The sequence below is a fragment of the Aliagarivorans taiwanensis DSM 22990 genome (assembly GCF_000429505.1).
Lineage (GTDB): Bacteria > Pseudomonadota > Gammaproteobacteria > Enterobacterales > Celerinatantimonadaceae > Aliagarivorans > Aliagarivorans taiwanensis.
On record NZ_AUBZ01000006.1, the window covers coordinates 55,820 to 112,533 of the forward strand.

At 54.0% G+C, this 56,714-nt stretch carries 58 protein-coding genes (2 of these 58 running past the window's edge); 35 read left to right on the forward strand and 23 right to left on the reverse strand.

Annotated features, from left to right (window positions below):
• From radC to mutM, 5 genes are all read left to right on the forward strand, one after another.
• Positions 1 to 371: the 3' portion of a RadC family protein gene (gene radC / locus G462_RS0105840; RefSeq protein WP_026958168.1), read on the forward strand. 304 nt of this gene lie to the left of the window's left edge; the window shows 371 of its 675 coding nt (coding positions 305-675); its start codon lies beyond the left edge, outside the window; its stop codon occupies positions 369 to 371.
• A 135-nt stretch (positions 372 to 506) separates the two neighbouring features.
• Positions 507 to 743: a 50S ribosomal protein L28 gene (gene rpmB / locus G462_RS24170; RefSeq protein ID WP_084404950.1), complete on the forward strand. Its 237-nt coding sequence runs from the start codon at positions 507 to 509 to the stop codon at positions 741 to 743.
• A gap of 23 nt (positions 744 to 766) precedes the next feature.
• Positions 767 to 922: a 50S ribosomal protein L33 gene (gene rpmG, locus G462_RS0105845; RefSeq protein ID WP_285762680.1), complete on the forward strand. Its 156-nt coding sequence runs from the start codon at positions 767 to 769 to the stop codon at positions 920 to 922.
• Positions 923 to 1,057: 135 nt separating this feature from the next.
• On the forward strand, positions 1,058 to 1,522 hold the full coding sequence (locus G462_RS23805; protein WP_051326557.1) for a hypothetical protein: 465 nt from the start codon (positions 1,058 to 1,060) through the stop codon (positions 1,520 to 1,522).
• An 11-nt stretch (positions 1,523 to 1,533) separates the two neighbouring features.
• Positions 1,534 to 2,346: a bifunctional DNA-formamidopyrimidine glycosylase/DNA-(apurinic or apyrimidinic site) lyase gene (mutM, locus tag G462_RS0105855; RefSeq protein ID WP_026958169.1), complete on the forward strand. Its 813-nt coding sequence runs from the start codon at positions 1,534 to 1,536 to the stop codon at positions 2,344 to 2,346.
• 12 nt (positions 2,347 to 2,358) lie between these two features.
• Here mutM and coaD read toward each other — a convergent pair whose 3' ends face one another.
• Positions 2,359 to 2,838, reverse strand: a complete 480-nt coding sequence (coaD, locus tag G462_RS0105860; protein ID WP_026958170.1) for a pantetheine-phosphate adenylyltransferase — start codon at positions 2,836 to 2,838, stop codon at positions 2,359 to 2,361.
• A 157-nt stretch (positions 2,839 to 2,995) separates the two neighbouring features.
• Between coaD and G462_RS0105865 the strand changes: the two genes are divergently transcribed.
• Positions 2,996 to 4,021 carry a glycosyltransferase family 9 protein gene (locus tag G462_RS0105865; RefSeq protein ID WP_026958171.1) on the forward strand — a complete coding sequence of 342 codons (1,026 nt, stop codon included), beginning with the start codon at positions 2,996 to 2,998 and terminating at the stop codon, positions 4,019 to 4,021.
• 10 nt (positions 4,022 to 4,031) lie between these two features.
• Here G462_RS0105865 and G462_RS0105870 read toward each other — a convergent pair whose 3' ends face one another.
• Entirely contained in the window at positions 4,032 to 4,802 is a 771-nt protein-coding gene (locus G462_RS0105870; protein WP_026958172.1) for a glycosyltransferase family 2 protein, read from the reverse strand.
• On the reverse strand, positions 4,799 to 5,845 hold the full coding sequence (locus tag G462_RS0105875; RefSeq protein ID WP_026958173.1) for a glycosyltransferase family 9 protein: 1,047 nt from the start codon (positions 5,843 to 5,845) through the stop codon (positions 4,799 to 4,801). Before G462_RS0105875 ends, G462_RS0105870 begins: the two co-directional genes overlap by 4 nt.
• Before the next feature lie 87 nt (positions 5,846 to 5,932).
• Between G462_RS0105875 and G462_RS0105880 the strand changes: the two genes are divergently transcribed.
• Positions 5,933 to 6,664, forward strand: a complete 732-nt coding sequence (locus G462_RS0105880; protein WP_026958174.1) for a 3-deoxy-D-manno-octulosonic acid kinase — start codon at positions 5,933 to 5,935, stop codon at positions 6,662 to 6,664.
• On the opposite strand, the gene waaA is transcribed toward G462_RS0105880, so the two are convergent.
• The 4 genes from waaA to rfaD form a co-directional block, all read right to left on the reverse strand.
• Complete coding sequence (gene waaA, locus G462_RS0105885) at positions 6,644 to 7,909, reverse strand: lipid IV(A) 3-deoxy-D-manno-octulosonic acid transferase (protein WP_026958175.1); 1,266 nt, start codon at positions 7,907 to 7,909, stop codon at positions 6,644 to 6,646. The genes G462_RS0105880 and waaA overlap by 21 nt on opposite strands.
• 90 nt (positions 7,910 to 7,999) lie before the next feature.
• Positions 8,000 to 8,737, reverse strand: a complete 738-nt coding sequence (locus G462_RS21845) for a glycosyltransferase family 25 protein (RefSeq protein ID WP_084404951.1) — start codon at positions 8,735 to 8,737, stop codon at positions 8,000 to 8,002.
• Between the two features lie 112 nt (positions 8,738 to 8,849).
• Positions 8,850 to 9,890, reverse strand: coding sequence for a lipopolysaccharide heptosyltransferase II (waaF, locus tag G462_RS0105895; RefSeq protein ID WP_026958176.1), 1,041 nt, complete (start codon positions 9,888 to 9,890; stop codon positions 8,850 to 8,852).
• A gap of 38 nt (positions 9,891 to 9,928) precedes the next feature.
• Positions 9,929 to 10,870 (reverse strand): ADP-glyceromanno-heptose 6-epimerase, encoded by a 942-nt coding sequence (gene rfaD / locus G462_RS0105900; protein WP_026958177.1) that lies wholly within the window; start codon positions 10,868 to 10,870, stop codon positions 9,929 to 9,931.
• 155 nt (positions 10,871 to 11,025) lie between these two features.
• On the opposite strand from rfaD, the gene G462_RS0105905 reads away from it, so the two are divergent.
• The 7 genes from G462_RS0105905 (at position 11,026) to G462_RS0105935 (ending at position 17,689) form a co-directional block, all read left to right on the forward strand.
• Complete coding sequence (locus G462_RS0105905; RefSeq protein ID WP_026958178.1) at positions 11,026 to 11,664, forward strand: TetR/AcrR family transcriptional regulator; 639 nt, start codon at positions 11,026 to 11,028, stop codon at positions 11,662 to 11,664.
• Between the two features lie 98 nt (positions 11,665 to 11,762).
• Positions 11,763 to 12,953 (forward strand): glycine C-acetyltransferase, encoded by a 1,191-nt coding sequence (locus tag G462_RS0105910; RefSeq protein WP_026958179.1) that lies wholly within the window; start codon positions 11,763 to 11,765, stop codon positions 12,951 to 12,953.
• Positions 12,953 to 13,975 (forward strand): L-threonine 3-dehydrogenase, encoded by a 1,023-nt coding sequence (gene tdh, locus G462_RS0105915; protein WP_026958180.1) that lies wholly within the window; start codon positions 12,953 to 12,955, stop codon positions 13,973 to 13,975. Before G462_RS0105910 ends, tdh begins: the two co-directional genes overlap by 1 nt.
• Positions 13,976 to 14,079: 104 nt before the next feature.
• Positions 14,080 to 15,231: a hypothetical protein gene (locus tag G462_RS21850; RefSeq protein ID WP_051326560.1), complete on the forward strand. Its 1,152-nt coding sequence runs from the start codon at positions 14,080 to 14,082 to the stop codon at positions 15,229 to 15,231.
• Complete coding sequence (locus G462_RS23810; RefSeq protein WP_026958181.1) at positions 15,231 to 16,172, forward strand: polysaccharide pyruvyl transferase family protein; 942 nt, start codon at positions 15,231 to 15,233, stop codon at positions 16,170 to 16,172. Before G462_RS21850 ends, G462_RS23810 begins: the two co-directional genes overlap by 1 nt.
• Positions 16,165 to 16,944 carry a hypothetical protein gene (locus G462_RS0105930; RefSeq protein WP_026958182.1) on the forward strand — a complete coding sequence of 260 codons (780 nt, stop codon included), beginning with the start codon at positions 16,165 to 16,167 and terminating at the stop codon, positions 16,942 to 16,944. The genes G462_RS23810 and G462_RS0105930 overlap by 8 nt, the downstream gene beginning before the upstream one ends.
• 4 nt (positions 16,945 to 16,948) lie before the next feature.
• Positions 16,949 to 17,689: a glycosyltransferase family 25 protein gene (locus G462_RS0105935; protein ID WP_026958183.1), complete on the forward strand. Its 741-nt coding sequence runs from the start codon at positions 16,949 to 16,951 to the stop codon at positions 17,687 to 17,689.
• Positions 17,690 to 17,748: 59 nt separating this feature from the next.
• Here the strand turns inward: G462_RS0105935 and G462_RS0105940 are convergent, their stop codons facing one another.
• A complete protein-coding gene (locus tag G462_RS0105940) occupies positions 17,749 to 18,762 on the reverse strand; it encodes a glycosyltransferase family 9 protein (RefSeq protein WP_026958184.1) in 1,014 nt (337 codons plus the stop codon).
• 318 nt (positions 18,763 to 19,080) lie between these two features.
• On the opposite strand from G462_RS0105940, the gene G462_RS0105945 reads away from it, so the two are divergent.
• Positions 19,081 to 20,499, forward strand: a complete 1,419-nt coding sequence (locus G462_RS0105945) for a capsule assembly Wzi family protein (RefSeq protein ID WP_084404953.1) — start codon at positions 19,081 to 19,083, stop codon at positions 20,497 to 20,499.
• A gap of 32 nt (positions 20,500 to 20,531) precedes the next feature.
• Positions 20,532 to 21,044, forward strand: a complete 513-nt coding sequence (locus tag G462_RS0105950; RefSeq protein ID WP_157378564.1) for a hypothetical protein — start codon at positions 20,532 to 20,534, stop codon at positions 21,042 to 21,044.
• 22 nt (positions 21,045 to 21,066) lie between these two features.
• Here G462_RS0105950 and G462_RS0105955 read toward each other — a convergent pair whose 3' ends face one another.
• Positions 21,067 to 21,846, reverse strand: coding sequence for a glycosyltransferase (locus tag G462_RS0105955; RefSeq protein ID WP_026958187.1), 780 nt, complete (start codon positions 21,844 to 21,846; stop codon positions 21,067 to 21,069).
• A gap of 185 nt (positions 21,847 to 22,031) precedes the next feature.
• Complete coding sequence (locus G462_RS21860; RefSeq protein ID WP_051326561.1) at positions 22,032 to 23,144, reverse strand: glycosyltransferase family 4 protein; 1,113 nt, start codon at positions 23,142 to 23,144, stop codon at positions 22,032 to 22,034.
• Positions 23,145 to 23,351: 207 nt separating this feature from the next.
• Between G462_RS21860 and G462_RS0105965 the strand changes: the two genes are divergently transcribed.
• Together G462_RS0105965 and G462_RS21865 are read left to right on the forward strand one after the other, a co-directional pair.
• Positions 23,352 to 26,483, forward strand: a complete 3,132-nt coding sequence (locus G462_RS0105965; RefSeq protein ID WP_026958188.1) for an ABC transporter substrate binding protein — start codon at positions 23,352 to 23,354, stop codon at positions 26,481 to 26,483.
• Between the two features lie 107 nt (positions 26,484 to 26,590).
• Entirely contained in the window at positions 26,591 to 27,331 is a 741-nt protein-coding gene (locus G462_RS21865) for a class I SAM-dependent methyltransferase (RefSeq protein ID WP_211234192.1), read from the forward strand.
• Positions 27,332 to 27,569: 238 nt separating this feature from the next.
• Here G462_RS21865 and G462_RS0105975 read toward each other — a convergent pair whose 3' ends face one another.
• From G462_RS0105975 to G462_RS0105995, 5 genes are all read right to left on the reverse strand, one after another.
• Positions 27,570 to 27,977, reverse strand: coding sequence for a GNAT family N-acetyltransferase (locus G462_RS0105975; protein ID WP_035476886.1), 408 nt, complete (start codon positions 27,975 to 27,977; stop codon positions 27,570 to 27,572).
• Positions 27,974 to 29,161: an enoyl-ACP reductase FabV gene (gene fabV / locus G462_RS0105980; RefSeq protein WP_026958190.1), complete on the reverse strand. Its 1,188-nt coding sequence runs from the start codon at positions 29,159 to 29,161 to the stop codon at positions 27,974 to 27,976. Before fabV ends, G462_RS0105975 begins: the two co-directional genes overlap by 4 nt.
• A 42-nt stretch (positions 29,162 to 29,203) precedes the next feature.
• Positions 29,204 to 30,814: a GGDEF domain-containing protein gene (locus tag G462_RS0105985; protein WP_026958191.1), complete on the reverse strand. Its 1,611-nt coding sequence runs from the start codon at positions 30,812 to 30,814 to the stop codon at positions 29,204 to 29,206.
• Positions 30,815 to 30,914: 100 nt separating this feature from the next.
• Complete coding sequence (locus G462_RS0105990; protein ID WP_026958192.1) at positions 30,915 to 32,387, reverse strand: dihydrolipoyl dehydrogenase; 1,473 nt, start codon at positions 32,385 to 32,387, stop codon at positions 30,915 to 30,917.
• A 59-nt stretch (positions 32,388 to 32,446) separates the two neighbouring features.
• Positions 32,447 to 33,175, reverse strand: a complete 729-nt coding sequence (locus G462_RS0105995) for a glutathione peroxidase (RefSeq protein ID WP_026958193.1) — start codon at positions 33,173 to 33,175, stop codon at positions 32,447 to 32,449.
• Positions 33,176 to 33,462: 287 nt separating this feature from the next.
• On the opposite strand from G462_RS0105995, the gene G462_RS21870 reads away from it, so the two are divergent.
• The 8 genes from G462_RS21870 to G462_RS0106035 all read left to right on the forward strand — a co-directional run bounded on the left by G462_RS21870 (position 33,463) and on the right by G462_RS0106035 (position 39,636).
• Positions 33,463 to 34,410: a chemotaxis protein gene (locus tag G462_RS21870; protein WP_051326562.1), complete on the forward strand. Its 948-nt coding sequence runs from the start codon at positions 33,463 to 33,465 to the stop codon at positions 34,408 to 34,410.
• Positions 34,411 to 34,456: 46 nt separating this feature from the next.
• Complete coding sequence (locus G462_RS0106005; RefSeq protein ID WP_026958194.1) at positions 34,457 to 35,173, forward strand: substrate-binding periplasmic protein; 717 nt, start codon at positions 34,457 to 34,459, stop codon at positions 35,171 to 35,173.
• A gap of 90 nt (positions 35,174 to 35,263) precedes the next feature.
• Positions 35,264 to 36,079: a DUF2797 domain-containing protein gene (locus tag G462_RS0106010; RefSeq protein ID WP_026958195.1), complete on the forward strand. Its 816-nt coding sequence runs from the start codon at positions 35,264 to 35,266 to the stop codon at positions 36,077 to 36,079.
• A 157-nt stretch (positions 36,080 to 36,236) separates the two neighbouring features.
• Positions 36,237 to 36,512, forward strand: coding sequence for a hypothetical protein (locus G462_RS0106015; protein ID WP_026958196.1), 276 nt, complete (start codon positions 36,237 to 36,239; stop codon positions 36,510 to 36,512).
• 41 nt (positions 36,513 to 36,553) lie between these two features.
• On the forward strand, positions 36,554 to 37,216 hold the full coding sequence (locus G462_RS0106020) for a ZrgA family zinc uptake protein (RefSeq protein WP_026958197.1): 663 nt from the start codon (positions 36,554 to 36,556) through the stop codon (positions 37,214 to 37,216).
• A gap of 1 nt (position 37,217) precedes the next feature.
• The gene (locus tag G462_RS0106025) at positions 37,218 to 37,928 is read left to right on the forward strand and encodes an ABC transporter ATP-binding protein (protein ID WP_026958198.1); all 711 of its coding nucleotides are present in this window, start codon (positions 37,218 to 37,220) and stop codon (positions 37,926 to 37,928) included.
• The gene (locus tag G462_RS0106030; RefSeq protein WP_026958199.1) at positions 37,915 to 39,141 is read left to right on the forward strand and encodes an ABC transporter permease; all 1,227 of its coding nucleotides are present in this window, start codon (positions 37,915 to 37,917) and stop codon (positions 39,139 to 39,141) included. The genes G462_RS0106025 and G462_RS0106030 overlap by 14 nt, the downstream gene beginning before the upstream one ends.
• Before the next feature lie 9 nt (positions 39,142 to 39,150).
• Positions 39,151 to 39,636: a DUF3299 domain-containing protein gene (locus tag G462_RS0106035; protein ID WP_035476889.1), complete on the forward strand. Its 486-nt coding sequence runs from the start codon at positions 39,151 to 39,153 to the stop codon at positions 39,634 to 39,636.
• 65 nt (positions 39,637 to 39,701) lie between these two features.
• Here the strand turns inward: G462_RS0106035 and G462_RS0106040 are convergent, their stop codons facing one another.
• Positions 39,702 to 40,703 carry a LacI family DNA-binding transcriptional regulator gene (locus G462_RS0106040; RefSeq protein WP_026958201.1) on the reverse strand — a complete coding sequence of 334 codons (1,002 nt, stop codon included), beginning with the start codon at positions 40,701 to 40,703 and terminating at the stop codon, positions 39,702 to 39,704.
• Positions 40,704 to 40,989: 286 nt separating this feature from the next.
• Here G462_RS0106040 and hemB point away from each other — a divergent pair, with 286 nt between their 5' ends.
• Positions 40,990 to 41,994, forward strand: a complete 1,005-nt coding sequence (hemB, locus tag G462_RS0106045; protein WP_026958202.1) for a porphobilinogen synthase — start codon at positions 40,990 to 40,992, stop codon at positions 41,992 to 41,994.
• Between the two features lie 3 nt (positions 41,995 to 41,997).
• A complete protein-coding gene (locus tag G462_RS0106050; RefSeq protein ID WP_026958203.1) occupies positions 41,998 to 43,272 on the forward strand; it encodes a YfiM family lipoprotein in 1,275 nt (424 codons plus the stop codon).
• A gap of 51 nt (positions 43,273 to 43,323) precedes the next feature.
• On the opposite strand, the gene purK is transcribed toward G462_RS0106050, so the two are convergent.
• Both purK and purE read right to left on the reverse strand, forming a co-directional pair.
• Positions 43,324 to 44,400: a 5-(carboxyamino)imidazole ribonucleotide synthase gene (purK, locus tag G462_RS0106055; RefSeq protein ID WP_026958204.1), complete on the reverse strand. Its 1,077-nt coding sequence runs from the start codon at positions 44,398 to 44,400 to the stop codon at positions 43,324 to 43,326.
• Positions 44,401 to 44,409: 9 nt separating this feature from the next.
• Entirely contained in the window at positions 44,410 to 44,907 is a 498-nt protein-coding gene (purE, locus tag G462_RS0106060) for a 5-(carboxyamino)imidazole ribonucleotide mutase (protein ID WP_026958205.1), read from the reverse strand.
• Between the two features lie 192 nt (positions 44,908 to 45,099).
• On the opposite strand from purE, the gene G462_RS0106065 reads away from it, so the two are divergent.
• Entirely contained in the window at positions 45,100 to 45,897 is a 798-nt protein-coding gene (locus G462_RS0106065; protein ID WP_035476892.1) for a hypothetical protein, read from the forward strand.
• A gap of 39 nt (positions 45,898 to 45,936) precedes the next feature.
• Here the strand turns inward: G462_RS0106065 and gppA are convergent, their stop codons facing one another.
• Together gppA and rhlB are read right to left on the reverse strand one after the other, a co-directional pair.
• Positions 45,937 to 47,427, reverse strand: a complete 1,491-nt coding sequence (gene gppA / locus G462_RS0106070) for a guanosine-5'-triphosphate,3'-diphosphate diphosphatase (RefSeq protein ID WP_026958207.1) — start codon at positions 47,425 to 47,427, stop codon at positions 45,937 to 45,939.
• A 12-nt stretch (positions 47,428 to 47,439) separates the two neighbouring features.
• Positions 47,440 to 48,714, reverse strand: coding sequence for an ATP-dependent RNA helicase RhlB (rhlB, locus tag G462_RS0106075; RefSeq protein ID WP_026958208.1), 1,275 nt, complete (start codon positions 48,712 to 48,714; stop codon positions 47,440 to 47,442).
• 335 nt (positions 48,715 to 49,049) lie between these two features.
• Here rhlB and trxA point away from each other — a divergent pair, with 335 nt between their 5' ends.
• From trxA to fre, 6 genes are all read left to right on the forward strand, one after another.
• Positions 49,050 to 49,376 carry a thioredoxin TrxA gene (trxA, locus tag G462_RS0106080; protein WP_026958209.1) on the forward strand — a complete coding sequence of 109 codons (327 nt, stop codon included), beginning with the start codon at positions 49,050 to 49,052 and terminating at the stop codon, positions 49,374 to 49,376.
• 192 nt (positions 49,377 to 49,568) lie between these two features.
• Complete coding sequence (gene rho, locus G462_RS0106085) at positions 49,569 to 50,834, forward strand: transcription termination factor Rho (RefSeq protein ID WP_026958210.1); 1,266 nt, start codon at positions 49,569 to 49,571, stop codon at positions 50,832 to 50,834.
• 53 nt (positions 50,835 to 50,887) lie between these two features.
• Positions 50,888 to 51,787, forward strand: coding sequence for a hypothetical protein (locus tag G462_RS0106090; RefSeq protein ID WP_157378565.1), 900 nt, complete (start codon positions 50,888 to 50,890; stop codon positions 51,785 to 51,787).
• A gap of 31 nt (positions 51,788 to 51,818) precedes the next feature.
• Entirely contained in the window at positions 51,819 to 53,285 is a 1,467-nt protein-coding gene (gene ubiD, locus G462_RS0106095; RefSeq protein WP_026958212.1) for a 4-hydroxy-3-polyprenylbenzoate decarboxylase, read from the forward strand.
• A gap of 5 nt (positions 53,286 to 53,290) precedes the next feature.
• A complete protein-coding gene (locus G462_RS0106100) occupies positions 53,291 to 53,575 on the forward strand; it encodes a 2Fe-2S iron-sulfur cluster-binding protein (protein ID WP_051326564.1) in 285 nt (94 codons plus the stop codon).
• Between the two features lie 15 nt (positions 53,576 to 53,590).
• Positions 53,591 to 54,286: an NAD(P)H-flavin reductase gene (gene fre, locus G462_RS0106105; RefSeq protein ID WP_026958214.1), complete on the forward strand. Its 696-nt coding sequence runs from the start codon at positions 53,591 to 53,593 to the stop codon at positions 54,284 to 54,286.
• 64 nt (positions 54,287 to 54,350) lie between these two features.
• Here fre and G462_RS0106110 read toward each other — a convergent pair whose 3' ends face one another.
• The 3 genes in view from G462_RS0106110 to G462_RS21880 are tightly spaced (at most 14 nt apart) and all read right to left on the reverse strand, a layout consistent with a single transcriptional unit that may run on beyond the window.
• A complete protein-coding gene (locus tag G462_RS0106110; protein WP_026958215.1) occupies positions 54,351 to 55,517 on the reverse strand; it encodes a heme biosynthesis HemY N-terminal domain-containing protein in 1,167 nt (388 codons plus the stop codon).
• Positions 55,517 to 56,662 (reverse strand): uroporphyrinogen-III C-methyltransferase, encoded by a 1,146-nt coding sequence (locus G462_RS21875; protein WP_051326565.1) that lies wholly within the window; start codon positions 56,660 to 56,662, stop codon positions 55,517 to 55,519. The genes G462_RS0106110 and G462_RS21875 overlap by 1 nt, the downstream gene beginning before the upstream one ends.
• Positions 56,663 to 56,676: 14 nt before the next feature.
• Positions 56,677 to 56,714, reverse strand: the 3' portion of a protein-coding gene (locus G462_RS21880; RefSeq protein ID WP_051326566.1) for a uroporphyrinogen-III synthase. The gene runs 691 nt beyond the window's last position; 38 of the gene's 729 nt are visible here — the last part of the coding sequence; its start codon lies off the right edge, out of view; the stop codon is at positions 56,677 to 56,679.

Genomic DNA, 56,714 nt, shown 5'->3' on the forward strand with positions numbered 1-56,714 from the left:
TTTTAGATAGCGCCGATGCTGCACGAAACTACTTATCAATGGAATTAAGTGGCCAACAGAGGGAAGTATTTGCGATTCTGCTATTGGATAATCAGCACCGAGTGGTACAATTCGCGCCGCTCTTCTATGGAACGATAGATGCTGCCAGCGTATACCCGCGCGTGGTGGTGCAGCGAGTGCTTGAAGTCAATGCCGCCGCGGTCATATTGGCTCACAATCATCCCTCTGGGGTGGCGGAGCCGAGCCAGGCAGATCGACATTTAACCGATCGACTGATCAATGCCCTCGCCTTGATAGATGTTAGGGTGCTTGATCATATCGTGGTTGGACATGGCGAAACGGTTTCCTTCGCCGAACGCGGGTGGATATGATCATTTGTTCACTTTTTAGTTGATCAACCGCGCCTTTTGCTGTATAAAATGCGGCCTTTCTGTGTCGTCCCGGGCGACGGCCACACGGGGCGCTAACAGGTGCTCGAGCAGAAGTATTTTTTGGAGAAGACTGACATGTCTAGAGTATGCCAAGTAACTGGTAAAAAACCAGCCGTTGGTAACAACGTATCACACGCAAAAAACCGCACTCGTCGTCGTTTTTTGCCTAACCTTCAATCTCACCGTTTTTGGGTAGAGAGCGAAAAACGTTTCGTTAAACTACGTGTATCTACTAAAGGTATGCGTGTTATCGATAAGAAAGGTATTGACGCTGTATTGGCTGAAATGCGCGCTCGCGGTGAAAAGGTATAAGGGGCTAAAAAATGGCTAAAGGTATTCGCGAAAAAATTCGTTTGAACTCATCAGCTGGTACTGGTCACTTCTATACCACTGACAAAAACAAACGTAACATGCCTGAGAAAATGGAGATCAAAAAGTTTGATCCTGTAGTTCGCAAGCACGTTATGTACAAAGAAGGCAAAATCAAATAAGATTTTTCCTGCTTTGAAAAAACCCGGCTCTGGCCGGGTTTTTTTATGCCCCAATTGCGGCGGTGGCGGGCTCTGCGTATCATGATGCCACGTGCCAGTTCGATGTTTGGCACTTGCTGCAAATGGAGTTTTTACATGAAGTTAAGTCGACGCGCCTGGAATAACGTGATTATTCTGACTGTCGCGGCCATGATCCTCACCTTCCGCTTTTTCGAGCTACGCCCCGGCGAGCAACCCGTAGAGATCAGCGCTGGCCGCCTACTGCCTGAGGGGGCGGTGATTTTGCAGCTCAACCTTCCCGATCGCACTATCGAGCGCCACGGCACCGAGTGGCATGTTGAATCCACCCGCGATGCCACTATCAACGCCAGCCCGATTACCACGATCGATGCGTGGATGCATGCCGAGCTGAAGCCGTGGGAGCAAGCAGTGGGCGGTGCGGCGCAAACCTCACAGGTTAGCGTGTATCTGGCCTCGCTCAGTGAGCCCTTGCAGCTCACCCTGTTTGAGCTGCCAGAGCGGCGGGTCATCTCCAACTGGCAAGGACAGTTACTCGAACTTGACCCGGGCACCTATGAGCTGCTGTTCGCGCCACAATAAGGTTTATCGCTATGCCTGAGTTACCCGAGGTAGAAACCAGCCGCCGCGGCATTGCCCCGCATATCGAAGGGCAAGTCATCGCCGCGATAGAGGTGCGCCAACCCAAGTTGCGCTGGCCAGTGCCCGAGCAGATCCAGCAATGTGTCGGCTGCGAGATTATTAGCGTGCGCCGCCGCGCCAAGTATCTGCTGCTGGAGACTGCTGCTGGGCATATCGTGATTCACCTGGGGATGTCGGGGAGTCTGCGGGTACTGCCAACAGACACCCCTGCGCAAAAGCACGACCACGTGGATATTGTGCTGCAAAGCGGCCAACTACTTAGGCTAAACGATCCGCGCCGTTTTGGCTGTGTGCTGCTCTGCGAGCTGCCGCTGGAAGCTTATCCACTGTTGGCCAATCTTGGCCCTGAGCCACTCTCTGAGGCCTTTAGCGCTAACTACTTAGTGGAGCAGGGGCAAAAGCGTAGCGTGGCCATCAAGCAGTTTGTGATGGACAACAAAGTGGTGGTGGGTGTGGGGAATATCTACGCCAATGAAGCGCTGTTTCGCAGCGGTATTCACCCTAAGCGCTCCGCCAATAAGGTATCGGCGAAGCGCTTAACGGAGCTTACCGAGAACATAAAGCAGGTACTGGCCGAGGCGATTGAGCAAGGTGGCACCACGCTTAAAGACTTCTCTAGCCCAGAGGGTAAACCCGGTTACTTTGTTCAGCAGTTGGATGTGTATGGGAGGGAAAACCAGCCCTGCCATAGCTGCGGTGGGCTGATTAAGGCCGAGCGGATCGGCCAGCGCAATACCTTTTTCTGCCCGCATTGTCAGCGCTAGCGTTGTGCTCCTCTAGGCAAGCTTTTCCGCCACCGCTTTGGCGACATGGGGCGCCACAAAGCCACGGATATCGCCGCCGTGGCGAGCCACCTCTTTAATCAGGCTGGATGAGATAAACGATACGCCCTCACCGGGGGTGAGGAATACGCTCTCCAGGTTGGGGTCGAGCTGGCGGTTCATATCTGCCAGCTGCAGCTCATACTCGAAATCGGAGCCGGTACGCAGTCCACGCAGCAGTACGTTGGCTTGCTGCTGCTTTGCCAGATTGACCAACAGATCGGTAAAACCGATGATCGAGACGTTATCCCACTCGCTGCAGGCCTCTTCCAACAACTCGACCCGTTCTTCTAAGGAGAACAGCGGTTGCTTGCTCGGGCTGGCTGCCACTGCCACCACCACATGATCAAACATCTTGGCGGCGCGCCGGATAAGATCGCTGTGTCCGTTGGTCACCGGGTCAAAGGTGCCGGGGTAAAGTACTTTGGTTGACATGCAAGCTTACTCATTTAGAAATCCATCAAGAAACCGATTATAACCAGCCTGCTGAGTCAGTGGAAACCTTGCAAAAGTGCTGCTCTCATGGTGTTGGCTACCCCTGCATTTGGCGAGCAAATAGGGTTACAATACAAGGGCTTTTACGGAGGGTGAGATGAACAAAGTACTGGTGGTTAGAAACGACAAGATTGGTGACTTTATGCTGGCATGGCCAAGCTTTGCGATGCTAAAGCAGAGTATGCCCGAGACCGAAGTGACCGCACTGGTGCCCTCCTACACCGCGCCGCTTGCCGAGCTGTGCCCGTGGATTGATAAGGTTATCATCGACTGTGGCTCTTCTGCCAGCTCCGAGCGGCAAGCTAAGCTGCGCCGAGAGATCCGCCAGCAAAAATTTGATGGCTACTTGTGCCTGTTCTCTACCATGCGTAACGCCTGGCTGGGCTTCAGTGCGGGCATTAAGCGTCGCTGCGCACCGGCCACTAAAGCGGCGCAACTGCTTTTTAATCAACGCCTTAAGCAGCGCCGCTCGCAATCCCTTAAGCCCGAATCCGAGTACAACCTCGATCTGACCCGCTTCTTTTTAGAACGGCAGGGGGTTGAGGCTGCAACTGTTGCCGCGCCCTATCTGAGCTTTTCCGCTGAGCAGCTGGCAGCTCGCCGAGAGCGTGAGTTTGCGAATCAGCAGACTCGGCCCTTGGTGATGGTGCATATCGGCAGCGGCGGCTCGGCCAACAATCTAAGCTTCGAGCAGTACCAGAGTTTGATTGAGTGCCTGTCACAGCTATTGCCGCAGCGCTGTTTTGTGATTACCGCCGGCCCGGGTGAGCTGGTCGAAGCGCAAGAGATGGTCAGTGCCTTGGGCAAGCGCGATGTTTGTGCGCAGCTGTATTACTCCGAGCAGGGGCTGGATGTGTTCTGCGAGGTGCTCGCCTGCGCCGAGCTGTTTGTTGCTGGCTCCACTGGACCGCTGCATATCGCCGGTGCCTTGGACGTGCCCACCGTGGGCTTTTTCCCAAGTCGCCGTAGCGCTACGCCGCTTCGCTGGAAGCCGCTTAACCGCGAGGGCAATCATCTGGCCTTCACGCCGCCAGAAGGCGAGCTGACCCAAGAAGACATGAGCCTGATTAACGTTAGTGACGCGGCGGTGAAGATCCAGCTATGGATGAGTGAACGCGGCTAAGCAAGCGCGCTTATTGGCTGCGGCTGTCGTTGTCGCGCACCCACAGATCGGCATACTTCACAAAGGTGGAGTGGGCCGATAGCACTGAGATCAAAAAACCCTGTTTGCCATCGAGGAAGCCGCGTTTAAGCAGGTACATCTTGCAAAAACAGCCCACCGCATGCAGCACGCCCTGACTCAATGAGCTCTTCTTTCCGCGCGCCTGACGCTGATCGGCCCAGGCCCGCGCGTATCCGGCAGATTTCACCAGATAGTGCTCCATCGACTCGTAGGTATAGTGCAGCAGATCGCCCTTTAGCTTTTGAACCTGTTGCCCTTGAGGGATCTGCAGCTTTTCATGCACCAACGCATCGTCGTACTGAGTGAGCCCGGTGGGATGCAGGCGAATCACCCAATCAGGGTACCAGCCACAGTGCTCTAGAAAGCGGCCAAACACCCACGATTTACGTGCTATCTCGTAGATCGCTGATTGATCGGCTGCGATGGCTTGTTTAACGCTCTGGGCCAGCTGCGGACTGACTCGCTCATCGGCATCTAGCCACAGGCACCAGTCACAGCGAACTTTTTGCTGGGCCAACTGGCGTTGGCGACCAAAGCCGGGCCACTCTGTGTTCTGATGAAATTCCGCCCCTGCCTGCTCGGCAATCTGCTGGCTGTTATCGCTACTGCCCGAGTCAAACACCACCACTTGATCGGCAAAATCGACACTGGCGATACACTCGGCCAAGTTGTCGGCTTCATTTTTGGCAATGATGACCACTGCCAAACTGGGATGACTCATAGCTGATGCTCTCGTTGAATTCGTTGAAACATGGCGATGACCTGATCGGCCTCAATGGCTTGCATCGCTTTAGGGTCTTTGACTCGGCTGCGCCAGCTTAGCTGATCCGCTGGGCGCTGATGTTGCGCTTCGATAAGTTGCTGCCACACGCTAACCACATACTCCTGACTGTAGTAGGGGCCGGTCCGCTTGGGGTTATGGTGAGCATACACCCCCAGCACCGGGGTGCCGACGGCTACGGCCATGTGGGCAGGGCCGGTGTCTGGCGATAGCAGCAGATCGGCTGCTTGGATTAGCGCCCATAGCTGCTCTAAGCTGGTATGTCCGCACAGGTCGTTGAGCTGGCTTTGGCAGCGCTGATTTAGCTTGGCGCTTAAGGCCTTCTCTTTGGCGGAAGGGCTGCCAATCAGGCTTACCCTAAAGCCTTGCTCAAGCGCATACTCGGCCAGCTGTTGATAGCCGCCCAGCGTCCAGTTCTTGTAGTCTTTGCTAGCAGCTGGGCAGATTAGCAGATGCTTTCCCTCACCCAGCGCTTGCTTGGCCCATGTTGTGGCCTGTTCGCTTAAGGGCACGCACCAGCTTGGTGGTTTCGGTGTTAGGCCTAGCTGTGCCACGAATTGCATGAAGCCGTCTAGCACGTGCGGTGTGCTAGCGGCTTGGATCGCCTCGCTGGTAAACAGCCATTGGCCATCTTTGGCGCGGGCGCGATCGAAGCCAATACGTCGCTTCGCCGATATCATCAGGCTGCACAGGCTGGCTCGAAGCGCCGCCTGCATATGTAGCAGCACATCAAAACGGCGCCCTGCCAACTGCTTGCGTAAGGCGATTAAGCCGCGCCAGCCTTGGGATTTATCAAAGACAACGACTTCGATATCGTCGAAGATGGCCAGTAAACGTGCCTCGGCCTTGCCACACACCCAGGTGATCTTTGCCTTGGGAAACCCTTGTTGGATTTGCTGGACGGCTGCGAGCGCATTGCATACGTCGCCAATCGCAGACAAGCGGAGTACGCAGATAGTGTTGGGTGAGGCGGTGTTATTCATGGCGTCAGGCTAATCAGGTGTTGGCAGCATTATGCTTTTGCTAAGTGACGATGTAAAATTCCCGCGTCGATAACAATAAGTAGTGTCATGCAGATAGAAAAACAACGACTGGATGATGGGTGGATGTTCTTCAACCCAGAGGTGTGGACAGAAGTGCAGGAGAGTTACTTCTATCCCCGTCATTGGCAGCAGAATCGAGCGGTGATTGGGCAGGCCTCTGGCCGGGGTACAACCCTGTTCTTTCGTTATCAGGATCGCGATTGTGTGTTACGTCACTATCATCGTGGTGGCATGGTGTCGCGTATTAGCGATGACCGCTACTTCTATCTGGGGCTCAGCCGCAGCCGGGTTTGGCGCGAGTTTAAGCTGCTGGCACAGATCCGCAGCTTGGGGCTGAAGGCACCTTTACCGATTGCGGCGCGGCTTAAGCGTCAGGGCTTTAGCTGTCGAGCTGACTTGATCACTGAGAAGATCGATAACGCGCGGGATATGGCCGATTTGCTCAGCCATAAACGCTTATTGCCCGAGGAGTGGGCGCGAATTGGCGAAACCATCGCACAATACCACCTTAATGGCATCTACCACGCTGATTTAAACCTGCGCAACATCATGTTGGACGACCAGCAGCAGGTGTGGCTAATCGACTGGGACAACGGCCGTAACCGCCGTCCTGCTAAATCCTGGCGTCAGGCTAACCTGGACCGTTTGCTGCGCTCCTTGGAAAAAGAGCAGAAGAACAGCAGCCACTGCCATTGGCTGCGATCCGACTGGCAGTGTTTGATAGAGGGCTATCAAGCTTCATTCAAGCAAGGATTGTAGACTGCGTGCCAGCGCGCCGCGGTTGAGTTCGACGATCTCCGCGCCCTGCTCGCCTTGTTGCTTACGTAGCTGCGGATCATCCAGCCACCTTGCCAGCTGTTTAGCCAGAGCGTCGATATCGGCACTTAGGTAAAGCGCCCCGCAGGCTTGCAGCTGTTGACTGATATCACTGAAGTTGAAGTCGTGACTGCCGGCCACCATGGGTAAGTCCATGGCCGCCGCTTCCAAATAGTTATGCCCACCCACTGGTACCAGCGAGCCTCCGATAAAAGCGATATCTGCTGCAGCATACATCAACATCAGCTCGCCCATGGTGTCGGCAAGATAGACCTGTACCTTCTCATCAATAGCTTGTTGATGGCTGCGTCGCGCGGTGTGCCAGCCCTGTTGTTCAATTAGCTCCGCCACGCTGTTAAAGCGCTCAGGGTGGCGCGGAACCAAGATAAGTAGTAGCTCTGGGTAGTCGGCAATCAGCTGGCGGTGCATTGCCAATACTTGCTCGTCTTCGCCCTTGTGGGTGCTGGCGGCAATCCAACAAGGCCGCCCTTCAAAGGCGGCGCGAAACTGCTTGGCTGGTTCCGCCAATTGGCTTTGGTCGGGCAGATCGTACTTCACACTGCCTGTTACCTGTAGGCGAGCGGGATCCACCCCTAACTGGCGAAAGCGTTCGGCGTCGTCTTGGTGCTGCGCTAGCACCAGATCCAGCTTGGAGAACAGCGGTCGAGTGGCACTGCGCAGTTTTAGGTAACGGCGGGCAGAGCGCTCCGACATACGCGCGTTGATCAGCTTCACTGGGATCGCCTTGCTGGCGCAGCGGCCCAGCCAGTTGGGCCATAGTTCGGTTTCCATGATCCAAAGTTGTTTTGGCTGGTGCTTGAGTAAAAACAGGCTGATGCACGGCCACAGATCCAACGGTGCATAGCGGTGAGTCACACCCTCGCTAAGACGTTGCTCGGCCTGCTGGTAGCCAGTGGCGGTGGTGGTAGTTAGCAGGATGTTCAGCTCGGGGTGTTGTTGCTTGAGCTGTTTCACCAGTGGAGTGACCGCGATAACCTCACCAACGGATACGGCGTGCAGCCAGATATCGACCTGCTTAACTGTCTTGCTGATACCAAAGTGTTCCGGCCAGCGGCCGCCGAAGCCAGGCTTGTTGTTGCGAGGCCAGTAAAGCTGGTAGAGGAAGAAAGGGAGCGCTAGAAAATTAACTAGGTTATATAGGATCCGCACGTTTAGGCTAAGGTTCACTGTGTGTTAGCTGAACCTTAGCAAAAGCAGGGGCTTACTTGATAGAAATAGCTGCGTTTCGTGAGCTTTTTGGCGACCACGTAAGCAAATCTAGCGATTGAACAGCTTATACTCTAGCAGGAACTTAAGGTTGGCAAGCTGGGTCATCAGTAACTCGCGGCCACGGTAGTAGTTTCTAACCAGTCGTCGGCCCAGGCTGATCTTCTTGCGCTCGCGGCCCGGTATAAAGCTGTGCCCATGGTCGTTCTGAACAAGTAGTTCAGGTTCAATTCCTAGGTTGTAGTTGCCGTGCAGGTAGTCTTTATCCATGTAGTTATCTACCGCGTCTACCCATTCGTGCTCGGTGTGCTTCAAGAAGCGCTCGGCACCAGCTGGAGTAATGATGTAGCCTGCGGCGGAGGCGGGCCATTTCAGGTATTTGTAAACGCGGTCTTGGACGTGAAGTTTAGGCGTCTTGGTAGTGCCTTTGCCCAAACGCAGATAACCGTTCCTTTCCAGCAAATCGAGGGGGATGTGGTTTTCCAGTACGTCTTTGAACTCATCGCTGAGTACCGCGTCATCTTCTAGCACCACGATCGTCTCGTTAAGCTCTACGGCTTTCTTCCACATCAGATAATGACTGGCAAAGCAGCCCACTTCACCGGGGACCAAACCGCTACCTTTGCGGTGCACCCGTTTCTTGTCGTTGTAGACACTCACGTGGTCCATGGGTAGCGATGCATCGACCGCATCAAAGAACTCAAACTCCAATCCCATCTGTTCGAACGTGCTCTGCATTCTGGCTCTGCGTTCCGTCGCACGACTTAAGTTAATAACAAAGATTTTCATTGGGTTAGTCGCCCTTGGTTAGGATTTGCGGGGCGATTATAACCAAAGTTATTGCTAAGTTTATAGGGTAGGATCAAGGTGGCCAAAACATGACCACCTAGTTTACTAATGGCTAAGCAGGCTTGCCTAGCAGCAGCTCAATGGCGGAAATAGCGTGCGAGGGGGAGAGCTCGGTCAGGCACTTGTTGTGGCCAAAGCGGCAGGTCTTCTTAAAACACGGTCGGCAGCCGATATCGGTGTGCAGGGTGGCGGTGACCTCACTGAGTGGTGGCGTGTACTCGGGCGATGATGAGCCATACACTGCAATTAGCGGCAGCCCTAGGGCCGCTGCAATGTGCATCAAGCCGGAATCATTAGAGATCGCCAAGTTAGCACAGGCCATCAGATCGATGGCATCAGCAAGTTGGGTGCGCCCTGCCAGACTGCGACAGTGGGCTTGCTGGGCATCATCCAAATGCGCCTTGATAGCATCAGCCACCGCAGCGTCTTTGTTGGAGCCGAATATCCACACCTGACCGTTGTATTGCTCGATCCACACTCGCGCAACCTCGGCATAGTGCTGCTCAGGCCAACGTTTGGCCGGGCCAAACTCAGCGCCGGGGCACATTGCCAAAATAGGACGGTCCTGCTTGAGGTTAAGCTGGCGTAGCTGCTGTTGCTGATTGTCGATGTCGGCTGACAGCTTGGGGTGCGGATAGCTGGGGAGCTTAGTGGCGTTGGTCATCTCTTCCGCGGGGAAGGATAACGAGACATAGCGCTCCACCATCAAGGGAAAATCGAGCTTGTTGTCGCGGCGATCGTTCAGTACCCAGTAGCGGCTCTCGCCCTTCCAGCCAGTGCGGCGTGGGATCTTGGCAAAGAACGGGACCAGCGCCGATTTCATCGAGTTTGGCTGGGTAATTGCCCAATCGTAGCCTTGTTTGGCCAGCTCCAGCCCAAGCTTGCGACGCACGCCTAGCTTGAGGTCGCCATGACCGAGCGGCATGCGGAGCGCGTTGTCGACTTCCGGCATGCGTTCTAGCAGTGGCCGGCACCAATCTGGGGCCAGCACGTCAAGTTGGGCATCGGGGTAATGTTGTTTTAGAGCCATATACAGGCTCTGAGACATAACCATGTCCCCCACCCAGGAAGGACCGACTACGAGGATTTTCATACAGCGCTCAGATGAGGGGCTAAGCCCCTTCCTTATAATTATTTATTCAACCAGCTCATGTACTCGGCAACACCTTCTGCAACGCTTTTGAACTCGTCGCTGTAACCGGCATCGCGCAGCTTGCCCAAGTCTGCTTGGGTAAAGCTTTGGTAGCAGCCTTTTAGATGGTCTGGGAAGGGGATGTACTCAATCTCGCCTTTGCCGTGGTGTTTGATGACCGCTTCAGCCACCGCGCGGAACGGTTCGGCGCGGCCGGTACCTAGGTTGAAGATACCGCTGATCTCAGGGTGTTTCCAGAACCACAGGTTCACCTTGCATACGTCGCCCACGTAGACGAAGTCGCGCATCTGCCCGCCATCTTCATAGCCGTCATAACCCTCGAACAAGCGTGGGTTCTTGCCGTCGTTAACTTGGTTGTTCAGGTGGAAGGCAACACTGGCCATCGAGCCTTTGTGCTGCTCTCGTGGGCCGTACACATTGAAGTAACGGAAGCCAACCACTTGCGAGCGGATCTCCGGCAATAGGCGACGTACGTAGTTGTCGAACTGCAGCTTGGAGTAGCCATACACGTTAAGCGGGCCTTCGTACTGCTTTTCTTCCTTGAACACCTCGGTGTCGCCGTAAGTGGCGGCCGATGAGGCGTACAGGAAAGGAATCTCACGTTCCAGGCAGTAGTGCAGCAGCTCTTTGGAGTACTCGTAGTTGTTCTCCATCATGTACTTGCCATCCCACTCGGTGGTGGCTGAGCAAGCGCCTTCGTGGAACATCGCTTCGATCGGGCCGAAGTCTTCGCCAGACACGATACGGGCAATAAAGTCGTCTTTATCCAGATAGTCTGCGATTTCCAGGTCAACCAAGTTGACGAATTTGGTGCCATCCTTGAGGTCGTCGACGACGATGATGTCAGTAATACCTTGCTCGTTGAGCTGCTTAACAATGTTTGCGCCAATAAAGCCGGCGCCACCAGTGACGATGATCATGGGTGCTACCTTTGTCCGGTGGGAAAGTGCTGAGATTTTATGCCGCAGAGGAGTCAATAGCAAACTGCGACAGCTCTGATCTGTAAAGAAGCGCTAGATTTAAGAGGGTATTGTCGGTATCAATGAAAAAGCGCCATTCAAAAGTTCAGTAAACTATGAAGACAAAAGAAAAAATTGTATTGGTTTCGCTCGATATGTTTAACCGCCTCGGCGAGCGTAACGTGACCACCAACCACATTGCTGCGGAGCTGGGGATCAGCCCCGGGAATCTCTACTACCACTTCAGCAACAAGCAAGAGATCATCTGCAGCATCTTTGCCCAGTATGAGCAGCAGCTGCGCGACAGTTTTCGCCCCCAAGCGGACCAGCGGCTCACGTTGGAGCAAGTGACCGCTTATCTCGATGCCTGCTTTGAGATCATGTGGCAGTTTCGCTTCCTCTACGCCAATCTGGCGGAGTTGCTGGCGCGTGATGAAGGGATGAAGGCACGCTATCACGCCATCCAGGAAGACTTGGTGGAGTGGGTAAGAGCGATTCTTGTTCAGCTGCGCGATAGCCGCTTTTTAGCGGGTGATGACAAGACCATGGAAGAGCTGGCCGATATGGTGAAGTTTATCGTTGGCGCTTGGATCGTTTATCAAAGCGTGCAGAAGGACAAAGGCGAAATCGATAAATCGACCCTCTACAAAGGCGTGCTTCAGGTGCTGGTGTTGCTGCGTCCCTACTTTACTGAGACCTCCCGCTCTACCTGTGAGCGCCTAGAGCAACATTACAGTGAACTGGCATTTGGCTAAAACACCATAAAATACCCATTGGATCTGGTTTATCCACTGATTTTAACCCGTCGTGGCACTATAATGCATCGTAATGTCCACTTATCGAAGGGTTTCACATGGTTGAGTTATTTTATTCCCAGATCCGTCAACAACTTGAGCAGGTTAAACAGGAAGGCCTGTACAAGAACGAACGTGTAATCGAGTCCCAACAGCAGGCATCCATCTTGGTTGCCGAGCAGCAGGTGGTGAACTTTTGTGCCAACAATTACTTGGGCTTGGCCAACCACCCTCGATTGATTGATGCCGCGAAACAGGGCCTAGACAGCCATGGCTTTGGTGTCGCCTCGGTGCGCTTTATCTGTGGTACCCAAGATATTCACAAACAGCTCGAGCAAGAGCTGAGTGATTTTCTAGGAATGGAAGACACCATCCTTTACTCTTCTTGCTTCGATGCCAACGCGGGTCTGTTCGAAACCTTACTCGGCCCTGAAGATGCGATTATCTCCGACGCCCTTAACCACGCCTCGATCATCGACGGTGTACGCCTGTGTAAGGCCAAGCGCTTTCGCTACGCCAACAACGACCTGCAAGAGCTGGAACGTTGCCTGATTGCCGCCGATGAAGCCGGTGCGCGTCACAAGTTGATTGCCACCGATGGTGTGTTCTCGATGGACGGGGTGATTGCCAATCTTCCGGGTATCTGTGACTTAGCCGAGCAATACAACGCGCTTGTAATGGTGGATGACTCCCACGCGGTGGGCTTTGTTGGCGAACAAGGGCGCGGTACCCATGAATACCACAAGGTGATGGAGCGGGTTGATATCATCACCGGCACCTTGGGCAAAGCTATGGGCGGCGCCTCGGGCGGTTACACCTCGGCTAAGAAAGAGGTGGTTGACTGGCTGCGTCAGCGCTCGCGCCCTTACCTGTTTTCTAACTCATTGGCACCATCTATTGTTAGCGCGTCGCTGGAAACCCTGCGCCTGCTGCGTGAGAGCGGCGAGCTACGTGAGCGCTTGTGGAGCAACGCCAAGCTGTTCCGCGAGCTGATGAGCGAGGCAGGGTTTACCTTGGCCGGCGCCGATCATGCCATCATCCCGGTGATGTTGGGCGACGCCAAACTGGCCAGTGACTTTGCTGATGCCTTGCTGGCCCGTGGCATCTACGTGATTGGTTTCTCCTTCCCGGTGGTGCCAAAAGGCCAGGCGCGGATCCGCACTCAGATGTCGGCGGCGCACAGCGAGGAGCAAATCCGTCATGCGGTGGCCTCGTTCATTGAAGTGGGCAAAGAGCTGGGAGTGATCTAATGAAGGCACTTTCCAAACTGCATGCGAAGCCGGGCATCTGGATGACCGATGAGCCGATGCCTGAGCTTGGCCATAACGATCTGCTGATCAAGATTAACAAGACCGCCATCTGCGGTACCGACGTGCATATCTACAACTGGGACGAGTGGTCACAGAAGACCATTCCAGTACCTATGGTGGTTGGTCATGAGTACGCCGGCGAAGTCGTGGCCATCGGCCAAGAGGTACGTGGCTTTGAGGTGGGAGACCGCGTCTCCGGCGAAGGCCATATCACCTGTGGCCACTGCCGTAATTGCCGAGGTGGCCGCACCCATTTGTGCCGCAATACCGTAGGTGTTGGAGTCAACCGTCAAGGTAGCTTCGCCGAGTATCTGGTGATCCCTGCGGTCAACGCCTTCAAGCTACCCGATGAGATCAGCGACGACTTGGCCGCTATCTTCGACCCACTCGGTAATGCGGTGCACACTGCCCTGAGCTTCGATTTGGTCGGCGAAGACGTGCTTATCACCGGAGCTGGGCCAATTGGTGCTATGGCGGCGGCGATAGCTCGCCACGTTGGGGCGCGTCATGTAGTGATTACCGATGTTAATCCTTACCGCTTGGGGCTGGCTGCTAAACTTGGTGCTACCCGCACGGTGAATGTGGCCGAAGAGCGCCTCGAAGATGTGATGGCTGAGCTTAAGATGACTGAAGGCTTCGATGTTGGCTTGGAGATGTCGGGCGTACCTTCAGCCTTCAACACCATGCTTAACACCATGAATCACGGAGGAAAAATCGCCATGCTAGGTATCCCACCGAGCGATATGGCGGTGGACTGGAATCAGGTGATATTTAAGGGCTTGGTGATAAAAGGGATATACGGACGTGAAATGTTCGAAACTTGGTATAAAATGGCCAGCCTTATCCAGTCTGGCTTAGATGTCTCTCCCATCATTACCCACCATTATGCAATCGATGACTTCCAAAAAGGCTTTGATGTGATGCGTTCAGGTGAGAGTGGCAAAGTGGTGTTGAGTTGGTGAGGACCTGCTGTTAGAGAGTAGCGCAGGCGGTATCAGACTGTTCAGCCTGGGGTTTTGTGAGAGTTATTTGAGCGCGAGTACGCTGATGAAGTTGGGAGTTTTTAGTGAGCAAATTGAGTAAGTGTGAGTTTGAACATATGGGTGAAGGTGGTAAGTACCTAGAGTTAAACCTGCACTTACCAGGCGGCAGCCGCTCAGTATTTTTCAGAGCTCTTGGCGATACCACTCTTACTCCCAGTGCAGATGCGCTGTTATCGTATGGGTTACTACCGGCAATGGTCGACGCAGGTGGACAAACCTTGCATATTGCAGGGGAGGTTAGTGCCAAGTTACGGCGTTCTTTGCCTCAAATGCAGGACATCTACCACTGTTGGGATTCTCGTTTGAATCCCGTGGCTTGTGAATCTGAAGCAGTAGAGCGCAGTAGTAGCCAAGCTCGCCGAGTGGGTTGCTTCTTCTCAGGTGGGGCAGACTCGTTCTACAGTGTTCTAAAAAACAATGATGAGGTTACCGATCTCATTTTTGTTCATGGTCTGGATATTCCACTCGACAATACTGATCTTCGGAACAAGGTGTCGGCAAACTTGCGGGCGATTGCAGCTGAGCTCGGTAAAAACCTCATTGAAGTTGAAACGGATGCTCGTGCTTATATGGATGAACAAGTGGCTTGGGGCGAGTTTGGTCATGGGGCTGTATTGGCGACGATTGGTCACTTGCTATCTAGTCAGTTATCAAAAGTCCTGATTCCATCTACACACTCTTACCGAGACATGTTTCCCTGGGGCTCACACCCTCTGTTAGATCCGCTGTGGAGCTCTGAGGCACTTGAGTTTGTACATGATGGCTCGGAAGCAACTCGAGTAAACAAAATAGGACTAATAGCAGGCTCTGAAGTGGCCATGCGTCACTTGCGGGTTTGTTACGTGAACCCCGGCAGCTTGTATAATTGTGGACGTTGCGAAAAGTGTTTGCGAACCATGATCAATCTGCAAGTCCATGGCGCCTTAGAGAAATGTCAGACTTTTCCTGACTCGTATAGCTTTAAGCGTTTAAAAAGAACTACTGATGTAACAAATGACAACGTCAGATCTTTTGTAATAGAAAACATCGAAGAGCTTGCTCGAAACGGCAACAATCCTCAGCTTGAAAAACAGCTGGAACGTTTGCTCCAGCAAGCAGTTTGGCCCAAAGCCCTAGCGAAGTACTTCAAGCAAAAGAAACGAACAATGATTAATAATCTTAAAGGCGGTAACTAATGTCAGATGCTCAACTCGTAGCAGATTTTTTTAAGCAGAACTTCGCCGGTGAAGAGATTTATTATGTGACTAACCAAGGTAACGCTGGTGATGCGTTAATTGGCTATGGCGCGTTATCTTTCTTTGAACGTGAAGGTATTCGCTTTCACTTTGTGGAGTCTCCGCGTGACCCGGTGCTTGAAGGCAAGGTGGTGGTGTACGCGGGTGGTGGCTATCTGACAGATTTCTATCCTCACAACGCCGAGAACTTGTCATGGATGCGTCAGCATGCCAAGCATTTGGTCATGCTGCCTCAGACAACGCAAGGTTCGGAAGAGTTCTTGGCCAGCCTTGGCAGTGAAACTACCGTTTTTTGTAGGGAGCTAGTCACCTACGAGCATGTTCAAAAACACACTCAAGGCGTTGCGGTTCATCTTGTTCCTGATATGGCATTTTGTATTCCCGCAAAAGCCTTCGTTGAACAACAAGAGTTACAGTTTCCCCAAGTTTTTAAGAAGTTTATTAGCCAACGTAAACAGTTTGGTCGAAAGAGCTCGCGAACCGTGCGTGGCAAGTATCTATATCGCGCGTTTCGCCATGATCTCCGATACCGTAAGAAGGCCGCAAAGGCGGGTCACCCGAAGCGTTTGAATGCGTTTCGCTATGACCAAGAGGCGAGCGGAATATCGATTCCAGATGTGAATATCGATGTCTCTTACTCTATGCAGTTTGGGGTTAACTCGGCAGAGAAGCTGGAGTACACCTCGTTCAGATTTTTGAGCTTTATCAATAAGTTCGAAGAGGTCTACACCGATAGGTTACATGTGGCGATCGGGGCTGCTATGTTAGGCAAGAAGGTCTATCTCTACAGCAACAGCTACTTTAAGTGCCGCGCTATCTTTGAGTACTCGCTTCAGAAGCAGTTTCCTGATGTAGTGTGGATGGGAAGCGGAAATGACTAAAAACACCGTACAATCTCTATGGATTGGACCGTCACTGTCCAAGATCGAACAGCTCTCTATGCGTTCGTTTGTCCATCATGGCAATCCCTATCATCTGTACACTTACAACGATATTGACAATGTGCCTGATGGCGTTGTCGTTAAAGATGCTAATGAGATATTGCCTGAGCGTGAGATTTTCCGCGACCGTTCGGGTAGCTTAGGCGCTTTTTCTGATGTATTTCGATTCAAGCTACTGGAGAGCACCTCATCGTTTTGGGTTGATACTGATGTGGTATGCCTAAAGCCTTACGACTTCGAAGAGAGCGAAGTGTTTGGTTTCCAAGATGATGGCAGCGTTAACGGTGCGGTGCTGCGTCTGAGCAAGGATTCCGATGTATTGCGCGAAGCCCTTGATTATTGCGCACGTCCTAATGTCGTTCGCGACTACGACTCCAATAAGGTAAAGCGGCGTAAGTTGGTGCGCAAAATTAAACGCAGTGGGCTCTCTGATATTAGCTTTGGTGAGATTGGCCCAGATCTCATCACGAAGATCTTAAAAGATAAGGATTTACTGGCGACAGCCAAGCCGATTTATTACTTCTACCCCATCCATCATTCCTGCGCTAGAACCATTTTTTCTGAGAATGGAAAGGAGATGGCGAGCTTTCTTGAGCACAGTTATTCATTACATCTTTGGAATGAGATCTTCCGGCGGGAAGGGATCGACAAAAATGGCGACTTCTCCGCGAACTCGCTGATCGGTGCGTTGATGAAGAGGTATGCGGGATAGCGCGATGATTCAGGTTTATGTGATCAGCTTGGCTTCTTCGTTGGCGCGGCGTGAGAGTATTCAACGTCAGTTCAACGAGGCAGGTATCCGCTTTGAGTTCTTTGATGCCATTGATGGACGAAAGGACCCTCACCCGCTGTTTGAGCGACAAGATGTTGTGCTACGCAAAAAGCTGTGTGGGATCCCGCTGCTACCCGGAGAGCTTGGTTGTTTTGCTAGTCACTACTTGCTTTGGCAACGCTGCGTTGAGTTGAACGAGTCGATTGTCGTGGTAGAAGATGACGCCGAGTTAAAAGACACCTTCGCCAGCGCCCTACCTCACTTGACGGATTTGGCTAATAAGCACGGTTATGTCCGCTTGTTTGAGAACGAAACAACCCATCGTAAGCGTGTGCTGGTTGAACATTGGGACGACATCGGTAGCGACGTGGTGCGTTACCTAAAAGGGCCCGCCTCGACCCGGGCTTACCTGCTACACCCTTCTGCCGCAGAGAAGTTCCTTACCCATGCTGCCCGCTGGTACAAGCCTGTCGATGACTATATGGACGAGTTTTGGATTAATGGCGTGGAGTGCAAGGGCTTGGTGCCGGGTATCGTTAATGACGAAACCGACTTTGAGTCTGAGATCAAAGAGCAGGTGGTTGGCTACAAGGAACGGACACTGGCTGCTAAGATTGAGCGCGAGTGGTTGAGGTTAAAGTCTGACTTGCAGCGACTGGTCTTCAACCTCAGAAAGAGTCTCTAAGCTAGCACCTCAATGGCAGCGAGTGCTATCAAACTACTCGCTGCGCGAAAAGACTTCTTCTAGCTGTCGATAAGGCTTTCGATAGCTTTAGTCGCTTCCCTTACGACTGATTCGACCGACGGTACCGATCTATCCGGACTGTAAGCAACAAAGTGCGGCTCATACTTAGGCCAATAACGTTGCGGCAAGGTCGAATAGAACAGACCCAAGGTTGGCGTGTGGGTCGCCAGGGCGATGTTGCGCACACCGGTATCGTTACAAATCAGTAAGTCACACTTGTTTGCCATAAACTCGGTTAACGCATCGATAGACATAGTCTCTTGAGCACTTACGTTCTCACGCTCTAACAGCGCTTCCCAACCTGTTCTTTTCTCTTCAGGGTTCATGCCTTCGAGCAACACGAAGTTGAGCGATGGATAGCGCTCTGCCAGTTCACCAATCACCTGCTTGTATTGTTCTAGCGGATAGCACTTGCTTGGGGTGGAAGCTCCGGTGAAAAAGGCGATGGTATTGGTGTTGCCTTGATACTCCGGCAGCGCGAAGTCGAGGCGATGCGGTGGGAAATGCCCTAGGGTCACTAGCAGGTCCAATAGGGTTTCGGTTTCATATTTATAGACACTACGCTTTAGGCAGATGTCGTAGACCGGGCGGGTGATATCGCGCCTGGGGAAGGCCAGCTTGAGTTTCGCTTTAGCGAAGATGCTTAGCAAATGAGAGCGATTGGTCGCGGCCAGATCGAACAGAACATCCTGTTCTGGCAACGAGCGCAGATTGTTGAAGCGCTCCGATACTTTCTTGGTGCCTTGCTCGCCGTAGATGTAAAACACTTCGTCGACCAAATCGAGCGGTGCTCCTAGCTTGCTCTTGGCATCTAGACAGAGGGTGATCTTGGCATTCGGGAAGAACTTGCGCGCCTCCACGAAGAACGGCCGGGCGGCAATCATATCACCCAAGGCAGCGTGGCGGATAACCGCAATCTTGGTGATGGCTAAAGGGTCGAACTGGTCCTGCAGATATGCCTGAGCGCGTTTGCTCACTGATACGCCTTCGTCTACCCAGAGGTGTCTAGTCATAAATTAGTACTCTTTAGCTTTTTAATCTGTATACCGCTCAAGCCGGCGATTATAACGAAACTACTTACTGAGTGCTTCTGCTTTGTGGTGTTCCAAGGCTTGCTTGAAGAGACCAATGCCTGACACAGATGCTCATATTACAGCGTCGAGAGTGAACATAATATTTAACCAAAATCAGCGGATTACTCGATGCTGCAGGTTTGTTTCAGGCCAAGAATTGCTTTAGACTCGAAGCCTTATTTCCTCTGGAAACCCTAGTTCACGTAGCAAGGATGCGAAGTCACGTGGCTTAGATCTAACTCATAGCGAACTCTAACAATGAAAGCATGGATACCTGTAGCTGGATTGCTTGCCTATTCTGGCGCTGTATTTGCGGGCCCGGTCAGTGCCTACTTACCTGTTAACCTTGCTCCTGAAATGGAGCGCAGTGTTGAACGATTCTTACTCATCAGTGATGTGCCGGTTGTGAAACGGCCGATTGCAATTCGTGCTGTTGAAGATGCCTTGGAGATCGGTTGTGAGCGAGATGCAGGGCTGTGTGCTGAAGTCAGAGATATCTTGGCTCGCTACCAATCACGCGCTGGTGTGGCATGGGCGGAAACAGAGCTTAGTGTTTCCAATCACGATGATATGACCTTGTTTAATCGTCGTGGCGAAACCACCGATGACTGGTGGCATGGCAGTGTCGGTGGCTACTGGCGTGCCCATGACAATATACTGTTCAATCTAGGAATGGTCGCCTCGGATTCCAACTTTACCCCTGATGGCAGCTTTGTCAGCGTCGGCTTTGATACCTTCCAAATCGATGTCGGCTACAAGCCGCATTGGATCTCGCCAATGCGCGGCTCGGCGATGCTGCTGAGCACCCAGGCTGAAACCTATGCAACGGTGTCGTTCTCTAACGTGAGACCGATAGATTTATGGGGTGTGGGTTTTAACTATGAGCTGTTCTGGGGCCAGCTTTCGCACTCTGATCGTATTCGTTACGAAGATGGTTTTACCAGCGGTAAGCCCTATGTCGCGGGAATGCAGTTCTCATTAGAGCCATTTGACGGCGTAAGTATAGGTCTGAGCCGTATGATGCAGTACGGCGGCGGCGCCCGCGGCGGCGCTAGCATCAAAGATATCTTTAAAGCCTTCTTCGACCCATCGGGCACCGACAACCGTGGCGATGATTTGTCGATGGATGATGAGTTTGGTAACCAGCAGGTTGCGCTGTTCACCCGAGTAAACTTCAGCGGTAGTGTGCCATTCGCGATTTACCTAGAGTATGCCGGCGAGGATACTGCTAAGGGGTCAAACAAGCGTATCGGCAATGCTGCGCTTAGTGGCGGGATTGACTTCCCACGCGTGTGGCAGGACTTCGACCTTACCTATGAGTTCTCGCAATGGCAGGATGCTTGGTACGTGCATTCCATCTACTTGGACGGTATGACCAATGAAGGCACTGTGCTAGGTCACTGGGGAGCAACGCAACGCGTAATGGGTGATGGCGTGGGTGCCCAAGCCCATGAGTTATTCGTGGGTTGGCAATATTCCTCTCGTACGCGTTTTGACCTTAACTACAAGACTCTGCAAAACGAGAGCTACAGCCGAAATGATTATGTAAGAGCCCATTCTTTAACGTTGAAAGCCAGCCTGAAGCACGGTGGTTACCTGTGGGGTGGTGAGTTAATGGTAGGTAGAGATGTATTTGATGAAGACTATGCACGGCTGGGAGGCTTTGTAAGATGGTAGTGTCTAAAAAAGGAGCTCTTTTAGGTTCCCTGTTGTTGTGCTCGTTGCCAGCCATGGCCTATGAGGTAAGTGTTGAGGCAGGTGCCAACTTGTATGCCATTAAGTACAACGAGGTCAAGGAAGACCCCAGCCATGACTTCAGCTCAGTAAAAGGAAGCGCACACGCCGGGATCGGTGTCTCGCGTGCGTTCTCTGACAAGCATCATTTGGGGATCCGCCTCGATGTGGATCGCTACGACGGTAACTGGTTTTGTGGTTTGCGTGCACTGGACTATCAGTACGCGTTTTCCAGCCGCTGGCGTGCTGGGGCGTTTATTGGTGCGGCCAGCTATGATTACCGCCTGCCTGCCTACGGCCTTTACTATGGCGCGACGTTGGAGAGAAGAAACTTTCTCACCGAGAACCTGAGTCTGGTGCTGGATGTGAAAAGTGGCGATACGCTTACCCGCAACCGCCGCACTGAGGAGGGTGACCGTCCTAGTGAGCGGCCCGATATCTTCGTTGACATCTTGTCTGGCGGCATCTCACTGCGTTACCACTTTTAGGCCGTTCAAAGAGAATAGGCTGTTAAAGAAAACGTTTGGCTAGCGAGCCCACCAAGGAATCGGGCTCAAAGCCAGCGTTTTTATCTACGCCACGCTTTCTTAATACCTCATTCCAAAGGTGCACCGCGTAGCTGTTCTCCAGCAAGGCATTTAGTTGCTGAGAACCTTTGCTAAACATGGCGGCGGCGCTGCTATGGTGAATCGGGTAAAACGCACTAAACGGCAGGGCTTCATCGAAGCGTTGCTGATGCTTCAAGATACTGGTTATCAGCTCTGGGCCGGTTTCCCCAAAGCGCACATTCCGATACTGGTTTTTAAACTGTAGCTTGCGCTTGATTTTATTTCTGGCGGTGCGGCGTGAGTCGTAGGGCTGAAGCTTGCTAGGGTGAGAGCAATACTCACTCATAGTGGTAAGTAAGCTGTCATTATTGGCGAGTCTTAACACGGCGGTGTTTGCCTTGTCATCAGACTCCAGGCCAAACACGTTATCTTGGCTGAAATCGAAAGGCTTCAAACACACCATATCGGTGTCCACCCAGTAGCCATCAGTTTGCTGCAGTAGCGAGATTCTGAACAGATCTGAAAATGGCGCGAAACTTCCTTTTACGTGCTTGAATACTTTGCTCTCATCTAGAATGGTGTTGGCATCTTTGATCTCTACGCCGTCGGGCACATTCTTCACGTCTTGATAAACGTAAAGTACAAAGGGCATACCGTTGGCGATGAACGAGGCCAAAGACAATTGCTCTACCTTGGAGAGGCTAGAACCAATCCAGAGAGACTGCGCATAGGGAGGGGTCATCAATGACGAGTATCCAAGCAAGCTTTATACGATTACGATACTGTTTAACCTATTAACTACGGCTAGGTTTCAGTTTGTTAATTTCAGGGAATCTAACATGCAGACAAGTGTCTAACAAGCTCGCGGCGCCATTTAGCGAACATCGAGCTGTGGCTATAAATAATAGTATCACTCGATGTGTTTGATTATTCACCGTTCAAGTAATATTTCTCTAACTGGGCTAAATGCGTCTCCAGTAAAAAGTGTTTCTCGGCGCGTGTTTTCAAACCAGCGGCTAACGCGAGTTTGTCATCATCGGCGATAAGCTTCTCCAATGTTGTGGCGATCTTGGCGGGGTTATCAAAAGGTACCGTGAGTGCGGGATTATCGAGTAGCTCTGGAATTGCCCCGCTATCAGCGCCAAGCACAACCCGCCCTGCCATCATCGCTTCAATGGCGGTTAAGCCAAAGGCTTCCTCTTTAGACAATAGGCAAACCACATCCATAACGGACAGCATGTTGTGAATGTCCTTGCGAAAGCCCGGTAAATGCACGCGCTGTGCTAAACCATATTCGGCAATCTTATCTTTGAGCATGCCTAGCGTTGTCAAATCAGCCCCCTGATCCGCTTGCAAGCCACCAACGATCAATAGATGGGATTGTTCATCACCGTGTTCCACAAGCTGTTTGAATGCGTCCAATAGCTGTAGTTGCCCTTTGCCCGGGTCGATACGCCCTAAGGTCCCAATGACTGGGGCGGTATCTGGTAAGCCGAGTTCGCGGCGTAATCTGAGTACATCTCCTGTGGATAGCTCCGCGGGCGGTGGCGCGGTGCCTAACCAGAGTCGCGCAATTTTAGTGGGATCAATTGGCAGGTTCTTGAGGTTTTTGGCTTTGGTGAACTCACTGATCGACAGTAGCTGGTCCACATGGCGATACACCCAGCGATGGAAAAGGTCACGCTTGCTACTGCTGCCCCCCATGTGCTCGGTAAATATCACTCTACGTCTATGTAGGCTATCGAGCAGTGCTGCCAACAGCAGATCCCCTGACTTGTGGCAATGCATCAGCTGACATTGCTGGCGATTCAGCCAGCGATTAATTGCGCTAACCGCGAGCAGTGCTTTGGCTTTGGAGGCGAAGGTGAACACCTTAAAGCCTTGTTCGCGCATGGCCTTATCGACGGGGGTGCCTGCTAGGCATATGCCAAGAACTCGCCAACCGCGTTGTTGGAACTGAGTACCCATTCGGATGGGGTACATTTCCAATCCGCCCCAACCTTTACTGAGACAAATATGTAATACGCTGTGATTTGACATGAATTAAGGGGATGATTTCCTAGCACAATTTTATGCGCCACAGTGTATACCTAAACTTATTGCTAATCCTGTACTTTGAGTGCTCGAGTGGCCAGCTTTAGGGAGTGAGGCTCAAGAATTGTCGCGTTATCGTGCTGCCACATATAGATAGCCCGCCAGATCTTGCTATAGTTAGCGCTAAGAAATTGAAAAAGGGAGTTTTATTGCGTGCTGCGAGGCTTATGGATTGGCCTGGGGCTGTGGCTGGTAATCAGCACACAGGCTCTTGAAGCGAGAACCTACCGAGTACTGGTACTCAATGCCAATCAAGCCGGGGTGATTTGGGATGCCCAGTTTGAGGAAGGCCTTAACCATGGCATGGGACAGGCCGATCTGTGGTTTTATCACCACCGCATCCAATATGTTGATGAGGCTTTTACCGAGTTCCGCCGTGCTCAGGAGCAGCAACTCAACGAGTTGATGCTCTACTACCAATTCGACTATGTAGTCACGCTAGGCGACTACGCACTCCAGCTTGCTACGCACTCACAAGGCTTTAGAGACTATCAGTACCCGGTGATCGCCGCGGTTCGCTCTGAGTTTTCGGTCAGTGATCCCATCGACAATCAAAGCATTATCGTGGTTCAGCAAGCGCTGCCGCTGGCTGAGAATCTAGCGCTGTATCATCAGCTTCTTCCCAACTTGCATACCCTGCACCTGCTGGTATCCACAGGCCCCACTGGCGAGGCCTTAGGGCGACGCTTCACCGAGCTCGCTGAGCAGCAAGGTTTAGAGGTTAAGCTGTGGACAGAAGCGGATTATGAAGAGCTTAAAGCCCATGCCTCTACCATGACCAGCGGTGAGGCGATTGTATTTGCCGTCTTCCGTGAGCATGTTGCCGAAGGCATCGCGCTCAATAGTCACAATATGGAGAGCCTTGCGAGCCTGGCGCGGGTGCCCTTGTTTAGCTTGTCTGAGCTGCCGATTGGGGTAGGAGCGCTGGGGGGTAAGGTAATCCGTGCGTCGCGAATTGGCGAACAGACCTCGGTTATCTTGAACAAGTTACTACAAGGCCGAGACTTCCGGCGGGTGGGCCAGAGCGACGCGGAGCAGGCAGAGTTCGTGTTTGATTCCCAACAGCTTAAGCGCTGGGGGATCAGCCGCTCACAGCTACCAGAAACAGCTCGCTTGGTGAATGATACCGCCCAGCCTGGCTTCACCGTGGCACAAATTGGTTTGTCACTGAGCGGTTGGGGGCTGGGCGTTTTATTGTTACTGCTTTGCTTGCTGTTGTGGCTGCGCGTAAAACGCAAACACAAGCGTTTGCAAGAGGCGCTAGCGCGCTGGGAGGCTGGCTTTAACCGCGCCCATCAAGCGATGGCGCTGCTCGATGCGGATGGCTTGGTGATTAAACACAATAGTGCGATGCAGCGCTTACTGGGTGGTGAAGAGCGCATTGCAGACGGTGACCATTTTCTTGAGCATCTGCGCTGGCCTGATCGCATGCGCTCAGGATTTTCTGAGCAGTTTACTAAAGCCTGTCAGGGCGAGTTGGTGCTTTACTTTGGGCAGTTTGCCTACCATCAGCAGCGGCGTTTATTGGATATCAGTTTTACGCCAAAGTTGGACAGCGGCTATCGAACCGAGAGTGTATTGCTGGAAGTGCGTGACTTAGACCAGGTGCAGGTACAGCAACAAGCCCTGACCGAGAGTGAGGAGATGTATCGCCACCTGTTCGATAGCAGCCCAGCGATGCTATTCATGGTTAATCCGCTAGGGGTGATTTGCATGGCCAATGAAGCCTTCGCCAATCATCTCGGCTACTCGCGGCAAAGCATTGAGCTGCTGCAGCTACGTGGTCTGTACATCAGTGAGAAAGAGAAGCATTGCCTACCCAAGTACTTGCTAAAGCTTGGCCAGCAACAACAGGTGCAAACCCGCGAGGTGGCCTACCATCACCGTGACGGTGAGGAGTATTGGTTCCGCGAGAGCGCATTGTCGCTGCCCGATCGCGGCTTAGTGCTGTTTGTCTGTGAAGACATCACCGTTGCCAAGGCAATGCAGCATGACCTTAACTTCCATGCTAACTACGATGCGCTCACTGGGATCTATAACCGTGGCTACTTAGAGCGCCACCTGCAGCGCTTGCTGGACCACTCCGAACAACAGCAGCACGCGATGCTGCACCTCGACCTGTCTCAGTTTAAGGTAATTAACGACAGCTTTGGCCATGGCAGTGGCGACCAAGCCCTTCAACAAGTGGCGCGGGTGCTACAGCATCATCTACCGGAAAACGCGATCGTCTCGCGCCTTGGCAGCGACGAGTTTGGCATGATATTGACCGACGTAGATCAAAAACAAGCGGTCACTATTGCCGAAGAGCTGCTAGCCAAGTTGCAAGACACCCACTTTGTGCGTGACGAACGCATGGTCAGCTTTGGCGGCTGCCTGGGGCTTACCATGTTTGATCGTGAGTCCGGCGCCAGCGTGCAGAGCATTATGGCGCAAGCCGACAACGCTTGTTTCTCGGCCAAGGCGCTGGGGCGCAACCGGGTGTTTATCTTCCACGACGAGGCGCAGGAAATCCAACACCGCCAAGGTCAGGTCGCCTGGGTATCACGTATCCAAAAAGCGCTGCGCGAAGACCGTTTTATCCCCTATGCCCAAAAAATCGTACCAGTCAGTGGCCCGAGTGAAGACTACCTGCACTACGAAGTGCTGATTCGGATGATCGATGAAGAAGGGCGGATCGTGCCGCCTGGCCTGTTCCTGCCTGCGGCAGAAAACTACAACTTAATCGATCAAATCGACCGCTTGGTTATCACCAAAACCCTGTTATGGTTAAGCGAAACCCCTAGCCACGTGGCCCGGCTAAACATGTGCTCCATCAACCTCTCGGGCCACTCGCTTGGCAACAGTGATTTCATCAACTGGCTGGTTGATTACTTACAGCAAAGTGCACTGCCGCTGAACAAGCTCTGTTTTGAAACCACCGAAACCGTGGCCATCGCCAACCTACAAGTTGCCACCGACTTCTTTAATCGGGTACGTGCCTTGGGTTGCAAGGTGGCGCTGGATGACTTCGGCTCCGGGTTATCGTCGTTTGGTTATATTAAGAGCCTGCCCATCGATTACCTGAAGATCGACGGTATGTTCGTGCGTGATATTGCCAACGATGCCCAGGATGCTGCCATTGTGCGCAGTATCCACCAACTGGCGGAGACGCTCGGTAAACAGACCGTTGCAGAGTTTGTTGAAGATGCTGAAAGCCTGGCAATTCTCCAGGAAATCGGGGTCGATTATGCGCAGGGCTACTACTTCGGCAAACCAACGCCAATGGACATGTTGGCCCTGTCCTAAGTCAATCAGCAACAATGAGCAGTTACTTGTGTGGATGGGTATCAGGTAAACTTAGGCAAATTTTCGTTTAAGACCGACACGTGCAAGCTAATACCGTACCTGTGTTTATTGATGGCGAGACCTCGATCTCGCTACTTGACTGCCTCCCGGCTAACCTAAATTGGCAAGCCGTAGCGGCCCTTCCTGACAGTGGCTTTTGCTTACAGCTCGCTGGTGATGCGTTGTGCCTGCGCTGGTGTGATGAGCCCAAAATGGCGGGTGTGCAGGTCGATTTCGTCGCCGGGCGCAGTGCCCACCGCCGCCACTTTGGTGGCAACGAAGCGGTGGCACGCGCGGTTGGCGTGAAAAAGGGCGCCAGACCTAGCGTAATTGACGGCACCGCAGGCTTGGGGCGAGATGCCTTCGTGCTGGCTAATCTCGGCTGTCAGGTGCACATGTTGGAGCGGGTGCCGATGGTCGCGGCCTTGCTGGCGGATGGTCTGCGTCGGGCACTGGCCGATAGCCAACTGGGTGAATGGGTGTCACAGCGAATGAGTCTGGAGTTTTGTGCCCACGACCAAGGGCTCGATCCGCAGCGCCACAGCGCTGAGGTGGTCTATCTGGACCCGATGTACCCTCATCGCAAGAAGAGCGCGCAAGTTAAAAAAGAGATGCGGATGTTTCAATCGCTGGTCGGCGCCGACGAGGACGCCGATGCATTGCTTGATAAGGCCTTAGCAGTAGCGACTAAACGGGTGGTGGTGAAACGACCTTCCTATGCAGAGCCTTTAGCAGGGCGGAAGGGCAGCGCCACCGTAGATACCAAAAGCCATCGTTTTGATATCTATTTAGTCAGTAGCGGCAATTAGCCATCTCTATGTAACAAATGGGAAATATAGTGAGGTTGATCAATATTTTAGCTATGCGAATATTGAAAACGCTTGCAGAAATAAAGGGCTATCGAGTAGATTAGCCACGTTGTCCTAAGGAAAGGATAACTTGGAAAGATATAAGATCTGACCTTTGTTGACCGACAGAATTAAAAAGAGAAGCGTTGAGCTTCTCTTTTTTTTGGCCGCGATTTAGTTACGCAATGTATCTTGGGTGTTACAAGGCGCTGCCCATTTTCACGTAGGGCACATCCTCTTTGAAGAAGCGCTCGCTGATCACCTTAAAGCCATGGCGCTGATAAAAGGCGATGGCGCTTTCGCGGGCGTCGAACCACAGCTGCTGTGCAGCATGCTGTTTCGCCAACTGGCGCATATGGGTCAACATTGCGCCGCCATAGCCGCGCGATTGATGCTCGGGCAAGCAGGCAAACTTGCGCAGCCGCATCTTGTTGTCACTTAAATACAGCGAGGCGACGATCACCAGCTGTTGATCGATATAGCCGCCCAAGTGCAGCCCCTGCTCATCTTCCGGTACCCGGCAAAAATCCAGCGGGTAGTCTGGCCATAGCACCTGATGGCGAATGGGTAGGGTCTGTTCGCTGGTGATGGAACGTATCTCAATCATGGGCGTAGCTGACTCAGTGCGTCGATGTTTAGGGCTTGCTGATAATCGACCCCTTCCACGGCAAAGCCATTGAGCCTTTCAAAGCTTTGGCGGTAGCCGGCGTAGTCGGTTGTTTGCTTGAAGTTCTCGGGCGTGATGCTGTTATACAGCTGGTCTATCTGCGATTGCACCTCGGCCGAGAGCTCCCAATCATCGATGCGGATCTGTCGCTGCTTATCGGTAACCGCTTGTCCATCAGCGGGATAGAGTCGCTCGCTGAACAGTCGGTAGGCCTGCTCGGTACACTCTTCATGTAGACCTTGTTGCTTCATCACCTTGTAGAGCAGTGCGATATACGGTGACATCACCGGGATGTAGACGCTGGCCTTGGTCACCAGGGCCTTGCACACACAGGCATAGGCGCTGCCGCCGACGCTGTCTTGTAGCTGTTGGTTGAGCGCATCGGCCGTGGCATGCAGATGCTGTTTAGCGTAGCCAATGGTGCCTTCGCGGTAGATGGCCGAGGTGCGCTCTGGGCCAATGTAGGAATAGGCGATGGTATTGGCGCCCTCTGCCAGTACCCCCGCCTGTTGCAGCTCTTCCATCCAGAGCTGCCAGTCTTCGCCTCCCATTACCTTGGTAGTGGCGTCAATCTCCTGCGCGTTAGCGACCTCAACGGTTTGTTGCTCTAGCTGCTGCTGCTCGAGGTTGATGCTGTAGCCAGTTAGCGGCTCGCTGGTAGTTTTTAGCACCGATTGCCATTGGCCCGATTCGGTGACACGACGGCCAGTGGCAAGGCTGTAGATAACCAGGTCGATCTTGCCGCCAAACTCGCGTTTGATGTAGTCGATAACCTGTTTGCGGGTGTCTGCTTGAAAGGCGTCTGCGACGAAGTTCTTGGCGATTAGCCCTTTCTCTTCAGCCAGCTGCTTAGCGTAAATGTTGTTGTACCAACCTGCCGTGCCTATGCCGCGCTCGCTTGGGCCCCTCTCAAAGGATACGCCGATGGTATCTGCCCCACCCGCTTCACTTAGCACCAAACGCGAAGCCAGGCCAAAGCCCGAAGACGCGCCGAGGATTAACACCTTCTTGGCACCACTGATTGCTGGCTGCTGGCGTATATAATTGGCTTGCTGTTGCAGATAGGCTTGTAGGCCCGGTGGATGGCAGTTTCTGGCTACATTGCCCTTCAGTTGAATGTCCAAAGCAAACTCCGGTAATGGGAAACCCCGTCAGTATACCGAAGCTTAGCGCCTGATGGACAATACCTCGCAGGGGGTTTTGCGTTGACGCTGGTTTTCTCTTAATGCGTTGTCTGCTTGGTAGAACAGCAGGTTGCGATCATCCGATTTTTTCTTGTAGGCACAGCCCAGACTCAGGCCGGTTCTCTCGCTGCTGTTAAGCCGGGCGATCTTGTTTACCAGACCGAGTTGGTCGAGCATTTCACTCTTGCCCAACTGGTGGCTGACGATGGCAAATTTATCGCCACGGATGCGGAACACCTGGGCTTTGTTCTTGAACACCAGCTCCATGGTGTCGGCAACCAAGCAGATCAGCTGGTCGCCTTTCTGGTGCCCCTCAGTCTCGTTAAGCTGGCGTAGCGAGTTGATATCAGCCAGCGCTAGACAAAGCGTCTCCTTACCGTTTTGCTGGTTGAGAAACTCCTCAAAGGCAAAACGGTTGCTTAGGCCAGTTAAGGGGTCAAGGCGCGCTTGCTTACGTTCATTCTCTAGCTTTTGCTTCACGTCTTGGCTGAGCAACTGCCAACGCCGGTATTGCTGTCCCAAACCAAGTGTAAACACCATGACACCAAAAGAGGCGAAGCCAATGCCCTGCATCTCCGACAACTGCGGGCTCAATCCCAAGCCACTGGAGAAGGGGCTAAACAGACAGCTAATTGCCAGCAGCCAGAAAACAAAGCTGGCGGCGAACACCTTGGCATAGGGCTTACGCAGGTAGCAGGCGAGCGCAATGATCCAGGCGCCGATAGCGCCGGTAAGCAAGCGCATAAATTGGCTGATAGTGGCAAACCAAGCCGGATACTGGCTGTACAGCGCCATCGCCACAATACTGGCCAGCGGTAACAGCAGCAGGCTGTAGCCCACTAAGGGCATCTCTTTGCCGGGTTTGAGGTAGCTGTTGAACATGAGCGCGCTGAACAGCGGCAAGCTCAGGCTGAGCAGGGGGTAGAGCTGCATCGAGTAGAGCGACAACATACTGCGCTCTAACTCGAAGCGGGTGACGATCAACGCGGAGAACACCAAGATAAACAGCCCGGAATGGACAAAGCGCCATTGCCGCTCCAGCCCGGCCAGAACCAAGTGGTAGAGGGCAAATACTAAGATGCCGCCCAAGCCCAATGAGGTTAGCCCGAGTCGCCAGCCTTGGTACTTGGCGAACTCGCTCTCGGGTTGCATCGAGATATCCGGTTGACCGGTATAGAAGGGGGAGTAAACGCGCACGATCAACCAGTATCCGCCAAGGGTTGGGGTGTCGATGGTTGCTGCGTAAGAAAATGCGTGTGGGGAAGGCTTGCTGTAGCCACTGGCTCGATGGTAGAGCTGGTTGGCTTCGGAGAACAGGTAGATATCGGCTTTTTGCAGCATGCTGCCATCGATGTTGACCAGCCAGTGATCGGGCTCGTTGATCACGATTTGCTTAACCAGCCAATAGCTTTGATGTTCAGGGGTGACCTGCTCGACCTGGGTTAGCCCTTCTAGCCAATCCGGAATACTAAGGTAGCGGTTAGGTAGAACCTGGCTGTCCTTGGCGACATATACCCGCAGGTCAGACTCGATCAGGCTACCGGCCCATGCCATGCTGCAAGTTAAAATCCAGATCCCTAGCAGTCTTAGCATCCGCCCTCCTTTGCTATCGACTTAGTTCAGCATACCCCAAGCCCTGAAAAAAGATAAGCAAGGCCGAAGCCTTGCTTAGATGGAGGGTTAAGGTAGGGGTCTAGCTACCTACACCGCATTCCATACATGCGTCGATCATTTCAGGTCCTAGATGCAGTTTAGCATTTAGGTCGCGAAGTGCAGTGCGAACACCCTCTTCGATAACCGGATGGTAGAACGGCATATCAAGCATCTGCGCCACAGTCATCTGGTTTTGATGCGCCCAAGCCAGCAAATGTGCCAAGTGCTCGGCATTCGGGCCAATGATCTCTGCACCTAGGAAGCGACCGGTGCCCTGCTCACCATAAAGATGCGCCAGACCTTTGTTTACCAACATCACGCGGCTACGGCCCTGGTTTTCAAAGCTGACTTCGCCCACTTCAAAACAGCCGCATTTACCCAATCGCTGCTCGATTTCGCGGAAGCTCTCACCCACCATGGCGATCTGCGGGTCGCTGAATACTGCAGCGATCGAGGTGCGGCGCAGTCCGGCGCGGATATCATTGCTTGGACGACCGGCGTTATCACCAGCAATCTTGCCTTGGTCGGCGGCTTCATGCAGCAAAGGGATCTGGTTGCTGGCATCACCGGCGACAAATACGTGCGGTAGCGAGGTTTGCATGGTGTATTTGTCAGCGACTGGCACACCGCGCTGGTCTAGCTCAATCGACAGGTTTTCCAGGCCGATATTATCCACATTCGGGCGACGGCCAGTGGCAGCTAGCAGGTAGTCCACCTTGGCTTCTTGGTACTCGCCCTGCTTGTCTTGATAGCCGAGCAGCACTTTATCGCCATCGCGTTGGATCTTCTCAACCTTGGCGTCGCTGTCGAGGTAGAACTCTTCGCCATAGGTCTTGTTGGCGTAGGCCAGCAGCTCTGGGTCGCTGAGCGGCCCGACAACACCACCCACACCGAACATCAACACTTTTACGCCAAGGCGGTGAAGGGCTTGGCCCAACTCCAAGCCAATCACGCCTGGGCCAAATACGGCAACGGATTCCGGTAGGGTATCCCAATCAAACACGTCATCGTTTACCACCAGACGGTCACCCAGCTCTTGCCACGGTGCCGGATAGCTTGGACGTGAGCCAGTGGCAATTACCACTCGTTCGGCGGTAAGCGTCGATACTTGGCCATCTGCTGCGGTGATTTCCAGCGTGTGCTCATCAACGAAGCGGGCGCGGCCATCGATGCGATTATCGCTTGGAATGCTATCTACCGATTCCAGTACAAAGCCCACAAAGCGGTCGCGTTCACTTTTAACCCGTTGCATCACCGCGTGGCCATCGATTTCAGGCTTGCCGAGGTTTACCCCAAAGGCGGCCGATTTCTCGTACTGGTGAGCATTCTCTGCTGCAGCGATCAACAGCTTGCTTGGCATACAGCCAACCCGTGCACAGGTAGTGCCGTAAGGGCCGGTCTCGATCATTACTACAGAGTCACTGTGCTCTTTGGCTGCGCGGTAGGCCGCCAAACCAGCGGTGCCGCCACCAAGGATGGCTACTTTGACGTCGAATTGAGAGGGGGCAGTCATGTTGTTCTCCTGATTACAGCCACCCCGATTAGGACCGGGGCGGGCTGCTTATCTTTCATTTAGGCCAAGTGTTGCTCAAGGTCATCGCTACCGCCGATGTGGCGGCCATCGATGAACACTTGCGGTACGGTGCTGCGACCGCTCAGTGCTTTTAGGCTTACGCTGGTAGCGTCGCTGCCCAGTACGATTTCTTCAAAGCGCATGCCTTTGTCGTGCAGCAGTTGCTTGGCCTTGGCGCAGAATGGGCAGCCTGGCTTGGTAACAATGCTGATAGCCGATGGCTTGGCGGCCTCTGGGTTCAGGTAGTTCAGCATGGTATCGGCATCGGAGACTTCGAATGGGTCGCCCGGTACGTCGGGCTCGATGAACATCTTGTCGATAACACCATCTTTAACCAGCATCGAGTAGCGCCAGCTGCGCTTGCCGAAGCCCAAGTCGGCTTTGTCGACCAGCATGCCCATGCCATCGGTAAACTCGCCGCTACCATCAGGGATAACGGTAATGTGTTCGGCTTCTTGGTCGGCCAGCCATGCGTTCATCACGAAGGTGTCGTTCACACTCAGACAAACAATGTCATCTACGCCGTTTTGCTTGAGTACATCTGCCAGCTCGTTGTAACGTGGCAGGTGAGTCGATGAACAGGTTGGGGTGAATGCACCAGGTAGCGCAAATACCACAACAGTTTTGTTAGCAAATAGCTCGTCGCTGCTGATATCTACCCAGCTATCGCCTTCACGGGTATGGAATACAACCTGTGGTACGCGTTGTCCTTCTTTATTCTCTAGCATCTTGTGACTCCTAGTGGTGAGTAGCTTTCGTTTGATGGTGTTAGTATCCGATAAACCGAACGATAGGTAAAAAAGGTTGTTTTTATCGGTTTGATAGCTACTGCTAATTAAATGCTGCGTGCTGGATTCGGATACAAAGATACAAGCAAGGGATTAGTGGCGAGATCCATGAACAGTGATTTCAACAGAATATGTCGATCAGCCACTGCATAAATGTTGTTGCACCATGATAATATCCCTAGTGATTTCATGTGAATGGTCGCAATATCACAACCGGAGAGCGCTCTATGCATAGCACCACCAGTCAGTCGCAAGGCTTGCTGCATTTCAGGTTATCGCTTAACCAGTCTTTCGCTATCGGCACCCTGAAGGTGCGAGAGATTGTGCCATGCATGCCGCTCACACCACTGCCGCATTCGCACCCTAATGTGTTGGGCTCAACCTCGCTGCGTGGGCTTACTCTGTCGGTTATCGACCTACCTGCCGCCGTGGGCTACCGTCCGATTACCCCCGAAGAGCGCCAGAGTTGCTCGATTATCGTGGTGGATGTGTGCCGTCAAACTGTGGGCTTTATGGTGCGCGGTATCGATAAGATCACCGAGTGCCGTTGGGACGATATTGATTCGGTGCCCGCCTCGGTAGGACGCAATGCCTTTATCTCCGGGGTGACCCGCAGCGACGACAAGCTGATTCAGCTGTTGGATATTGAGATGCTGCTCGAATCGATCTTCCCCGATGAGTTCATTCAGGACGATATCAGTATCAGCCTGGCCGACCAAGCGATGCTTAGCCGCTGCGAGATCTTGCTGGTGGATGACTCGCCCACCGCTCGTCGCCAGCTAAAGCGCGCCCTCGATAGCATTGAGGTGAGCTTCCATATGGTGGACAACGGCCGCCATGCGCTGGAGGTCATGGAACAAGCGGCAGCCGATGATAAGCCCATCCAAATTCTGGTGAGCGATATTGAGATGCCCGGCCTGGATGGCTACGAGCTGACCTTTGAGGTGCGCTCAAATCCCAAGCTGGCCGATGCCTTTATTATCCTCCACACCTCGCTGTCGAGTGAGATCAGCGTCGATCGCGCCAAACAGGTGGGAGCCAACGACGCCCTCACCAAGTTCAATGCCCCTGATCTAATCGCCGCGATGTTGCAGGGTGCCGGTAAGTTTAAAGTGGGTGATGCCTCGCACGAGGATATGAGTGAAACTCAGGAAGAGATCGACAAACTGATCTAACAGCGTTTGCTAAGCTTTCAGATATAATCCTCTATATGGCTTAGCCGTGCATAAATTACTGTGCGTATTGGTGTTGTTACTTGGCTTTGCGAGTCTCCCCGCCAAGCCATTCAGCGTTGCCACCGAGCAGTGGCAGGACTACTCCAACAGCGACCTGACAGGGTATTACTTTTCCATCCTCAATCGCGTTTTTCCTGAGCGTGAGTATGAGGTCCGCTTTGTCCCTTATCTGCGCAGTATCGCGCTGGTACAGCATGATGCGGTGGATATGGCGATGGGGATCTCGCCGGATGCCATCCCGGAACAGTTCTGTTCCCCCTACCTGGTTGGCTTGGAGACCGCCGATCTTGCGATTAGCCAAGAGCTAGCCGAAACTTGGTCGGGCCTTGATGATTTGAAAGGCAAGCGGGTATATGGACGGCTTGGCTATGACTGGGCCGATACCCTGCCGGCAACCGCTGATTACCATGAGCTAGCCGACTTAGCAGTAATTCTGAAGCTACTGAATGCTCAGCGTATTGATGCGGTAATTGACTATCGAATGGATATGGAAATTGCGTTGCAACAGGGTAACCTGGGTCAAGGCTTTGTGTTTGTCGATAACGTGGTTGAGTTCCCTATCCACTTTTGTTTTTCACTAAGCGAGCTTGGTCAGCAACTGCGCAGGCAGTTTGAACGTGAAATGAAAGTTCTCATCGACAGTGGCGAGCTACGACAGATCATGATTGATACTCTTAGTTCTGATATCGAGTATCCCTATTAGCCCTTGCGGCGGTTATCGTTAACTTCACTTTTCTTCCTGCTGTGACGCCGTTACACTGCGCTTTTTTAGGGCAACGGAAGATATACATTGATGCTGGGACATCTCGATAAGATGCGAGTGGAGCTGGACTCGCCGGTAAATTACTTTATGCGCTTAGACGAGCAGGAAGTTCCCCTCAATGACTATCTGGGGAAGACCGTTCGCTTCGAGTTCAAGCAGGCGATCCACTGCAGCGCCTGTGGCAAGAAAACCAAGAAAAGCTACTCTCAGGGCCACTGCTTTGTGTGTATGAAGAAACTGGCCCGCTGCGATATGTGCATCTTGAAGCCAGAGACCTGTCATTTCGCGCAGGGTACATGCCGCGAGCCTGAGTGGGGAGAGCAGCATTGCATGATCCCCCACTATGTTTATCTATCCAACACCTCCGGGCTTAAGGTAGGGATTACCCGCGAAAACCAACTGCCTACTCGCTGGATTGATCAAGGGGCCACCCAGGCCTTGGCGATTGCTAAAGTGAGCAGCCGCCATGTGTCTGGTTTGCTGGAGATCGCCATTGCAGAGCACGTGGCAGATAAAACCAACTGGCGGGCCATGCTCAAAGGAGAACAGGTGGATATCGATCTATCCGCCGAAGCCGATCGCTTGCTGGAGACGGTTGCCCCGGCCATCGAGCAGATCACCCTGGAGCGCGGCGCAGAGGCGATTGAGCTGTTGGCGCAGCGCGAGAATGTGGCCATTGATTACCCGGTGCTAGAGTATCCGAGCAAGATCACCAGCTTTAACCTCGATAAAGCCCCCTTGGTAGAAGGCACCCTCATGGGTATTAAAGGGCAATATTTGCTGCTGGATACCGGCGTGATCAATATTCGCAAGTTCAGCAGCTATCAAGTAGAGTGGCAGTGCTAGAGCACGCTTCGTTTGCTCGATATGCCCATTGACTGAGCAAACAGCGCCGCGACAGGCGCTTAAAATCGATTTCGCCGGCAACTGTCACGTTTCGGTCATGCTGGTTATCTAGGATAGCCAGCGTTTTATTACCAACCAACTGAGTCTAACTACGCACATGTGTTCGGATAGTCACGCCTTAGTCGCCCATCTGCATCAGCAACACTCTGCCTTGCTGCGCATGTGGTGGGTGCACTGCGACTCCCATCCGCACAATGGTGACGAGTGCCACACCTGTCAGGCTTTCGGGCAACTGCAGCTTCAATTGTTGGGGCTTGCGGTGGTGCTGGCTGCTTGCGATGAACGGTGTGAGTTTGTCGCTCTGCAGCTGGCCCGCTATACCTATACCGCTGCCTATTTTCGATTATCACGGGCGCCACCCCCCTCCTTGTAAGTTATAACGTTTTACTCTTATTTAACTAACAAGGATTCACAATGAAACTTACGACTATTGCTGCCATCAGCGCAGCCCTTTTCAGCGCGGCTTCAGTTGCGGCGGGTCACGGCGCTCACCAACATGGTGTGGCGGAATTATTGCTAGCCAGCGAAGGTGATGAGCTGGAGCTGCAATTCCACAGCCCTGCTGACAACCTGGTGGGCTTTGAGCATGCACCGCAAAACGCTGAGCAGCGAGTGGCTATCGAACGCGCAATGACCTTGTTGGCAAATCCTGCCACCTTGGGCCTGCCTGCGGCGGCCGAGTGTGAATTAGAGAAAGTAGAAGCGGAATGGGGTGAGCTCACTATTGCCGCTGCCGAGCATGATCATCATGACGGCCACGACCATCATGATCACGACGACCACGATCATCATGACCATGACAAGCATGATGACCACGGCCATCATGACCATGATAAGCACGATGACCACGATCATCATGACCATGATAAGCATGATGACCACGACCACGAGCATGGCCATGCCGATGTTGCCTACCACTACCATCTTCACTGCCATCACCCGGAGAAGCTGAATGGCTTGGACCTACAACTGTTCGATCACTTCCCAAGCTTGCAACGCTTGAATGTGCAGGTGGCGACTGAGTCTGGTCAAACTCAGGTGGAGCTGACGCCTCAGCAAACTCGCTTGGCACTGTAGTATGAGCGAGCAGCTGTTAAGCCTGAGCCAGCTGACTTACAGCTGGCCCGGCGAGCAAACTCCGGTACTGGATATTGACCAGCTGGCGCTGGATGCCGGCTCGCAGGTGTTTGTCCACGGGCCATCTGGCTGTGGCAAATCGACACTGTTGAGTGTGGTTGCCGGCGTGGTTCAACCCGATTCCGGCAGCCTGCACTTTCTCGGCAAGGACTGCCTGAGTATGAGTAAGCATCAGCGCGACCAGCTGCGTGCCGATCATATGGGCTATGTGTTCCAGCAGTTTAACCTGCTGCCCTACCTGTCGGTGCTGGACAACGTGATGCTGACCTGCCAGTTCTCCAAGTTGCGCCGAGCCAAGGCGCAGCAGCGAGGTGGCTCGGTGAAGCAGGAGGCTTTGCGCCTGCTCGACCATCTGCAGATCCCCGACTCTGCGCTCGCCAAGCCAGTATCCAACCTCAGCATTGGCCAGCAGCAGCGGGTGGCCGTTGCCCGCGCTTTGATTGGCTCACCAGCGTTGTTGATTGCCGACGAGCCGACCTCGGCGCTGGACTCGGTTAACCGTGAGCGCTTCATGGATCTGCTGATGGCTGAGCTGCAACTGGGCGAGAGCAGCCTGCTGCTGGTCAGTCACGATGAAGCGCTGGCCGAGCGCTTCGATCAAACCTGGTCGCTGGCTCAGCTTAATCGTGGAGGTCACCATGAAGTTAGCTAATCTGGCGTGGCATAGCCTGTGGGCGCGCCGCTCCTCGGCGTTGTTGACGGTTATGACCATCGCCCTGAGTGTTGCGCTGCTGCTGGGGGTTGAGCAATTGCGTCTGCAAACCAAGCAGAGCTTTGCCTCTACCGTTTCCGGTACCGATTTGATCGTCGGCGCACGCAGTGGCCAAACCCAACTGTTGCTGTATTCAATCTTCCACATCGGTAATGCCACCAACAACATCAGCTGGTCGTCCTATCAGGACATTGCCGCCCAGCGCAACGTGAAGTGGACTATTCCGATCGCCTTGGGGGATTCGCACCGAGGCTATCGGGTGGTGGGTACCAACAGCGATTTCTTCGAGTACTACCGCTATGGTCGCCGTGAGCCGCTGAGCTTTGCCCAAGGCAATGGCTTCGAGACCACCTTTGAAGCAGTGCTTGGCGCAGAAGTGGCGCGCTCACTCGGTTACGAGCTGGGCCAAGAGATTGTGGTGGCCCACGGCGTGGCAGAGATCAGCTTTAACGTGCATGACCAACACCCCTTCGAGGTGGTGGGTATCCTTGCGCCAACCGGCACGCCGGTGGACCGCTCGGTCATGGTGGGGCTGGATGCCATTGAAGCGATCCATATGCCGGTCCAGCCTGACGGCTATACCGCAGAGCAGCTAGAGCCTAAGTCCATCACCGCCTTTTTGATGGGGATGAACTCGCGGGTGCAGGTGTTTACTCAGCAGCGTGCCATCAATAATTACCGGGCCGAGCCATTGCTGGCCATCTTACCCGGTGTGGCCCTGCAGGAGCTGTGGGGCGTACTAGGTATGGCCGAGCAAGCACTGCTGGCTGTGTCGGTATGTGTGGTATTGACCGGCCTGCTGAGTATGTTGGCCGCCTTGCTGGCAAGCCTTAAAGAGCGCCGCCGGGAAATGGCGATTCTGCGCTCGGTGGGGGCGCGTCCGTATCAGATCTTCCTGTTACTGGTGTTGGAGTCGCTATTGCTCAGTGTGGCAGGTGTGATCCTTGGGGCACTGCTAAAGTATGCTTTATTAGCAGCATTGCAGCCGTTTATGCTCAATCAGATGGGACTTTATCTGACTTTGGGTGGTCTGAGTAACAGTCAGTGGCAAATGCTGCTAGCAGTAGTGATGGTTGGGACGTTTAGCGGTATGATTCCGGCCTGGCGTGCCTATCGTTACTCGTTGAACGACGGCATGAGCATTCGAGTATAGGGGATCGAGATGAGAGTAATTGCCTTGGTGCTGGCGCTATTCAGCACATTAGTCTGGGCCGAAGATGAGTCCGGCGTAGAGGTCTGGGAAAGCCTGCTCCCTGAGAGTGAGCGTGGGATCTGGTATGAAGAACCAGAGATCGATCATGATGACCCCATGGCGCAGGCCCAGCAGAACCTGAATGTCAGCCTCAACGAAGAGCTGAACAACACACCGATCCGTATTCCGGGCTTTGTGGTACCGCTGGAAGGTGATCAGGATATGGTGACCGAGTTTTTGCTGGTGCCTTATTTTGGCGCATGTATCCACTACCCGCCGCCGCCGCCCAACCAGATCGTTTATGTCACCACCGAAAAAGGTTTCCGTCTGGAAGACTGGTGGGAACCGGTTTGGGTTGAAGGTACCATTCGCACCGAGATCCGGGACGTGCAGGACATGGCCACGGTGGGCTATGCGATAAGCGAGCCGAGCGCGATTACTCTTTACGATAACTAAGTGATGCGCATTGAATCAAAAGGGACGCCGCGGCGTCCCTTTTACTATCTGCAGATGAGTGAAAGCTAGTCGCGCAAGGCCAATACCGAATCACGCTTGACCAAGGTGGGCACATACTTGTGGCAATCGCTCACTGTTTTGCCGCTGGACAGGCTCAAGGCCATCTCGGCCGCTTCCATCGCCATCATCTCAATGGGATAGCGCATGGTGGTCAATTTAGGGCGCAAGTAGCGCGATAGCAACACGTCATCGAAGCCGATTACCGATACATCTTCCGGTACTCGGTAGCCATTGTCGGTAAGCACCGAGATCACCCCTGAGGCCATGGCATCGTTGTACACCACGATAGCGGTGGCGCCGAGATTCTTCGATAGCAGATTCTGCGTGGCGACTTCGCCGCCGGTTTGGTTCGGGTCGCCGTGCTCGATGGCGATATCGGCCAGCGGCTGGCCAGCTTCTGCCAAGGCCTGCTGTAGCCCTTCCAAACGCAACTGGGGATCTTCAATGTGATAGCGGCTAGATACGCAGGCAATCTTCTGGTGGCCTAAGGACATCAAGTAGCGCCCAGCAGCTTCGCCGCCGGCGCGGTTGTCCAACCACACACAGCGATGGGCAATCTGCGGGATATGGCGGTTAATCAGCACCATAGCGGGATTGGCTTCGGCGTAGGCGATCAGCTCATCGTCGCTTAGGGCTTTAGAGTGCACTACCAGCGCTTCGCAGCGCTGCTCCAATAGCGTTTCAATCGCCTGTCGTTCGGTGTCGGCGCTGACTAAGCCATTGGAGATCAACAGCTGGCGATGATGTTCGCGGGCGATTTTCTCCACACCGCCAGCGAGGGTGGCAAAGAAGGGGTCGGTCAGCTCACTGAACACCAAGCCCAGGGTTGGGCTGCTTTGGGTTACCAAGGCGCGGGCATTGGCATTGGGGCGGTAGCCAAGATCTACCATCACCTGTTTCACCTTGGCGCGGTTTTTATCGCTAACTTTCGGACCGTTATTGATCACGCGGGAAACGGTTGCGACGGACACACCTGCGGCGGCGGCTACATCCTTAATGGTTGCCATTCTGCTCTCTTCTTAAGTTAAACGGTTTCACCCGAGAATCTATATGTTGGCTGAGATTGGGGAAACAATTCTACATCAAACTGGAAACGTTTACCTAGATCGCTATCTTGACACAGCGCGGTGGGGAAACTTTGAGCGGCCTAGAATTCTGGCAGATTTTTTACATCAATAGCTATTTTAGTGATCTCGGTTTACATTAGAGCCAACTGCAGGCTGGCTTTCACCGCGTGGTTAATGCCGCTTGTTATCGCTTTTCCAGGATCCTGTTCTCAAGAAGGAGTCATTAGTGAGTGCCCCTCGTCTGTTCCCCGCTACCCGTATGCGCCGTATGCGCCGTCATGATTTTTCCCGCCGTTTGGCCCAAGAGCAGCGCCTAACGGTAGACGACCTGATTTACCCCATGTTTGTTTTAGAAGGCGAGAACCAGCGCGAGGCCGTGGCCTCTATGCCGGGCGTAGAGCGTGTCAGCATCGATCTTTTGCTACAAGAAGCAGAACAGCTGGTGGCATTAGGCATTCCGATGATTGCCTTGTTTCCGGTGACCCCTGAGTCGGATAAATCACTACTGGCCGAGGCCGCCTACGCCGAAGACGGCTTAGCACAACGCGCGGTGCGGGCGCTCAAAGCAGCCCTCCCAGAGCTTGGGGTGATGACCGATGTGGCGCTCGACCCTTTCACCACCCATGGCCAAGACGGCATCATCGACGATGACGGCTATGTGCTTAATGACCTGACCACCGAAGTGCTGGTGAAGCAGGCCTTATCCCATGCGGCGGCTGGCGCTGATGTGGTGGCGCCTTCAGATATGATGGATGGCCGTATCGGGGCTATTCGTGAAGCGCTGGAAGAGGCTGGCCACGTAAACACCTTGATCATGGCGTACTCGGCCAAGTATGCCTCCAGCTTCTACGGCCCGTTCCGCGATGCGGTGGGCAGCGCTGGAAACCTAAAGGGCGGTAATAAGTTTACCTACCAGATGGACCCGGCCAATGGCGACGAGGCCCTGCACGAGGTGGCGCTGGATATCGAAGAGGGCGCTGATATGGTGATGGTCAAGCCGGGCATGCCCTACCTCGATATTGTTCGCCGGGTAAAAGATACCTTCCAGGTCCCCACCTTTGCCTATCAGGTCAGCGGCGAGTACGCGATGCTGCAAGCCGCGGCACAACAAGGCTGGCTGGCGCGCGAAGCGGTGGTGATGGAATCTTTGCTAGCCTTCAAGCGCGCCGGTGCCGACGGTATTCTCAGCTACTTCGCCAAAGATGTGGCGCAATGGTTAAAGGATGGCTAAACCGTGCTAAGACTGCTGCGCGGCTTGATGGTCGCGCTTTTGTTACTGGGCCTTGGCGTGGCGCTGCTGTTGTGGTCGTTGACCGATAGCCATTCGAAGGTCGAGGTGGCGCCACCCCAAACCCAAACGGTGGTGGCGGCCAAGCAACTGGTCCAGCAGTTTGCCCAGCAGCTCTATCTAAGCGATCAGGACTTTCAGCTACAGCTCTCTGATCAGCAGGTGACGCAGTTATCTGAGCTGGCCTCCTACGCGCTTGCCCCGCTGAATATGCACGCCCAGCTGAGTGGGCAACAGCTGCTGGTGGATGCCAGCATCGCGTTACCGGTTCCGGCACTGTCGCGCTACCTCAATGTCCAGATAGCGGTGAACCCCTCGGCTGGTGGCGTTGCTCTCGGCCAGTTGCGTGTGGGCTGGCTGCGCCTGCCCGGGCCATGGTTGAAGCGACAGGCACTTGCGCTTCTCGATACGCTCAGTGACCAGCAGGCGTTCAGCCGTTTGGAGCAGTCGGTCACTTCGCTCTCGATTGATCCTCAGCAGCTCGATCTGGCGCTAAGCCGTGATGTGGTGGTGGCGCTGAAACTGGCGCAAGAGGCGGTGAACTTCGACCCGCCGGATCCGCTGGTGCAACAACGGGTGCTGCACTACTACCGCCACGCGTTGCTGCTGGATGCTCAGGCGCAGGGCGACTCACTGGGCCACTATCTGCAGGGCTTGAGTCACGAGGTGTGGCAGCAAAGTGTCGATGCCTCATTCAGCCAAGAGTTGGAGGCGATGCTTTGGGCGTTCAGCCTGCACTTTACTCAAGGGCCGTTTCGCGGCGCATTAGGCCGTCAGTTAGGGGTGTTTGAGGCCCTCCAGCCCTATCGCTATGGGGCGACCTTAGCCGGGCGCAATGATTTGGCGCTGCACTATGTCTACTCGGCGACTATTGCGCTGGCTGCCGAGCATGGCGTGAGCCTCGCAATCGGTGAATTCAAAGAGTTGTTCGATGCGCGCGAAGGTGGCTCGGGCTTTAGCTTTGCCGACTTGGCCGCCGATCGTGCCGGAGTAAGCTTGGCGCATACCCTTGATAGCGAGTTTGCGGCGCGGGTGTTTGTGGAAACGCTGATGCAATCGGGCGCTGAGGAGCGTTTCTTCCCCAGCATAGTCGGGCTGGAAGAGGGGATCCCCGAGGCGGAGTTTGCCCGGCGCTTTGGCGATGTGCAGTCTGCGGCCTACCAGCGCCTGTTTGCCGAGATAGAGCAGCGCATCCTCGATTTACCTGCCTATATAAAATAAAACCGCGGACAGGCCGCGGTTTCGTTGTATCGATGGTGGTGTTATCGGAACCTAGTCCAGATGGCTAACCACCCAGTCGATGGCCATACCGTAAACCTCGTCCATCAGTGGCTTGAGCTGCTCAAGGCTTGCCAGCAATTGGGCGCGTTCGCTGATACACAGGTTGATGTGGCCAACTTTGCGGCCCGGACGAACCTCTTTGCCATACCAGAACACTTCCACACCCGGTACGCCTAACCATTCGCGGTTGTAGTCCACGCCAATCAAGTTGAGCATAATGCCTTGGGCTTTTACTAAAGGCTCAACCATTGGCAGGTCAGCGACTGCCCGTACGTGTGCTTCAAACTGGCTAAGGCTTGAACCGGCTTGGGTCCAGTGGCCGCTGTTATGTACTCGCGGAGCAATCTCGTTGATCAGCAGCTTATCGCCAACCTGGAAGCACTCCATGGTCATTACGCCCACGTAGTCTTGGCTTTCCATCAGTTTGCTGAGCATGGCTTCAGCTTGCTGTTGCAGCGGGGCTTTGCTGGCAACCGGCGATACCGTAGCCAGCAAGATACCTTGATGGTGCAGGTTGGTCGCCAGTGGGTAGAAGGCTATGCGGCCATCGCGGTGGCGCATACCAATCAATGACACTTCTTCGTCGAAGCCGATAGCTTGTTCTGCGATACAGTTACCGCCCCAGCCTTGTGGCACGCTCAGCTGTGCCAAACCGCCATCTTGCTTCAGCCAGTGTTGGCCTTTGCCATCGTAGCCGCCCGAGCGTTGCTTAAGCAGTACCCGCTCACCCAGCTCGTTAAACAACTGTTCAGCGCTTACCGCGTCGGTCACATCCACCCATGGGGCGGTGGCCAGTTCCAGCTCATCCAGCAGGCGTTTTTGCGAGGCGCGATCGGCCAAGGTGGCCAGCAGCTGCTTGTTCAAAAAGCGCGGATGTTCGCTTAGCTGCTTGGTAGCAGGGGTGTCCGGCCAGTGCTCGCGCTCAACGGTGATCCAATCATCGTCGGCGATCGGGAAGGTATCCAGCTCGTCGGTTTCTACCGGGCGCAGCTCGATATCCAGTGGTTGTGCGGCATGTTTTAGCATTGCGCCGAGTTGTCCGGCGCCAAGAACCCAAATCTTGCTCATGATGGTCGCTTACTCCGCGTCGCGAGGATCGGCCATGGCCAATACGCTTTCGGTTTGCTCGGTGCGGAAGGCTTCCAGACGCTCAGCCAAGGCGGCGTCGTTATTGGCCAGAATTTGGCTGGCCAACAGGCCGGCGTTGAATGCACCGGCGGTGCCAATCGCCAGGGTGCCTACGGCGATGCCTTTTGGTATTTGCACGATGGACAGCAGGCTATCCATACCGTTTAACGCTTTGCTTTGTACTGGCACACCCAGTACCGGCAGACGAGTATTGGCTGCCACCATACCAGGCAGGTGGGCTGCGCCGCCTGCGCCAGCAACAATCACCTGAATACCACGGTCGGCGGCTTCTTTGGCAAAGCTGGTCAGTTTATCGGGAGTGCGATGGGCCGAGACTACTTCAACTTCATAGTTGACACCGAGCTTATCCATGATTTCGGCAGCGCCTTGCATGGTTGGCCAGTCACTCTTGGAGCCCATAATTACGGCTACTTGGGTTTTCGACATCGATTGTTCCTCGTTGATATACGGGTATAGCTCGGTAGCTATGTTTGGAAGGCTCCGCATTATAGCGGATCTGCCGCCAATTTAAACGCTTAGCCCGGTTTAGTCGGGCGCGAATCCTGACACATCAGGTTGGACCACCGTCTGAACAGTCTTATATCAACTACGCTCAGAGAATCGGAGTCAGGAGGTCTTATGCACAAAGCTTTCGGTTTATTACTGTTTTTACTGACCTTTTCGGTTCAGGCTAAGCAAGTTACCTTGGTATTGCCCTCCTACTCGGATGAGTCTCACCTCTACTATCATGAGCTGCTCGAACAAGCATTGCTGGCTGCCGGGCATGAGGTGGTGATCACCACCCCCTCACTTCATTTGCCACAAAAACGCGCCGAATCGATGCTGTATAACAACCAACTGAGTTTGGTGTGGTTGCTGCACTCTGAGGAACGGGATAACAGCGAGCAGTTGGTCTCGGTGCCGGTGGACCTGACCAATGGGCTGATTGGCCATCGGGTATTGCTGATACCACCCGCTGACAACGACAGCTATCGCTTTGTGCAGACTCTCGACGATTTTCGCCAGCTCGACAAGACCGGTGGCTTTGGCAAGAACTGGTTCGATGTGGCGGTGTGGCAGGCCAACGACCTGAACGCGCTGGAGGTGGATGGCGAGTGGCGTCGCCTGTATAAGATGGTGGCCAACCGTAAGCGCGGCATTGATTACTTCTCACGTGGCTTTACCGAGGTGATCAACGAATCGCTGCAGCACCCCTACCTCTCCATCGAGCCCTATCTGGTGTTGGTTTATCAGCGCGACTTCCACTTTTATCTGCCTGCCGAGCAAAAAGAGTTGGCACAGTTACTGACAGAAGCCTTGGAGCAAGCACGTGACAGCGGCTTGATGGACAAGCTGATTGAAGAGTACTGGTTCGATGATTTTAAGCTGCTTAACTTTAAGCGTCGGGTGCGGATTGAGCTGGCGACGCCCAAGTAGCCTATCAGTGGCTACTCGGCGCGTGCCCGAAAGGTGTGCTTAACAAAGCCCTTCCATGAAACTCAACGGTAGGTCGTTGCTCAGTTGCTCAGAGGCTTCTAACTCCAGCTCCGCTGCACGTAGCGGGTGATCTTCCATCCACAAGGGCGGGAAGTTAAGCCGCCAGTCATCGCCGGCTTGAGAGAGGTTAACCTTGGGTACACTCTCGCCGGTGCGGCGCATGCAGACGATAATGGCAATCCGCAACAGGCGCGCCAAACAGATGGCTTCCTCTTGGGCGATGGCCCGTTGCTTTTCCAACACTTCGAGCTGCAAAGGCCCACGCTGGTTGAGCATCAGGCAAGACAGCAGGTGCTGCTGAGCGGCAGTAAAGCCGGGAAGATCGCTGTGGTCGAGAATGTAGGCGGCATGCTGTGGCGCCTTCTTAAACTCGATGTTCAACCCCACCTCGTGGAACATCGCGGCCCACTTGAGCAAGCTGCGCGCTCGCTCACTTAAGCGCGGTTGCAGCTGACTGGCCAACTGCAGGGCGCAGTCGCGTACCCGCTTGGCGTGGGCGGCATCGATTTGGTGGCGTTGCACAAAGCTGTCGGCGGTGCGCTGGCGCACGCTGCTGGTTTCACTCTGACTAATCAGGCTATAGGCCAGCCCTTCACGTAGTGCGCCGCCGGCCAGGGTCAACCCTTCGATGCGCAGTGCTTCAAACAAGGCTATCAAGATAGCCAGCCCCGGAGCGAACACTGGTTTGCGTTCATCCAGCAGACCGGGAATATTGATATCATCGATATGTTCGAAGGCGAGAAGTTGCTGTTTAATGCCCCGCAGCTTCTCCATGGTCAGCCGCTCATCCAGCCCTTGTGTTTGTACCACTTCTTGTAGCGCCTGAATGGTGCCGGAGGCGCCGACGCAGGTCTTCCAGCCAAGGCGGCGATAATCACTCACCACCGGTTGGATGATCTGCTTAGCTGCCGCTTCAGCTTGCGCAAAGGCGTCGCTGCTGAGCTTGCCGCCGGGGAAGTGGTTATTCAGCCAAGTGACACAGCCCATATCCAGGCTGGTCAGCAGTTTGGCTTCGCTCTGCTCGCCCACCACTAGCTCGGTGCTGGCGCCGCCGATATCAATCACCAGTCGCTTGCCTGAGCCACTGCTGGTAAAAGCCACGCCACGGTAGATCAGGCGGGCTTCTACTTCGCCGCTGATAATCGCGATATCGTGCTGCAGGATTTTTTCAGCTTGTTCGAGAAACTGTTGGGCGTTATTGGCTTTACGCAGGGTGGCGGTGCCGACGATGCGGATCTGCGCCGCCGGGATATCGCGTAACTGCTCGGCAAACATGCTTAGGCATTGCCAGCCTCGTACCATGGCGTCGTGGCTGAGAGTGCCTTGCTCATCCAATCCCGCGGCCAAGCGCACCTTGCGCTTCACCTTGGAGATTGTCTGGATAGAACCGTGCAACTCGCGGACGATCAACATATGGAAACTGTTCGAGCCCAAGTCGATCGCCGCGTACAGAGGACAACTTCCTGTCACTAATTCCTGCTCCTAATGACGATTACGCCGTGGCGCAGAATGTCCTTTGCTGCGTTGTCCGCTACGAGAGTTCATCTGCTTGTTGCGGTGAATGCGCTTCGGTGCAGGCAAGTCGGTAAGCAAAGCATCATGACGATACTTGGTTTCCGGAATGGAGTGCTTGATGTAATCCTCGATGGCCGGCAGATTGAACACGTACTCTTCACAGGCCAAGCTAATAGCGTGGCCGCTAGCGCCAGCTCGGCCGGTACGACCGATGCGGTGAACGTAATCTTCGGCATCGTCGGGCAGGTCGTAGTTGAACACGTGCGACACCAGAGGAATGTGCAAGCCACGGGCGGCTACGTCGGTGGCAACCAAGATGTCTAGCTCACCTTTGGTAAATTGCTCAAGGATCTTCACGCGCTTGCGCTGCGGAATATCTCCGGTGAGCAAGCCTACGCGGTGTTTATCAGCAACCAGATGTCCCCAGATATCTTCACAGCGGTGCTTGGTATTGGCGAATACAATAGCGCGCTCTGGCCAATCTTCTTCGATTAGCGTTTGTAGCAGGGCCATCTTGTCATCGTTCGAAGGGTAGAACAGCTCTTCGACGATGCGCGCACCGGTCATCTGTTCTGGCTCGATCTCGACATGCTCAGGGTCGTTCATGTGCTCGAACGCCAGCTCCTGCACTTTGTGTGACAGGGTTGCCGAGAACAGCATGCTCAAACGCTCGTTGGCGGCAGGCATACGACGGAACAAGTAGCGAATGTCTTTGATAAAGCCCATATCGAACATGCGATCGGCTTCATCTAGCACCACGGCTTGAATCGCGTTCAGGCTGAATGCGCCTTGCTTGAGGTAATCGATGGTACGGCCAGTGGTGCCGATCAGGATATCAACACCCTTCTCGAGCATCGCTTTTTGGCTGTCATAACCTTCGCCCCCATAAACCGCACCCGCAGTAATACCGGTGTGTTTTGATAGCAGTTTGGCGTCGCGGTGGATTTGGAGTGCAAGCTCGCGTGTTGGGGCGAGGATTATGGCGCGTGGTTGATTCGGTTTGCGCCCTTCGACTTCCGCAGTGCTAATCAGGTGGTTATAGGTAGCGACCAAAAAGGCCAGGGTTTTACCGGTACCGGTTTGTGCCTGGCCTGCAATGTCTTTGCCTTTAAGTAAGATCGGCAGGCTTTGGGCCTGGATCTTGGTGCATTGGTGATAGCCGTGCTGTTCTAAAGCATTAAGAACTTTCTCTTGTAGCGGAAAGTCGGCGAACCGTTGTTCTGTAAGATGTGTTTTGCTCATGGCGTAAGCATATCACAGGTCGTTTTATGCACCACCCTGCTGTCTGTATTAAATGCCGAGTTTTCTACTGTTGGATGGGGCAAGGGCGACTTCGCTAGGTGTTTTTGCTTGGTGCCGCCGATTTCGCTTATAGCACTTAGGCTTAGCTTAGGCGGGAATTGAATCAATCGATGCTTGAATATTCCGCCTTGATCTCGTGAAATGGGTCCCCATATATACCCGAGCGACCTCAAGATGCAGGATTTAGAGGAGCTGGAAAATCTAGCTGAACAAGCATCTTAAGGCTTTTCGGGTATAGCAATACCTTAAGCAACGAAACCAAGTGGAGTCCGCCAATGAGCGACAAAATTATTCAGCTTAAAGATGAGAGCTTTGAAGAAGACGTAGTCAATGCGTCTACACCGGTATTGGTAGACTTTTGGGCTGAGTGGTGTGGTCCTTGTAAGATGATTGCACCAATCCTCGACGAAGTCGCCGATGAGTACCAAGGTAAAGTGGTCGTCGGTAAACTCAACATTGATCAGAATGCAGAAACCCCACCAAAGTTTGGTATTCGCGGCATTCCGACCCTGTTGCTGTTCAAAGACGGCAAAGTAGCAGCCACCAAAGTCGGTGCCCTGTCTAAAGCCCAATTGACCGCCTTCCTCGACGAGAACATCTAATCCATAACTGTGAGCAGGCTTACATTGCTAGGCCTGCTTTTGTTGGATCTTTCTGCACAATAGTGCTAGTTTAAAACGGAAATTGTCTTAAGCCCTTTGGCTATCCCATGGCCGACTAGCGAGTCCAGAGCTTTCCTTTGCATCTATACGACCCTGTGCGTCAGCCTATCAATCTAACTAACACTCACCATTATGAACTTAACTGAGTTAAAAAATACGCCCGTCCACGAGCTGATTGCGTTGGGCGAATCCATGGGTTTGGAGAATCTGGCCCGTCTACGCAAGCAAGACATCATTTTCTCTATCCTAAAGGCTCACGCTAAAAGCGGTGAAGCGATCTACGGCAACGGAGTACTGGAGATCCTACAGGACGGTTTCGGTTTTCTACGTAGCGCAGACAGCTCTTACCTAGCCGGCCCTGACGACATCTACGTATCTCCAAGCCAAATCCGCCGTTTCAACCTGCGTACTGGTGACACTGTTGAAGGTAAAATTCGCCCGCCTAAAGAAGGCGAGCGCTACTTTGCCTTGCTGAAGATTGGTCAGGTTAACCACGACAAACCGGAAAACTCGCGCAACAAGATCTTGTTCGAGAACTTAACCCCGCTACACGCTGCGTCTCGCTTGCGTATGGAGCGTGGTAACGGTTCTACCGAAGATATCACTGCTCGCGTATTGGACTTGGCATCGCCCATCGGTAAAGGTCAACGTGGCCTGATTGTGGCGCCGCCGAAAGCCGGTAAAACCATGTTGCTGCAGAACATCGCCCAGAACATCAGCTTCAACCACCCTGAGTGTGAACTGATCGTATTGCTGATCGATGAGCGCCCGGAAGAAGTAACCGAGATGCAGCGTTTGGTACGTGGTGAAGTGATTGCCTCTACCTTCGATGAGCCAGCCAGCCGTCACGTACAAGTGGCCGAGATGGTTATCGAAAAAGCCAAGCGTTTGGTTGAGCACAAAAAAGACGTGGTCATCCTGCTGGACTCGATTACCCGTCTGGCTCGCGCTTACAACACCGTGATCCCTTCCTCTGGTAAGGTACTGACCGGTGGCGTTGACGCTAACGCCCTGCATCGTCCAAAGCGTTTCTTCGGTGCTGCGCGTAACGTTGAAGAAGGTGGCAGCCTGTCGATCATCGCTACCGCGCTGGTAGACACCGGCTCGAAGATGGACGAAGTGATCTACGAAGAGTTCAAAGGTACCGGTAACATGGAACTGCACTTGAGCCGTAAGATCGCCGAGAAGCGGGTTTACCCAGCTATCGATATCAACCGCTCGGGCACTCGCCGTGAAGAGCTACTGACCACCTCGGATGAGCTACAGAAGATGTGGATCCTGCGTAAGATTGTCCACCCAATGGACGAAACCGGCGCCATGGAGTTCTTGATCGACAAGCTGTCGATGACCAAGACCAACGACGAGTTCTTCGATGCCATGAAGGCGCAGAAGAAGTAGTTGAGAAACTGGCCGCTCCCGCGGCCAGTGTTGTATTCGGGCGGTGGTACGGAATGCGTCGTTGCATCATAGGGATACTAAGTTGCTGGCTGAGCAGCCAAGCCTTGGCTGCCATGGGACCAACCCAGCCGGAATCGGTGATTGCCGCACGGGTGCCGCCTTTATTGGTGGAGCGCAGCGTAAAGGCACTGTTAGTTAACCAGCCCGCCTGGGTCGACGAGCTATTACTCCACCTGTCACCAGAGCATCGTGAGCAGCTGCTGTATGAAGTGCTCGGTGGCCTGCACTACACCGGTCATGTGCCCGATCAAGTGCTGGAAAACTGGCTACTCGCCAAATCCATTACCACGCCATTGCTGCGCGATTCACATCTGGCCGATGGCTATGAGGTGATCTTGCCGCGCTATGATTATCCGGCCTTGGCGCGCAGCATCCTGCACCAGTATCATTCTTCACAGCGGGTGGGTGAGATCACCAGCGAGCTGTTGCGTGATGACTTTCACTGGTCACTGATCTTTCGCCCCAACAATCCTTTTATCGATAGTCAGCAGGCCGACGTGCTAAAAGCGCTGGCGGAATTGACCCCGGCTCAAGCGCGCTATACCTATCAAAGCCTGCCTGACTCGCTGCACTTTGCCGACAACGCTGTGCCGTTTGCGCTCGCGCGGCGCTCAGAAGATCCCAGCCTGATTTTGCAAGTGCTGCAACGCCCGGTGGATAATCATACCCGTTTACTGCTTGAGTGGGTCTCGCAGCATTATCCGCCGGAGCAGGCCTTGGCGCTGCTGGTCAATGCAGCGGAGAGTATCGATGTGCGCTATTTTGCCTTTCGTAGCATCGCCCTGTTGGGAGGAGCTTATCCGCCTGCGGCCCAATACATGTTGGAGCAGTTTCGCAGTGAGGAAAACCATCAGTTAGCGGCAACCGTTATGGTAGAGCTGCAAAGCCGCTAAACTAATTACCGGAAAGGAACCGGATAAATCCATGAAATATAAAGACCTAAGAGATTTTATTGCACTGCTAGAAGCGCGCGGAGAACTCAAGCGTATCTCTGTGGAAGTCTCCCCCGAGCTGGAGATGACCGAGATCTGCGACCGCACCCTTAAAGCCGGTGGCCCGGCGCTGCTTTTCGAGAACGTTAAGGGCCACGATATGCCGGTGTTGGGCAACCTGTTTGGCACGCCAGAGCGGGTGGCCTTGGGGATGGGGCAGGACTCGGTGGCAGCGCTGCGAGAAGTGGGCACGTGGCTGTCTTACTTAAAGGAGCCGGAACCACCGAAGGGCTTCCGCGAGCTGATGGACAAGCTGCCGATCTTCAAACAAGTGCTGAACATGCCCACCAAAAAGCTTCGCTCTGCGCCCTGTCAGGAAGTGGTGTTAACGGGCGATGAGGTAGATTTAGACAAGCTGCCGATCCAGACCTGCTGGCCCGGTGATGTGGCGCCATTGGTCACCTGGGGACTAACTGTCACCCGTGGTCCCTACAAAAAGCGCCAGAACCTTGGGATCTACCGCCAGCAGAAGCTCGCCAAAAACAAGCTGATTATGCGCTGGCTGTCCCACCGTGGTGGTGCCATCGACTATCGTGAGTGGCAGGAAAAGTACCCGGGTAAACCCTATCCGGTGGCCGTGGCATTGGGGGCCGATCCTGCAACCATCTTGGGAGCGGTAACCCCCGTACCAGATACCCTGTCCGAATACGCCTTTGCTGGGCTATTGCGTGGCAGCCGCACAGAAACGGTCAAATGTGTGAGTAACGATCTGGAAGTGCCGGCTAGCGCCGAGATTGTTCTGGAAGGCTACCTGCAGCCTGGCGAGACAGCACCCGAGGGGCCATATGGTGACCACACCGGTTATTACAACGAGGTGGACGAGTTCCCGGTGTTCACCATCACCCATGTAACCATGCGCCAACAGCCAATCTACCACAGCACCTATACCGGCCGCCCGCCCGATGAGCCAGCGGTGTTGGGCGTTGCGCTCAATGAGGTGTTTGTACCGATCCTGCAAAAACAGTTTCCAGAGATCACTGACTTCTATCTGCCTCCAGAGGGCTGTTCCTACCGCATGGCCGTGGTGACGATTAAGAAGCAGTATCCCGGACACGCCAAGCGAGTGATGCTGGGGGTTTGGTCGTTCCTGCGCCAGTTTATGTATACCAAGTTTGTCATTGTCTGCGATGACGATGTAGATGCCCGGAACTGGCAGGATGTAATCTGGGCGATTACCACCCGGATGGACCCGGCACGCGATACCACCATGATCGAGCATACTCCCATCGATTACCTCGACTTTGCCTCTCCGGTTTCAGGCCTGGGATCGAAAATGGGGATGGACGCCACCAACAAATGGCCCGGTGAAACCGACCGTGAATGGGGCCAGGTGATTGAGATGGATCCCGCAGTAAAACAGCGGGTTGATAGTATTTGGCAGCAATTGGGCATAGACTAGGCCTGATGGAAAATGAACATCGGATCCGGCTGACTAAGTCGGGCACTGTACCATCCGTTTGTGAGTTTCTGGCTAGGGAGAGCGAAACCATCTTGCAAGCGGCGCTTCGTCAGGGGGTAAAATGGCCCCATCGTTGTCGAGCGGGAGCCTGTCTGAGCTGCGCGGCACGCGCCTTTGAGGGTGAGTGGGCGTATCAAGTGGAGCCGATGTTAAGCCAGCATGAACAGAGCCAAGGCTGGCTGCTAGCCTGCATAGCCCAAGCGCGCTCTGATCTACATATTTTGCTTTGAGGGAAGTGAGGAAGCATGAAGCGAGTGACTTGTAAGGTGGTATCGGTTGAGCCGATCCTCGACGACATCTTTAACATAGAACTAAAACCAGAGTCGCCACAAACCTTTATCGCAGGGCAATACCTGCAGATGGTCATGGCGGAAGATGACAAACGGCCGTTCTCTATTGCCAGCTCGCCAGAACAGACCGATCTTATCGAGCTGCATATCGGCGCACCAGAAACCAACTCCTATGCCCGTCAGGTCATCGAGAAGCTACAGCACAGTGGCGAAGTTGAGATTGAGTTGCCTTTCGGCAAAGCCGGCTATCGTGTCGACAGCGCACTGCCGTTGTTGCTGATGGTGGGCGGCACTGGCTTTGCGTATGCCAAATCCATCGTTGAACATATCATCGACACCGAGCAGGATCGCAAGATCTACTTGTACTGGGGTGGTCGCAACATGGGCGGGCTGTATCTCAATGAGCTGGCCTATCAATGGCAAGAGCTGGACCGCGTGCACTTCGTACCGGTACTAGAGCACGCGGTGCCACAGTGGACTGGTAAACGCGGTCTGGTACACGAAGCGGTGCTGGAAGACTTTGAAGATATGAGTGGGCTAGAGGTTTATATCGCCGGGCGCTTTGAGATGGCGGCGTTGGCGCGTGAAGCCTTTGCTGCCCGCGGCCTACCCGCCGAGCAGCTCCATGGTGATGCCTACGAGTTTATCTAAGGCTCATTTAAACTAGAAAAAGCCGCTCGATTGAGCGGCTTTCTTTTATGTGCTGGCTAAGGGCTTAAGCCAAGGCCTTGCGATAGAATTCCACCGCCTGTTCGGGATCGGCCTGCTGGTGTTTCACCTCGGCCATCAGTTGATAGGCCTTGGTTGAGGGCTCTGTTTCCAGACAGCGACTTAACGCGTTTTCTGCTTCGCTCAGCTGTTGTTGCTCAAGATAGAGCTTGGCCAAGGCCAGCAGTAGTGGTGGATAGTCACCACAGCGTTTCTCCAACTTAGCCAGCTGTTGGATCAGCGGGTAGGGGTCTTCCAGTTCCAACTCTGAGGCTACTTCAAACAACAAACTGTCTGCCGAGCTGGTTAGCAGCGAACCAATCAACTGATAGGCGCCGTTGCTGTCGCCGGCTTTGATAAGCGCCCGGGTGGCGGTGGCGGCAATCAGTGCATCTTTCTTTTGCTTACGCGGCATGCGATTCCAGTAGTCGGCTACCTTGTCGGCGCCGTCATTGGTGGCCAGCGCGTCAAACAGCGCCTGATAGCTGCGTTTGCGCTCGGCGTTTAGTTGTTCACTATCAATCAAATGCAGCTTATGGGCAGAGGGCAAAATATCCAGATACTGCTGCCACATGGCCAATTCGGGATAGATCTGCAGCAGCAGGCGCTTGGCACTGGCGCTATCGATAGTTGACTGGGGTAGCTGTTGTAAACTGCCCAGCGCTGCTTGATGGTCGCCTTGCTGAAGTTGTAGGCGAGCCTGAGTGAGCAGTACCGCCTCGTCGCTGTCGCCGAGCTGGCTGGCCTTCTCAAGATAGGCATCGCGCTTGGATTGTTGCCCTTGGTTGGCGGCGGCCTCGGCAGCGGTCAGGTAGTTGAGGGCAGGCAGCTCGCTGTGTTGTGCCGCCTTGGAGACCAGCTTCTCGGCATGCTGATAGTCGCCCTTCATCATTGCCATCAGGCCCTGCTGGGTATGGCTTTGGGCACGGTGGCGACGCTGACGTCCCCACCAGTTGCCAGAGCGGCTGATACTCAGCCAGATAATCCGCAGCAGCCACAGGCTGAACACCAGTGCGCAGAACAGGATAAACAGAAAGAAGATCGCGCTGGTGACCGACATCTCGATGGTGTAGTCGTTAAACGCAATCAGCACATAGCCTTTGTTACCTGCCAGCTGCGGGCCGAGGGCTAGCCCCAGTGCAAGCAGGCAGAGCAGGATCAGCACCTTAATCATTATTGACCCCCTTCAGCCAGCGGCTCGCGGATCAGCCGTTGCTCGCGCTGCTTAATGGCTTGCTCGGCGGCGGCCAGGCTCGCTAGAGCGTCAGGAACCTCGACCTGAATATCGAGGGTTTGCAGCTCGCGCAGATCGCTGATCAAGGCCTCAGCTTGCGCATTCTGGGTAAAGTACTGGCCGATCCACTGCTCAGCGCGGGCCAGCTTAGCCTTGAATAGCTCACCTTGTTGGCGGAACAGCGCTTGCTCGGCTTGTTGCAGCTGCAGCTTGAGGTTTTCATTTAGATACCAAGCGTGCTGTGGCTCGATCAGCGCCTCGACCTGGCCGTCGCGGCGGCGCACCGTGACAAAGTTTTCGCTAAAGCGTTGCCAACTCTTGGCGAGGTTTTCCTGCCAATCGGCGGCGCTGTCGCTCAGCGCTTGGTCTTGTTCCTCTAGCGCTTCGGGCAGCTCAATGGCAGCCAACTGCAGCGCTTCTACTTGCTCCAGCATGCTTTCCAGTTTTAGGGCGATACCGGTGCGATCAACCAGCGGCAGTGCCTGTATGGTTTGCAGATCTTGGGCGATTGCTCGACGCAGCGTGAGCAGATGCGGGTCGTTAACCACCGCGAGTGAGGCATCGGCTTCGCTGAGTAACATGCTGGCGGTGGCGCTGTCTTGCTCCAGCCACAGCTTGTTGGCGGCCAACTGCAGTAGGTAGTTGGCTTCGTTGAGGCGCCAGTGGTTGGCATCTTTGACATTCATTAGAGCCAGCGCTTGTTGCAGGTCGGCGGCATCTTGGCTGGCACTTTCCAGCTGTTGCTGGAAGCCATCTATGGTGCTTTGCTGGGCTTCGATCAGGGCGTTGAGTTGTTGAAGACGCTGTTGGTCCTGCTGCTGCGCTTCGCGATATTGTTGCTCGCGGGCATCTTGGCTGGTGTTAAGTAGGCGCATCTGGGTGCCTTGCTGCTCTTTGAGCTCGCTGAGCTGCCAGTAGCCAAGGCCTGCCAGCGCCAATACCAAGATAATGGCAATCACCGCCAGAATGACTGGAAGCAGTGATTTGGACTGCTTTTTAGGGGCCGAGTCGCTCTTCTCAGACGCAGTCGGGGCAGCAGGTGCTGATGCGTCGGTTTGACTTTCGCTGGGTAGGGTCTCGTTCATTGTTATTCCTTTTACTAAGACAGCTTCGTCAATGCCTGGGCAAAGGCCTGAT

Coding starts and splice junctions, on each gene's coding strand:
- rpmB (WP_084404950.1), top strand. CDS start 507: ATGTCTAGAGTATGCCAAGTAACTGGTAAAAAACCAGCCGTTGGTAAC.
- G462_RS23805 (WP_051326557.1), top strand. CDS start 1,058: ATGAAGTTAAGTCGACGCGCCTGGAATAACGTGATTATTCTGACTGTC.
- mutM (WP_026958169.1), top strand. CDS start 1,534: ATGCCTGAGTTACCCGAGGTAGAAACCAGCCGCCGCGGCATTGCCCCG.
- coaD (WP_026958170.1), bottom strand. CDS start 2,838: ATGTCAACCAAAGTACTTTACCCCGGCACCTTTGACCCGGTGACCAAC.
- G462_RS0105865 (WP_026958171.1), top strand. CDS start 2,996: ATGAACAAAGTACTGGTGGTTAGAAACGACAAGATTGGTGACTTTATG.
- G462_RS0105870 (WP_026958172.1), bottom strand. CDS start 4,802: ATGAGTCATCCCAGTTTGGCAGTGGTCATCATTGCCAAAAATGAAGCC.
- G462_RS0105875 (WP_026958173.1), bottom strand. CDS start 5,845: ATGAATAACACCGCCTCACCCAACACTATCTGCGTACTCCGCTTGTCT.
- G462_RS0105880 (WP_026958174.1), top strand. CDS start 5,933: ATGCAGATAGAAAAACAACGACTGGATGATGGGTGGATGTTCTTCAAC.
- G462_RS21845 (WP_084404951.1), bottom strand. CDS start 8,737: ATGAAAATCTTTGTTATTAACTTAAGTCGTGCGACGGAACGCAGAGCC.
- waaF (WP_026958176.1), bottom strand. CDS start 9,890: ATGAAAATCCTCGTAGTCGGTCCTTCCTGGGTGGGGGACATGGTTATG.
- rfaD (WP_026958177.1), bottom strand. CDS start 10,870: ATGATCATCGTCACTGGTGGCGCCGGCTTTATTGGCGCAAACATTGTT.
- G462_RS0105905 (WP_026958178.1), top strand. CDS start 11,026: ATGAAGACAAAAGAAAAAATTGTATTGGTTTCGCTCGATATGTTTAAC.
- G462_RS0105910 (WP_026958179.1), top strand. CDS start 11,763: ATGGTTGAGTTATTTTATTCCCAGATCCGTCAACAACTTGAGCAGGTT.
- tdh (WP_026958180.1), top strand. CDS start 12,953: ATGAAGGCACTTTCCAAACTGCATGCGAAGCCGGGCATCTGGATGACC.
- G462_RS23810 (WP_026958181.1), top strand. CDS start 15,231: ATGTCAGATGCTCAACTCGTAGCAGATTTTTTTAAGCAGAACTTCGCC.
- G462_RS0105930 (WP_026958182.1), top strand. CDS start 16,165: ATGACTAAAAACACCGTACAATCTCTATGGATTGGACCGTCACTGTCC.
- G462_RS0105935 (WP_026958183.1), top strand. CDS start 16,949: ATGATTCAGGTTTATGTGATCAGCTTGGCTTCTTCGTTGGCGCGGCGT.
- G462_RS0105940 (WP_026958184.1), bottom strand. CDS start 18,762: ATGACTAGACACCTCTGGGTAGACGAAGGCGTATCAGTGAGCAAACGC.
- G462_RS0105945 (WP_084404953.1), top strand. CDS start 19,081: ATGAAAGCATGGATACCTGTAGCTGGATTGCTTGCCTATTCTGGCGCT.
- G462_RS0105955 (WP_026958187.1), bottom strand. CDS start 21,846: ATGACCCCTCCCTATGCGCAGTCTCTCTGGATTGGTTCTAGCCTCTCC.
- G462_RS21860 (WP_051326561.1), bottom strand. CDS start 23,144: ATGTCAAATCACAGCGTATTACATATTTGTCTCAGTAAAGGTTGGGGC.
- G462_RS0105975 (WP_035476886.1), bottom strand. CDS start 27,977: ATGATTGAGATACGTTCCATCACCAGCGAACAGACCCTACCCATTCGC.
- G462_RS0105985 (WP_026958191.1), bottom strand. CDS start 30,814: ATGCTAAGACTGCTAGGGATCTGGATTTTAACTTGCAGCATGGCATGG.
- G462_RS0105990 (WP_026958192.1), bottom strand. CDS start 32,387: ATGACTGCCCCCTCTCAATTCGACGTCAAAGTAGCCATCCTTGGTGGC.
- G462_RS0105995 (WP_026958193.1), bottom strand. CDS start 33,175: ATGCTAGAGAATAAAGAAGGACAACGCGTACCACAGGTTGTATTCCAT.
- G462_RS21870 (WP_051326562.1), top strand. CDS start 33,463: ATGCATAGCACCACCAGTCAGTCGCAAGGCTTGCTGCATTTCAGGTTA.
- G462_RS0106010 (WP_026958195.1), top strand. CDS start 35,264: ATGCTGGGACATCTCGATAAGATGCGAGTGGAGCTGGACTCGCCGGTA.
- G462_RS0106015 (WP_026958196.1), top strand. CDS start 36,237: ATGTGTTCGGATAGTCACGCCTTAGTCGCCCATCTGCATCAGCAACAC.
- G462_RS0106020 (WP_026958197.1), top strand. CDS start 36,554: ATGAAACTTACGACTATTGCTGCCATCAGCGCAGCCCTTTTCAGCGCG.
- G462_RS0106025 (WP_026958198.1), top strand. CDS start 37,218: ATGAGCGAGCAGCTGTTAAGCCTGAGCCAGCTGACTTACAGCTGGCCC.
- G462_RS0106030 (WP_026958199.1), top strand. CDS start 37,915: ATGAAGTTAGCTAATCTGGCGTGGCATAGCCTGTGGGCGCGCCGCTCC.
- G462_RS0106035 (WP_035476889.1), top strand. CDS start 39,151: ATGAGAGTAATTGCCTTGGTGCTGGCGCTATTCAGCACATTAGTCTGG.
- G462_RS0106040 (WP_026958201.1), bottom strand. CDS start 40,703: ATGGCAACCATTAAGGATGTAGCCGCCGCCGCAGGTGTGTCCGTCGCA.
- purK (WP_026958204.1), bottom strand. CDS start 44,400: ATGAGCAAGATTTGGGTTCTTGGCGCCGGACAACTCGGCGCAATGCTA.
- purE (WP_026958205.1), bottom strand. CDS start 44,907: ATGTCGAAAACCCAAGTAGCCGTAATTATGGGCTCCAAGAGTGACTGG.
- G462_RS0106065 (WP_035476892.1), top strand. CDS start 45,100: ATGCACAAAGCTTTCGGTTTATTACTGTTTTTACTGACCTTTTCGGTT.
- rhlB (WP_026958208.1), bottom strand. CDS start 48,714: ATGAGCAAAACACATCTTACAGAACAACGGTTCGCCGACTTTCCGCTA.
- trxA (WP_026958209.1), top strand. CDS start 49,050: ATGAGCGACAAAATTATTCAGCTTAAAGATGAGAGCTTTGAAGAAGAC.
- rho (WP_026958210.1), top strand. CDS start 49,569: ATGAACTTAACTGAGTTAAAAAATACGCCCGTCCACGAGCTGATTGCG.
- G462_RS0106090 (WP_157378565.1), top strand. CDS start 50,888: ATGCGTCGTTGCATCATAGGGATACTAAGTTGCTGGCTGAGCAGCCAA.
- ubiD (WP_026958212.1), top strand. CDS start 51,819: ATGAAATATAAAGACCTAAGAGATTTTATTGCACTGCTAGAAGCGCGC.
- G462_RS0106100 (WP_051326564.1), top strand. CDS start 53,291: ATGGAAAATGAACATCGGATCCGGCTGACTAAGTCGGGCACTGTACCA.
- fre (WP_026958214.1), top strand. CDS start 53,591: ATGAAGCGAGTGACTTGTAAGGTGGTATCGGTTGAGCCGATCCTCGAC.
- G462_RS0106110 (WP_026958215.1), bottom strand. CDS start 55,517: ATGATTAAGGTGCTGATCCTGCTCTGCCTGCTTGCACTGGGGCTAGCC.
- G462_RS21875 (WP_051326565.1), bottom strand. CDS start 56,662: ATGAACGAGACCCTACCCAGCGAAAGTCAAACCGACGCATCAGCACCT.